At 72.6% G+C, this 52917-nt stretch carries 64 protein-coding genes, 1 other RNA gene and 1 riboswitch (2 of these 66 only partly in view); of the genes, 45 read left to right on the plus strand and 20 right to left on the minus strand.

The window, feature by feature from the left end; genetic code table 11:
• The 4 genes from ACIBH3_RS03960 to ACIBH3_RS03975 form a co-directional block, all read right to left on the minus strand.
• Positions 1-604 carry the 5' portion of a CbiQ family ECF transporter T component gene (locus ACIBH3_RS03960; protein WP_396310255.1) on the minus strand. 500 nt of this gene lie to the left of the window's left edge, so 604 of the gene's 1104 nt are visible here — the first part of the coding sequence; its start codon is at positions 602-604; its stop codon lies off the left edge, out of view.
• Between the two features lie 147 nt (positions 605-751).
• A complete protein-coding gene (locus tag ACIBH3_RS03965; RefSeq protein WP_396310256.1) occupies positions 752-1399 on the minus strand; it encodes an SCO2322 family protein in 648 nt (215 codons plus the stop codon).
• Positions 1396-2790 (minus strand): prenyltransferase/squalene oxidase repeat-containing protein, encoded by a 1395-nt coding sequence (locus tag ACIBH3_RS03970; RefSeq protein ID WP_396310257.1) that lies wholly within the window; start codon positions 2788-2790, stop codon positions 1396-1398. The genes ACIBH3_RS03965 and ACIBH3_RS03970 overlap by 4 nt, the downstream gene beginning before the upstream one ends.
• A gap of 105 nt (positions 2791-2895) precedes the next feature.
• Positions 2896-2973: riboswitch (cobalamin riboswitch) on the minus strand.
• A 166-nt stretch (positions 2974-3139) separates the two neighbouring features.
• Positions 3140-3766 carry a TetR family transcriptional regulator gene (locus ACIBH3_RS03975; RefSeq protein ID WP_396310258.1) on the minus strand — a complete coding sequence of 209 codons (627 nt, stop codon included), beginning with the start codon at positions 3764-3766 and terminating at the stop codon, positions 3140-3142.
• 232 nt (positions 3767-3998) lie between these two features.
• On the opposite strand from ACIBH3_RS03975, the gene ACIBH3_RS03980 reads away from it, so the two are divergent.
• From ACIBH3_RS03980 to ACIBH3_RS03990, 3 genes are all read left to right on the plus strand, one after another.
• Entirely contained in the window at positions 3999-5306 is a 1308-nt protein-coding gene (locus tag ACIBH3_RS03980) for a glycosyltransferase family 4 protein (protein WP_396310259.1), read from the plus strand.
• 177 nt (positions 5307-5483) lie between these two features.
• Entirely contained in the window at positions 5484-6230 is a 747-nt protein-coding gene (locus ACIBH3_RS03985) for a class I SAM-dependent methyltransferase (RefSeq protein ID WP_396310260.1), read from the plus strand.
• A complete protein-coding gene (locus tag ACIBH3_RS03990) occupies positions 6227-7303 on the plus strand; it encodes a prenyltransferase (protein ID WP_396310261.1) in 1077 nt (358 codons plus the stop codon). Before ACIBH3_RS03985 ends, ACIBH3_RS03990 begins: the two co-directional genes overlap by 4 nt.
• A gap of 92 nt (positions 7304-7395) precedes the next feature.
• Here the strand turns inward: ACIBH3_RS03990 and ACIBH3_RS03995 are convergent, their stop codons facing one another.
• The 4 genes from ACIBH3_RS03995 to ACIBH3_RS04010 form a co-directional block, all read right to left on the minus strand.
• Positions 7396-8322: a hypothetical protein gene (locus ACIBH3_RS03995; RefSeq protein ID WP_396310262.1), complete on the minus strand. Its 927-nt coding sequence runs from the start codon at positions 8320-8322 to the stop codon at positions 7396-7398.
• A gap of 182 nt (positions 8323-8504) precedes the next feature.
• Positions 8505-9551 (minus strand): N-acetylmuramoyl-L-alanine amidase, encoded by a 1047-nt coding sequence (locus ACIBH3_RS04000; RefSeq protein ID WP_396310263.1) that lies wholly within the window; start codon positions 9549-9551, stop codon positions 8505-8507.
• A gap of 7 nt (positions 9552-9558) precedes the next feature.
• Positions 9559-10905: a hypothetical protein gene (locus ACIBH3_RS04005; RefSeq protein ID WP_396310264.1), complete on the minus strand. Its 1347-nt coding sequence runs from the start codon at positions 10903-10905 to the stop codon at positions 9559-9561.
• A gap of 306 nt (positions 10906-11211) precedes the next feature.
• Positions 11212-11877, minus strand: a complete 666-nt coding sequence (locus ACIBH3_RS04010) for a class I SAM-dependent methyltransferase (protein ID WP_396310265.1) — start codon at positions 11875-11877, stop codon at positions 11212-11214.
• A 415-nt stretch (positions 11878-12292) separates the two neighbouring features.
• On the opposite strand from ACIBH3_RS04010, the gene ACIBH3_RS04015 reads away from it, so the two are divergent.
• The gene (locus ACIBH3_RS04015) at positions 12293-13378 is read left to right on the plus strand and encodes an alcohol dehydrogenase catalytic domain-containing protein (RefSeq protein WP_396310266.1); all 1086 of its coding nucleotides are present in this window, start codon (positions 12293-12295) and stop codon (positions 13376-13378) included.
• Between the two features lie 241 nt (positions 13379-13619).
• On the opposite strand, the gene ACIBH3_RS04020 is transcribed toward ACIBH3_RS04015, so the two are convergent.
• From ACIBH3_RS04020 to ACIBH3_RS04030, 3 genes are all read right to left on the minus strand, one after another.
• Positions 13620-13808: a hypothetical protein gene (locus tag ACIBH3_RS04020; protein ID WP_396310267.1), complete on the minus strand. Its 189-nt coding sequence runs from the start codon at positions 13806-13808 to the stop codon at positions 13620-13622.
• A gap of 268 nt (positions 13809-14076) precedes the next feature.
• A complete protein-coding gene (locus ACIBH3_RS04025) occupies positions 14077-16227 on the minus strand; it encodes a prolyl oligopeptidase family serine peptidase (RefSeq protein ID WP_396310268.1) in 2151 nt (716 codons plus the stop codon).
• Entirely contained in the window at positions 16224-17378 is a 1155-nt protein-coding gene (locus tag ACIBH3_RS04030; RefSeq protein ID WP_396310269.1) for a hypothetical protein, read from the minus strand. Before ACIBH3_RS04030 ends, ACIBH3_RS04025 begins: the two co-directional genes overlap by 4 nt.
• Before the next feature lie 415 nt (positions 17379-17793).
• Here ACIBH3_RS04030 and ACIBH3_RS04035 point away from each other — a divergent pair, with 415 nt between their 5' ends.
• From ACIBH3_RS04035 to ACIBH3_RS04050, 4 genes are all read left to right on the plus strand, one after another.
• Positions 17794-18069 (plus strand): hypothetical protein, encoded by a 276-nt coding sequence (locus tag ACIBH3_RS04035; RefSeq protein WP_396310270.1) that lies wholly within the window; start codon positions 17794-17796, stop codon positions 18067-18069.
• A gap of 458 nt (positions 18070-18527) precedes the next feature.
• Positions 18528-19445, plus strand: coding sequence for a Nif3-like dinuclear metal center hexameric protein (locus tag ACIBH3_RS04040; protein WP_396310271.1), 918 nt, complete (start codon positions 18528-18530; stop codon positions 19443-19445).
• Between the two features lie 50 nt (positions 19446-19495).
• The gene (locus tag ACIBH3_RS04045; RefSeq protein ID WP_396310272.1) at positions 19496-20239 is read left to right on the plus strand and encodes a zinc ribbon domain-containing protein; all 744 of its coding nucleotides are present in this window, start codon (positions 19496-19498) and stop codon (positions 20237-20239) included.
• Positions 20240-20243: 4 nt separating this feature from the next.
• Entirely contained in the window at positions 20244-21398 is a 1155-nt protein-coding gene (locus tag ACIBH3_RS04050; protein WP_396310273.1) for a bifunctional RNase H/acid phosphatase, read from the plus strand.
• Positions 21399-21487: 89 nt separating this feature from the next.
• On the opposite strand, the gene yaaA is transcribed toward ACIBH3_RS04050, so the two are convergent.
• Together yaaA and ACIBH3_RS04060 are read right to left on the minus strand one after the other, a co-directional pair.
• Entirely contained in the window at positions 21488-22285 is a 798-nt protein-coding gene (yaaA, locus tag ACIBH3_RS04055) for a peroxide stress protein YaaA (RefSeq protein ID WP_396310274.1), read from the minus strand.
• A 157-nt stretch (positions 22286-22442) separates the two neighbouring features.
• Positions 22443-22880: a DUF3995 domain-containing protein gene (locus tag ACIBH3_RS04060; RefSeq protein WP_396310275.1), complete on the minus strand. Its 438-nt coding sequence runs from the start codon at positions 22878-22880 to the stop codon at positions 22443-22445.
• A 180-nt stretch (positions 22881-23060) separates the two neighbouring features.
• On the opposite strand from ACIBH3_RS04060, the gene ACIBH3_RS04065 reads away from it, so the two are divergent.
• The 3 genes from ACIBH3_RS04065 to rnpB all read left to right on the plus strand — a co-directional run bounded on the left by ACIBH3_RS04065 (position 23061) and on the right by rnpB (position 26483).
• The gene (locus ACIBH3_RS04065; protein ID WP_396310276.1) at positions 23061-24515 is read left to right on the plus strand and encodes an RNB domain-containing ribonuclease; all 1455 of its coding nucleotides are present in this window, start codon (positions 23061-23063) and stop codon (positions 24513-24515) included.
• 110 nt (positions 24516-24625) lie between these two features.
• Entirely contained in the window at positions 24626-26068 is a 1443-nt protein-coding gene (locus tag ACIBH3_RS04070) for a DHA2 family efflux MFS transporter permease subunit (RefSeq protein WP_396310354.1), read from the plus strand.
• A gap of 13 nt (positions 26069-26081) precedes the next feature.
• An RNA gene (gene rnpB, locus ACIBH3_RS04075) (RNase P RNA component class A) lies at positions 26082-26483 on the plus strand.
• A gap of 81 nt (positions 26484-26564) precedes the next feature.
• On the opposite strand, the gene ACIBH3_RS04080 is transcribed toward rnpB, so the two are convergent.
• The 3 genes from ACIBH3_RS04080 to ACIBH3_RS04090 all read right to left on the minus strand — a co-directional run bounded on the left by ACIBH3_RS04080 (position 26565) and on the right by ACIBH3_RS04090 (position 28940).
• Positions 26565-27869, minus strand: a complete 1305-nt coding sequence (locus ACIBH3_RS04080; RefSeq protein WP_396310277.1) for a tyrosine-type recombinase/integrase — start codon at positions 27867-27869, stop codon at positions 26565-26567.
• Positions 27839-28312, minus strand: a complete 474-nt coding sequence (locus tag ACIBH3_RS04085) for an ImmA/IrrE family metallo-endopeptidase (RefSeq protein WP_396310278.1) — start codon at positions 28310-28312, stop codon at positions 27839-27841. Before ACIBH3_RS04085 ends, ACIBH3_RS04080 begins: the two co-directional genes overlap by 31 nt.
• 61 nt (positions 28313-28373) lie before the next feature.
• Complete coding sequence (locus tag ACIBH3_RS04090) at positions 28374-28940, minus strand: helix-turn-helix domain-containing protein (protein WP_396310279.1); 567 nt, start codon at positions 28938-28940, stop codon at positions 28374-28376.
• A gap of 167 nt (positions 28941-29107) precedes the next feature.
• On the opposite strand from ACIBH3_RS04090, the gene ACIBH3_RS04095 reads away from it, so the two are divergent.
• The 20 genes from ACIBH3_RS04095 to ACIBH3_RS04190 all read left to right on the plus strand — a co-directional run bounded on the left by ACIBH3_RS04095 (position 29108) and on the right by ACIBH3_RS04190 (position 39918).
• The gene (locus ACIBH3_RS04095) at positions 29108-29305 is read left to right on the plus strand and encodes a helix-turn-helix domain-containing protein (protein ID WP_396310280.1); all 198 of its coding nucleotides are present in this window, start codon (positions 29108-29110) and stop codon (positions 29303-29305) included.
• A 21-nt stretch (positions 29306-29326) separates the two neighbouring features.
• Positions 29327-29623: a helix-turn-helix domain-containing protein gene (locus ACIBH3_RS04100; protein WP_396310281.1), complete on the plus strand. Its 297-nt coding sequence runs from the start codon at positions 29327-29329 to the stop codon at positions 29621-29623.
• A gap of 99 nt (positions 29624-29722) precedes the next feature.
• Complete coding sequence (locus ACIBH3_RS04105) at positions 29723-30058, plus strand: hypothetical protein (protein ID WP_396310282.1); 336 nt, start codon at positions 29723-29725, stop codon at positions 30056-30058.
• A complete protein-coding gene (locus ACIBH3_RS04110) occupies positions 30055-30513 on the plus strand; it encodes a hypothetical protein (protein WP_396310283.1) in 459 nt (152 codons plus the stop codon). Before ACIBH3_RS04105 ends, ACIBH3_RS04110 begins: the two co-directional genes overlap by 4 nt.
• A gap of 118 nt (positions 30514-30631) precedes the next feature.
• A complete protein-coding gene (locus tag ACIBH3_RS04115; RefSeq protein ID WP_396310284.1) occupies positions 30632-31006 on the plus strand; it encodes a hypothetical protein in 375 nt (124 codons plus the stop codon).
• A complete protein-coding gene (locus ACIBH3_RS04120) occupies positions 31006-31422 on the plus strand; it encodes a hypothetical protein (RefSeq protein WP_396310285.1) in 417 nt (138 codons plus the stop codon). Before ACIBH3_RS04115 ends, ACIBH3_RS04120 begins: the two co-directional genes overlap by 1 nt.
• On the plus strand, positions 31419-31775 hold the full coding sequence (locus tag ACIBH3_RS04125) for a hypothetical protein (protein WP_396310286.1): 357 nt from the start codon (positions 31419-31421) through the stop codon (positions 31773-31775). Before ACIBH3_RS04120 ends, ACIBH3_RS04125 begins: the two co-directional genes overlap by 4 nt.
• Positions 31776-31834: 59 nt before the next feature.
• Positions 31835-32806: a hypothetical protein gene (locus ACIBH3_RS04130; RefSeq protein WP_396310287.1), complete on the plus strand. Its 972-nt coding sequence runs from the start codon at positions 31835-31837 to the stop codon at positions 32804-32806.
• Entirely contained in the window at positions 32803-33330 is a 528-nt protein-coding gene (locus ACIBH3_RS04135; RefSeq protein WP_396310288.1) for a hypothetical protein, read from the plus strand. The genes ACIBH3_RS04130 and ACIBH3_RS04135 overlap by 4 nt, the downstream gene beginning before the upstream one ends.
• Positions 33327-34403 (plus strand): hypothetical protein, encoded by a 1077-nt coding sequence (locus ACIBH3_RS04140; protein WP_396310289.1) that lies wholly within the window; start codon positions 33327-33329, stop codon positions 34401-34403. Before ACIBH3_RS04135 ends, ACIBH3_RS04140 begins: the two co-directional genes overlap by 4 nt.
• On the plus strand, positions 34400-35410 hold the full coding sequence (locus ACIBH3_RS04145) for a hypothetical protein (RefSeq protein ID WP_396310290.1): 1011 nt from the start codon (positions 34400-34402) through the stop codon (positions 35408-35410). Before ACIBH3_RS04140 ends, ACIBH3_RS04145 begins: the two co-directional genes overlap by 4 nt.
• Before the next feature lie 127 nt (positions 35411-35537).
• A complete protein-coding gene (locus ACIBH3_RS04150; protein WP_396310291.1) occupies positions 35538-36464 on the plus strand; it encodes a hypothetical protein in 927 nt (308 codons plus the stop codon).
• Positions 36461-37006, plus strand: coding sequence for a hypothetical protein (locus ACIBH3_RS04155; protein ID WP_396310292.1), 546 nt, complete (start codon positions 36461-36463; stop codon positions 37004-37006). Before ACIBH3_RS04150 ends, ACIBH3_RS04155 begins: the two co-directional genes overlap by 4 nt.
• On the plus strand, positions 37003-37197 hold the full coding sequence (locus tag ACIBH3_RS04160) for a hypothetical protein (RefSeq protein ID WP_396310293.1): 195 nt from the start codon (positions 37003-37005) through the stop codon (positions 37195-37197). The genes ACIBH3_RS04155 and ACIBH3_RS04160 overlap by 4 nt, the downstream gene beginning before the upstream one ends.
• Before the next feature lie 98 nt (positions 37198-37295).
• A complete protein-coding gene (locus ACIBH3_RS04165; protein WP_396310294.1) occupies positions 37296-37544 on the plus strand; it encodes a hypothetical protein in 249 nt (82 codons plus the stop codon).
• 113 nt (positions 37545-37657) lie between these two features.
• Positions 37658-38023: a hypothetical protein gene (locus ACIBH3_RS04170; RefSeq protein WP_396310295.1), complete on the plus strand. Its 366-nt coding sequence runs from the start codon at positions 37658-37660 to the stop codon at positions 38021-38023.
• A complete protein-coding gene (locus tag ACIBH3_RS04175; protein ID WP_396310296.1) occupies positions 38020-38232 on the plus strand; it encodes a hypothetical protein in 213 nt (70 codons plus the stop codon). Before ACIBH3_RS04170 ends, ACIBH3_RS04175 begins: the two co-directional genes overlap by 4 nt.
• A gap of 73 nt (positions 38233-38305) precedes the next feature.
• A complete protein-coding gene (locus ACIBH3_RS04180) occupies positions 38306-38722 on the plus strand; it encodes a LuxR C-terminal-related transcriptional regulator (protein ID WP_396310297.1) in 417 nt (138 codons plus the stop codon).
• Positions 38719-39078 carry a hypothetical protein gene (locus ACIBH3_RS04185; protein WP_396310298.1) on the plus strand — a complete coding sequence of 120 codons (360 nt, stop codon included), beginning with the start codon at positions 38719-38721 and terminating at the stop codon, positions 39076-39078. The genes ACIBH3_RS04180 and ACIBH3_RS04185 overlap by 4 nt, the downstream gene beginning before the upstream one ends.
• Positions 39079-39192: 114 nt before the next feature.
• Positions 39193-39918, plus strand: a complete 726-nt coding sequence (locus ACIBH3_RS04190) for a hypothetical protein (protein WP_396310299.1) — start codon at positions 39193-39195, stop codon at positions 39916-39918.
• A gap of 71 nt (positions 39919-39989) precedes the next feature.
• Here ACIBH3_RS04190 and ACIBH3_RS04195 read toward each other — a convergent pair whose 3' ends face one another.
• Positions 39990-40343: a DUF6907 domain-containing protein gene (locus ACIBH3_RS04195; protein ID WP_396310300.1), complete on the minus strand. Its 354-nt coding sequence runs from the start codon at positions 40341-40343 to the stop codon at positions 39990-39992.
• A 305-nt stretch (positions 40344-40648) separates the two neighbouring features.
• Complete coding sequence (locus ACIBH3_RS04200) at positions 40649-40840, minus strand: hypothetical protein (RefSeq protein WP_396310301.1); 192 nt, start codon at positions 40838-40840, stop codon at positions 40649-40651.
• Positions 40841-40919: 79 nt separating this feature from the next.
• On the opposite strand from ACIBH3_RS04200, the gene ACIBH3_RS04205 reads away from it, so the two are divergent.
• From ACIBH3_RS04205 to ACIBH3_RS04235, 7 genes are all read left to right on the plus strand, one after another.
• Positions 40920-41096, plus strand: a complete 177-nt coding sequence (locus ACIBH3_RS04205) for a hypothetical protein (RefSeq protein ID WP_396310302.1) — start codon at positions 40920-40922, stop codon at positions 41094-41096.
• An 88-nt stretch (positions 41097-41184) separates the two neighbouring features.
• Positions 41185-42243, plus strand: coding sequence for a hypothetical protein (locus tag ACIBH3_RS04210; RefSeq protein WP_396310303.1), 1059 nt, complete (start codon positions 41185-41187; stop codon positions 42241-42243).
• 120 nt (positions 42244-42363) lie between these two features.
• On the plus strand, positions 42364-42522 hold the full coding sequence (locus ACIBH3_RS04215) for a hypothetical protein (protein WP_396310304.1): 159 nt from the start codon (positions 42364-42366) through the stop codon (positions 42520-42522).
• Between the two features lie 115 nt (positions 42523-42637).
• On the plus strand, positions 42638-42955 hold the full coding sequence (locus tag ACIBH3_RS04220) for a hypothetical protein (protein ID WP_396310305.1): 318 nt from the start codon (positions 42638-42640) through the stop codon (positions 42953-42955).
• A complete protein-coding gene (locus ACIBH3_RS04225; protein WP_396310306.1) occupies positions 42952-43506 on the plus strand; it encodes a hypothetical protein in 555 nt (184 codons plus the stop codon). The genes ACIBH3_RS04220 and ACIBH3_RS04225 overlap by 4 nt, the downstream gene beginning before the upstream one ends.
• The gene (locus ACIBH3_RS04230; protein WP_396310307.1) at positions 43503-44237 is read left to right on the plus strand and encodes a hypothetical protein; all 735 of its coding nucleotides are present in this window, start codon (positions 43503-43505) and stop codon (positions 44235-44237) included. The genes ACIBH3_RS04225 and ACIBH3_RS04230 overlap by 4 nt, the downstream gene beginning before the upstream one ends.
• 10 nt (positions 44238-44247) lie before the next feature.
• A complete protein-coding gene (locus ACIBH3_RS04235; RefSeq protein WP_396310308.1) occupies positions 44248-44409 on the plus strand; it encodes a hypothetical protein in 162 nt (53 codons plus the stop codon).
• Between the two features lie 366 nt (positions 44410-44775).
• On the opposite strand, the gene ACIBH3_RS04240 is transcribed toward ACIBH3_RS04235, so the two are convergent.
• Entirely contained in the window at positions 44776-46095 is a 1320-nt protein-coding gene (locus ACIBH3_RS04240) for a hypothetical protein (protein ID WP_396310309.1), read from the minus strand.
• Positions 46096-47241: 1146 nt separating this feature from the next.
• On the opposite strand from ACIBH3_RS04240, the gene ACIBH3_RS04245 reads away from it, so the two are divergent.
• From ACIBH3_RS04245 to ACIBH3_RS04275, 7 genes are all read left to right on the plus strand, one after another.
• Entirely contained in the window at positions 47242-47412 is a 171-nt protein-coding gene (locus ACIBH3_RS04245; protein WP_396310310.1) for a hypothetical protein, read from the plus strand.
• Between the two features lie 39 nt (positions 47413-47451).
• On the plus strand, positions 47452-47643 hold the full coding sequence (locus ACIBH3_RS04250; RefSeq protein ID WP_396310311.1) for a hypothetical protein: 192 nt from the start codon (positions 47452-47454) through the stop codon (positions 47641-47643).
• Between the two features lie 275 nt (positions 47644-47918).
• Positions 47919-48473, plus strand: a complete 555-nt coding sequence (locus tag ACIBH3_RS04255; RefSeq protein ID WP_396310312.1) for a helix-turn-helix domain-containing protein — start codon at positions 47919-47921, stop codon at positions 48471-48473.
• Positions 48463-49716: a PBSX family phage terminase large subunit gene (locus ACIBH3_RS04260; protein WP_396310313.1), complete on the plus strand. Its 1254-nt coding sequence runs from the start codon at positions 48463-48465 to the stop codon at positions 49714-49716. The genes ACIBH3_RS04255 and ACIBH3_RS04260 overlap by 11 nt, the downstream gene beginning before the upstream one ends.
• The gene (locus ACIBH3_RS04265) at positions 49713-49982 is read left to right on the plus strand and encodes a hypothetical protein (RefSeq protein WP_396310314.1); all 270 of its coding nucleotides are present in this window, start codon (positions 49713-49715) and stop codon (positions 49980-49982) included. The genes ACIBH3_RS04260 and ACIBH3_RS04265 overlap by 4 nt, the downstream gene beginning before the upstream one ends.
• Entirely contained in the window at positions 49963-51495 is a 1533-nt protein-coding gene (locus tag ACIBH3_RS04270; RefSeq protein WP_396310315.1) for a capsid protein, read from the plus strand. The genes ACIBH3_RS04265 and ACIBH3_RS04270 overlap by 20 nt, the downstream gene beginning before the upstream one ends.
• A gap of 30 nt (positions 51496-51525) precedes the next feature.
• Positions 51526-52650: a phage minor capsid protein gene (locus tag ACIBH3_RS04275; protein ID WP_396310316.1), complete on the plus strand. Its 1125-nt coding sequence runs from the start codon at positions 51526-51528 to the stop codon at positions 52648-52650.
• A 6-nt stretch (positions 52651-52656) separates the two neighbouring features.
• Here the strand turns inward: ACIBH3_RS04275 and ACIBH3_RS04280 are convergent, their stop codons facing one another.
• Positions 52657-52917 carry the 3' portion of a hypothetical protein gene (locus ACIBH3_RS04280; protein ID WP_396310317.1) on the minus strand. Its footprint extends 72 nt past the window's final position, so 261 of the gene's 333 nt are visible here — the last part of the coding sequence; the start codon falls outside the window, past its right edge; its stop codon occupies positions 52657-52659.

Below are 52917 nucleotides of genomic sequence, written 5' to 3' on the forward strand. Positions count from 1 at the left end.
TGAGCACGGACTGCACGCCCCGGTCGGAGCGCCCGCGCAGCCGGCGGGCGGCCCGCAGCCGCTGGACGTCGGCGACCAGGTTGGGCGCGAAGGTCATCGCGACCACCACCGCCACCCCGGCCTCGTACAGCGCGCCGGGCAGCGTACGCAGCAGCCGGGCCGGGTTGGCGAGCGAGTTGGCGGCGCCGACGCAGATCAGCAGGGTGGCGAGCTTCAGGCCGTCGTAGAGCGCGAAGAGCAGCCCCTCGACGGTCACCCGGCCGCCGATCCGCACGCCCTGCGCCCAATCCGGCAGCGGCACCTGCGGCAGCGTGAACAGCACGTGCGAGCCGGGGATCGGCGAGCCCAGCAGGACGGCGAAGAGCAGCCGGATCCCGATCACCAGCAGGCCCAGCTTCAGGAACGCCCCGTACGAGCGGGACCAGGGTGCGTCGGAGCGCCGGGCGGCGACCACGTAGCCGGCCACGGCGATCACCAGGAGCAGCAGCAGCGGGTCGGTGGTGCGGGAGGCGGCGGTGGCCAGGCCGAGCGCCCACAGCCACCACGCCCCGGGGTGCAGGTGGCGCGGGCCGGCGGCCGGTCGGGTGCTGCGGGCTGAGGTCACGGGGCGGGTCCTGAGGGGTGGGGGTCGGTGCGGGCGGAGCGGGAAGTCGCACTGGCGGACTTCCCGCTCCGGGCGTACGGCGCGGTGCGGTGCGCAAGGCGGTGGGCGGCTGCCCGGGCGGTGCCGTCGGCGGTGCGCCGCACGGGGTCAGCGTCTGCGGCGCAGCTGCCAGACGGCGCCGGCGGCCAGCACGGCGACGATCGCCCCGCCCGCGATCAGGCCGAGCTCCGGGCCGCTGCCGCTGCTGCCGCCGCCGCTCGGCTGCGGGCCGGTCAGCGCCTCGCCGCAGCCGGCCCGGGGGTAGCCGGCGATGGCGCAGAGCATGCCGCCGGTGTCGTAGCGCAGCGGCGGTGCCACGGCGGCCAGCACCTCCGCGGAGGTGGCGCCGGCCGCCACGGCGGCGCAGGCCGTACGCCGCTCGGGCGGATGCTCCCCGGACGGCGCGTCCGCCGGCGTGCCGAAGTCGATCACCACGGCGACCCGCTTGCCGCCGGGCCTGGCCGGGGTCGCGGCGCAGACGGTGGCGAAGTCCCCGGGGGCGCCGGGCCGGGCGGCGTCCTGCCCGCCGTCCGGGCTGACGGCGAAGCGCCAGCCGTCCACCCCGCCGTCCTGCGGGACGTACAGGGCCGGGCCCTGCTGCTGGTACGCCCAGGTGCCGTCGGACCACTTCCAGAACGACCAGTACCGGTAGCCGGTGGCGTGCGCGGGGCCGGCACCGGAGCCGAGGACGGTGAGCAGGGCGAACAGGGTGGTGGCCAGGGCAGCCACCACCCGCCGGCGGCGAGCGCCGGTCACTTCTGCGGGCCCGGCGAGCCGGGCTTGCCACCCTCGCCGCCGGTGCCGGTGCCGGTGCCGGTGCCGGTACCGCTCTGGCCGCCCTTGCCGGACCCGGACCCGGACCCGGACCCGGACTTGGGCCCGGCGCCGAGCTGCGCGGCGCCGCGCTTGCGCTGGAGGCTCAGCAGCAGGCCGCCGCCGATGCCGATCAGCAGACCGACGCCCACCACCCAGTACACCGAGACGTTGCCGTCCGACTTCTTGCCGCTCGTGGCGGGCGCGCCGGTGGCCGCGGTCGCCTTCGGCGCCGGGCCGGCGGCGGTCAGCTGCTGGACGAGGTTGCTGCGGCCGAAGTCGGCCGGGTCGCGCTGGGCGGCCTGGGCGACCAGCAGCAGGGTGGCCGTGGCGGCGGCGTCCGCCCCGTTCCTGGTCCAGGTGCCGCCCTCCCTGGCGAGCCAGTCGACGGCGCCGGCGGCCTGCTGCGGGTGGCCGCTCTGGATCAGGCTGAGCGCGGCCCAGGAGGTCGCGTTGAAGTCGGGGCTGGGGGCGGCGCCCGCCAGGGTCAGCATCAGGTGCTGCCCGCCGGCTGCCAGCTGGGCCGTCAGGTAAGCGGCGGCCGCCTCGGCGGAGTCGGCGTGCGGGACGGGCTGCGCGGCCCCGCCGTCGGCGCAGGCGAGCGGCTTGGGGGCGGCGTCGGTGCGGTTGGTGTTGGTGACCGGCAGCCGGCCCCCGGCCGCGCCCAGCGTGGCCTGGGAGCTGGCCAGCGCGTTGGCCTTCAGCTCGCCGGTCGCGGGGTCGGGCTGGAAGACGAAGGCGCCGCGCTGGTCGGCGGGCGCGGCGCAGCCGAGCTGGAACAGGGCCAGGCCGTCGAAGGCGTTCTTGCCGGCCTTGGCGACGCCCGTCGGGTCCACCTTGGCGGCGATCAGCGCGTTGACGGCCAGGCCGGTGGAGTCGGCGTCACCGGGGCTGCCCGGGTTGTAGGCCCAGCTGCCGTCCGCGTTCTGGCTGCTCTTCAGCCACTGGACGCCCTTGTCGACCGCGTCCTGGTGGCCGCCGAGGGCCACCAGGGCCTGGATCGCGACCGAGCTGGCGTTGCTGTCCTCGGTGGCCGCGTCGCAGGCGGCGGCGGTGTCGGCGCGGAACGAGGGCCAGCCTCCGTCGGCGCACTGCTGGCCGGTCAGCCAGCCGACGGCGGAGTCGGCCGGGACGACCTTGGCGCTCGCCAGCGCCGTCAGCGCCAGCGACTGCCGCCAGACGCCGTCGTACGTCGGGTCGCCGGCACCGTACAGCCCGGCCGGGACGGCTGCGGCGGTGGGGGAGGGGGTGTCGGCGAGGGCCGGCGCGGCGGCGGCGCCGGCCAGCAGCAGCGCGGACAGCGTGGCGGCGCCCAGACGGGCGGCGGTGAGCATGGCGGGAGGGTGCCTTTCGATGAGCGGTGTGGTGGCCCGTGGGGGGCCGTCCGTAGACCTCGACGGTGCCGGGTGGGGGCCCGGCATGGCCGCTCGCCCCTCCCCGGGTGGTCCGACTCGCCCGGCGGTACGGCGCGCGGGCTCACGGTTGCGGGTCAGCGCCGGGTTCGCACCGGCTTTCCCCGAGGGAGAGGCGGATGGAGTTGTGGTTCCGTCGACTCTAACCGGCCCGCCCGGCGTCGCCGCGCCCGCCCGCTCCGGGGTGGGGCGCCGGCCGGCAGTAGCGAGAACGTGTTCCAGTTCTACGTCCGGTCGGGTGTCCGGACGGAGCCGGTCGCGCGGCCGCCCGTCAGGGCAGCGTGAGCAGCCGGGCGGCGGTGCGCAGATCGGCACGGACCTCCGCGATCGAGGCGCGCCCCGAGAGCCAGGCCACCAGCGCGGAGTGCCAGGTGTGCTCGATCACCCGCACCGCCGCCCGCTGCCCCTCGCTGGGCGGCCCGGCCTGCCCGATCGCGTCCAGGATGATCTGCGCCGTCAGACCGCCGACCTGGTCCACCTCCGCGCTCACCGAACGGTCGGCGAAGGACAGCGCCCGGACCATCGCCTCCGCCAGCAGCGGCTCCCGTTGCAGCGCGTGGAAGGCCCGGGTGAGCGTCTCGGCGACCCGCAGTGCCGGGTCCGCCTCGGTGGGCGGGTGCCGGCGGACCTGCTCCAGCAGCAGCTGGAGCTGCTCCTGCATCACCGCCACCAGCAGATGCACCTTGGACGGGAAGTACCGGTACAGCGTGCCGAGCGCGACCTGCGCGCTCTCCGCGACCTCGCGCATCTGCACCGCCTCGTACCCGCCGCGGCCCGCCAGCGCGGCGGCGGCGCGCAGGATCCGCAGCCGGCGTTCGGCCTGCCGGGGGCTGAGCGGCGGGTCGGCGGGCCGGCCGGTCGGCGCGGCGGTCGGGGTGGTGGTCGGGGTGGTCGTCAAGGAGGCCCCCAGGGCGCGAGGTCGCAGCGGGTCGCAGCAGGTCGCGGCGTGGCGCGAATCACCGACCCTGGCTCCGAGCGCGAGGCTACGGGCCGGTATCTTCGAGGTCTCTCATTGTTCACATACTCAATGACGAGCTCCACACCACCATGAAACTTGATCTACTTTAGCGCTGTGGCCCACCCGGCCAGGGCGGGTAGGCAGGACGAGCAGTAGAGATGAGGGGCCGAGGATGACCGCGCAGCCGCTGCGGATTGCCCTGTTGTCCTACCGGGGAGACCCGTTCTGCGGTGGCCAGGGCGTCTACGTCCGCCACCTCTCCCGGGAGCTGGCCCGCCTGGGTCACCACGTGGACGTGATCGGTGCGCAGCCCTTCCCGGTGCTGGACGAGGTCGAGGGTCCGGGCTCGGTGCGGCTGGTCGAGCTGCCCAGCCTGGACCTGTACCGCGCCGACGACCCGTTCCGGACGCCGAAGCTGTCCGAGTACCGCGGCCCGGTGGACGTCCTGGAGGTCGCCACCATGCGCACCGGCGGCTTCCCGGAGCCGCTGACGTTCTCGCTGCGGGCCCGTCGGTACCTCGCCCTGCACAAGGGCCGCTACGACGTGGTGCACGACAACCAGACCCTCGGCTACGGCCTGCTCGGCCTGGAACGGCACGGGTTCCCGCTGGTCACCACGATCCATCACCCGATCACGGTGGACCGGCAGCTGGAGATCGACGCCGCGCCCGGCCGGCTGCGCAGGCTCTCGCTGCGCCGGTGGTACGCCTTCACCCGGATGCAGCGCCGGGTCGCCGCCCGGCTGGATCACATCATCACCGTCTCGGGCAGCTCCAAGGCCGAGATCGCCGACCACCTGGGCGCCGCGCCAAGGGCCATCTCGGTGGTCCCGATCGGCGCCGACACCCGGCTCTGGTCGCCCTCGGCCGAGGTGCCCGTCGTGCCGGGCCGGATCGTGGCCACCTCCAGCGCGGACGTCCCGCTCAAGGGCCTGGTGTACCTGGTCGAGGCGCTCGCCAAGGTCCGCACCGAGCGGGACGCGCACCTGGTGGTGGTCTGCAAGCAGCGCGCGGACGGCCCGGTCGCCGAGGCCGTGCGGCGGTTCGGCCTGGAGCGGCACATCGAGTTCCGCAGCGGGCTGACCGACCAGCAGCTGGTGGATCTCTACCGCTCCGCCGAGGTGGCCTGCGTGCCCTCCCTGTACGAGGGCTTCTCGCTGCCCGCCGCCGAGGCGATGGCCACCGGCACCCCGCTGGTCGCCACCACCGGCGGGGCGATCCCCGAGGTGGCCGGGCCGGACGGGGAGACCTGCCTGGCGGTGCCACCGGGCGACGCCGGTGCGCTGGCGGCGGCCCTGGGCCGGCTGCTGGACGACCCGCGGCTGCGGGCGGCGCTCGGTGTCGCCGGGCGGCAGCGGGTGCTGGCCGGCTTCACCTGGGAGCGGGCCGCCGAGCTGACCGCCGAGCGCTACCGCGCGGCGATCGCGACCGGGGCCGGGCGGCGGGCCCGGTCGGGCCCGGGCTGGCGCTACGTCGCCTGACCGATCCCCACGCCGGGGCCGGCGACGGCCGCGGCGAGGCCGCACCCGGCCGACCGGCCACCCGGCCGCGCCTTCGCCTCACCGGCGGTGGCCGGCCGGCACCATCCCGGCCCGGCCGGCCGACGACGTCTGATGCAGCGTCAAGAACGTTTGGTACCAAGGAATGGGAGCCCCGCAGTGCTGACCGTCGATTTCTCGCGCTTCCCGCTCGCCCCCGGCGACCGGGTGCTCGATCTGGGCTGCGGTGGGGGCCGCCACGCGTTCGAGTGCTACCGGCGCGGTGCCAACGTGGTCGCGCTGGACCAGAACGGTGACGAGATCGCCGAGGTCCGGAAGTGGTTCGCGGCGATGGCCGAGGCGGGCGAGGCGCCCGAGGGCGCGTCGGCCGTCGCGATGGAGGGCAACGCGCTGGCCCTGCCCTTCGAGGACGAGTCCTTCGACAAGATCATCATCTCCGAGGTGATGGAGCACATCCCGGATGACAAGGGGGTGCTGAACGAGATGTTCCGCGTCCTCAAGCCCGGCGGGCTGCTCGCCGTCACCGTGCCGCGCTGGCTGCCGGAGAAGATCTGCTGGGCGCTCTCCGACGAGTACCACGAGGTCGAGGGCGGCCACATCCGCATCTACCGGGGCGACGAGCTGCTGGAGCGGCTGCGCGAGGCCGGCCTGGAGCCGTACGGCACGCACCACGCCCACGCGCTGCACTCGCCGTACTGGTGGATCAAGTGCGCGGTCGGTGTGAACAACGACAAGGCGCTGCCGGTCAAGGCCTACCACCAGCTGCTGGTCTGGGACATCGTCGGCACCCCGGTGATCAGCAGCATCACCAAGGCCGCCGAGAAGGCGCTCAACCCGGTGATCGGCAAGAGCTTCGTGGCGTACGCCAGCAAGCCCAACCGGGCCGCCGTGGAGGCCGGCGCGTGACCGCCGCCGTCCCCGAGGTGCTGCTGCTCGACGGGGTGCTCGACGCCGAGCAGGCCGCCGCGACCGTCCGCAGCATCCTCGCCGAGCAGCGGCCGGACGGTGCCATCCCCTGGTTCACCGGCCACCACCTCGACCCCTGGGACCACACCGAGGCCGCGATGGCCCTGGACACCGCCGGCGAGCACGCCGCCGCCGAGGCCGCCTACCGCTGGCTCGCCGCCCGGCAGAACGGCGACGGCTCCTGGTACGCCGCCTACGCCTACGGCCAGGGCGGCACCGACGGGGAGGTCTCCAACGCGTCGAAGGAGACCAACTTCTGCGCGTACATTGCTGTCGGTGTCTGGCACCACCACCTCAGCACCGGCGACGACGCCTTCCTGGAGTGGATCTGGCCCGTGGTCAGGCGTGCCCTGGACTTCACCGTGGGCCTGCGGCTGCCCGGCGGCCCGATCTCCTGGCGGCTCGACGAGGACGGCACCGCGCCCGACGAGGCGCTGCTGACCGGCTCGTCCAGCATCCTGCACGCGCTGCGCTGCGGCCTGGCCATCGCGGACTACCTGGAGGAGCCCCAGCCCGACTGGGAGCTCGCGGCCGGGCGGCTGCGGCACGCCGTCGCCCACCATCCCGAGCGGTTCCTGGACAAGAACCGCTTCTCGATGGACTGGTACTACCCGGTGCTCGGCACCGCGCTGCGCGGGCCGCAGGCCCTGGAGCGGATCGAGCGGGACTGGGAGCGCTTCGTCGTCCCCGGCCTCGGCGTACGCTGCGTCAGCGACCGCCCCTGGGTCACCGGCGGCGAGAGTGCCGAGCTGGCGCTCGCGCTCTGGGCCGTCGGCGAGTCCGACCGGGCGGTGGAGATCCTGCGCTGGATCCAGCGGCTGCGGCACACCGACGGCTCGTACTGGACGGGGTACGTCTTCGAGGACGACGCGATCTGGCCCGAGGAGTGCACCACCTGGACGGCCGGCGCGCTGCTGCTCGCGGTCGCGGCGCTGGGCGGCGACCCGGCGACGGTGGCGGTCTTCGGCGGCGAGCAGCTGCCGGCCGGGCTCGTGGTGCAGGACTGCTGCTGAGCCCACCGGGCGGGCGAACGCCGAAGGGGCGGGACCGGATCTCTCCGGTCCCGCCCCTTCGGCGTTCGCCCCGGGCGGGGCGGTGGCGGACGTCAGCCGCGCTGGATGCCCGAGGTGTCGCTCAGCAGACCCTCGGCGCCGTCCTGCAGTCGCGCCACCAGGGCGGTGCCGCGCTGCTCGACCGCGAGGTACCAGGTGCCGGGCACCAGGTCGCCCACCGGCGCGCCGGCCGGGTTGTCCTTCGGCGCCAGCTGACGCGGGGCCGGGACGGCGAACCAGAACGGCGCGAAGTCCGCGGCCGGCGCGGCCGGGGCGGGCGCGGCGACGGCCGGCGCCGGGGCGGGGGCGCCGAGACCGGCGTCCTGCGGCTGGCCGGTGGCCGGGTACCCGTAGCCGCCCTGCTGCGGCTGACCGCCGTAGGCCGGCGCCGGGGCGCCCTCCTGGCCGGGGACGGGGTAGCCGTACTGGCCGGGCTGGCCGACCTGCGGCTGGCCGGGGGCCGGGAAGCCGCCCTGCGCGGCCGGGTAGCCCTGCGGGGCGGCGGCGGGCTTGTCGGTGACCAGCGGGGCCTGGAGCGCCGGCACCAGCGGCCCGGCGGCGGCCGCACCGGCCAGCACCAGCAGCGAGATGACGGAGAGCCAGGCGCCGAAGCCGTGGCCGTAGCCCGGCACGTCGGGGCCGCTGCCGAGCGACCAGAGCGAGGCCCAGAGAGCGGAGACCGCGAAGGCGATGCCCCACTGGTCCAGCCGCAGGCCGAGCACCTGGCGGTTGGCGGCGGCCGCGCCCTGGAAGCGCTGCACCAGGATCAGCGCGGCGGCGGCGATGCCGAGCAGGAAGACCGATGGCAGGACCGGGAAGAGCGCGGCCTTCCACGCGTTGGTGGACGACGAGCTGCAGTACGGGCCCGCGCCGCTGGGGCAGCCGTCATAGGTGCTGTAGGGCAGGAAGGATGCGATGAACAGCAGGACGGCCGCACCTGCGACGGCGGCGTCTCCCCTGGTGAGAGCGCGCAGATTCACTAACGTTCCCCTCGTTGGTGTGTCGTGGACGGCAGTTTGCTCGGTCGGCTGACCGGATGAGAAATCTCCCGACCGGACCAAGAGCCTAGGGCCAAGGCCCGAGCGTGTGCACAGCGGGCTGCGGAATGGGGCAAAGTCGTTGCAAATCTCACGGTGGATCGGTTCCGCCCGTGCCCCGCAGGTCAGCCCGGGGTGGTCAGATACGTCGTCAGCGCGTCGGCGATCCCCTGGGCGGCCTGCTGGCGCCACTGAGGATCCGTCATCCGCTTGGCGTCGCCCGCATTGCGCATGTTGCCGCACTCGATGAACACCTTGGGCACCGTGGACAGGTTGAGCCCGCCCAGGTCGCTGCGGGTGTCCAGCCCCTGCGACGCGACGTAGTCGGCGTACGGCTCCCCGGTGGCGGCCTTGAAGCTGTCGCGCAGCAGCAGCCCGAGGCGGTGGGACGGTGCGACGATCGCCGCGGTGTCGGCCTTGCCCGAGGTCACCTTGGCGGGCATGATCACGTGGAAGCCGCTGCCGGAGGCCGGCCCGCCGTCACCGTGGATGGACACCGCGGCGTCCGCGTGCGCGGTGTTGCCGATCCGGGCGCGCTCGTCGATGCACGGGCCCCACGGCTTGTCGCCGTCCTGCGTGAACACCACCTTCGCGCCGTGCGCCTCCAGGACGGCCCGGGCCCGGCGCGCGACGTCCAGGGTGTAGTCGGCCTCGGTGTAGCCGGCGTTGGTCGAGGTGCCGGTGGCGTCGCACTCCTTGCGGGCGTTGCCGATGTCGACCAGGCGGTTGATCTCGGTGGTGTGCTTGAAGTTGCCCGAGTTGTGGCCCGGGTCGATCACCACGGTGCGGCCCGCGAGCGCGGCGTCGACGGGGGTGACGGCCGCCGGGGACGCCGAGGATGCGGGAGACGGCGAGGCCGCCGCGGGCGCCGAGCCCGTGGCCGACGCGCCGCCCGACGGCCCGGGCCCGGGAGCGTCCGGTGCGGACCCCGACCGGGAGGTCTCCCCCGCGTCGGCGGCTCCGTCCGTGGCCGCCCCCTGCTGCTGCTGCGCCCCCTGCTGTGCCGGCCCGCGGTGGGCCGCCGCGTCGGAGGACGCGCCCTGGTGGGCGGCGACGGCCTGCCAGCCGAGCCAGCCGGCCAGGCTCAGCGGCAGCAGCGTGCCGCCGACGGCCAGGGCGCGGAACCGGGCGGAGCGGCGCGGGCGGTGCTCTTCAGCGGTGGTGCCAGTCACGGGTCGTTCAGATCCTGTCCCAGGTGCGCGGTGCCAGACCGTACGCGCCCACGATCGAGTTCCACTTCGCGACGAAGTCCTTCTTCGCCTGCGTCGCCTGCGGGTTGAGTTCGTCCGCGCGCTTCTTGTCCGCGGTGTTCGGAGCGGTGCTGCCGGGGCAGCCCCCCGAACTCACGGAGCGCGCCCAGGCAGCGTACGCGCGGTCGATGTCCGCCGACTGCTGCCAGGCCGTCCGCAGCGACTGGACGGCGTCCGCGCCGCCCGGCACCTGGGCGAGGTCGAGCTTGGCGAGGTCGGCCAGCAACTGGTCACGCTGCTTGGCCCCGCTGTCGAAGACCTGCGCCGCGCTGTCGATGTCCGCCTTGGCCGGGCAGCTGGTGACCTTCGCCACCGCACTGCCTATCGGCGACTTGGCGCTCTCGCCCCGGGTGAGCAGCTCGTCCAGCGTCTTGGCCTGCGTCGCGGCCTCGGCGCCGGTGGTGCTGCTCGCGCTGGGGCCGGGGCTCGCGCTCTCGGACGGCGCGGCGGAGCCGCCGCCCGCCACGGTGCCCGAACCGCTCGGGTCCGGCGCGGGCTGGGCGGAGGTGGTCGCGGTCGCACTCGCCTGGCCGGGAGCGGCCTGCTTCGAGGAGTCGTCGCCGCTGTTCTGCACGGCCCACACCACGCCGCCACCGAGGCAGACCACCAGGAGCAGACCGGCGGCGATGAGCAGCGGCGTGCGGTTGCGCGGGCGCTGCTCCTCGTAGCCCTCCTCCTGGTAGCCGGTGAACTGGCCGGGGAACTGGCCCTGGCCCGGGTACTGGTCCTGGCCCGGGTACTGGTCCTGGCCCGGGTACTGGCCCTGGAACTGGCCGGGCCCGGCGTGCTGGTCCTCGTACTGGCCGGGGTACTGGCCCGGGTACGGGGGCTGGCCGTACGGGGCGGGAGGGGCCTGCGGGGCCTGTGCGGGCTGGGAGCCGTAGCCGGCGATGTGGCCCGGGAAGCCCCCGGCCGCGGCTGCCGGCGGCCCCGCCGGCGGGCCGGCGGGTGGCGCGGGCGGCTGCTGGGGGTAGCCGTAGCCGCCGGGGGGCGCCTGCGGGAAGGCGGCCGCCGTCGGGGCGTCGTGGGTCGGGGCGGCCGCCAGGTAGGGGCGGGCGGCCGGCGGCGGACCCTGGTCACCGCCCCGGCCGGGCGGGCCGTACGAGCCGGGCGGGCCCTGCGGCGGTCCGGGCTGCGGGGGCGGCGCCGGCTGCGCGGGCCCGGGCCGCCCGCCGTCCTGGGCGTCCGCGCCCTTCGTGCCGCGCACCCAGCCGCCCGCGCCCCCCCGGGCGGTGGGATCCCAGACCGCCGGAGCGGTGTTGTGCTGGTCCGTCATGAGTTCGCCCCCGCCGTCCTACCCTGCCGTGCGTGTCCGTTGCGCCGCTGCTTCGCCGGCCGCGCAGTCGTACCCCCGGTACCGGTCGTACCAGTCGTACGCGTCGTACCCGTTGCACGGCCGCGCAAGATGCGCGGCGCCGCCACCGTACCCGGAGAATCCGCTCCCCGGTCGGGCGGCACCCGGACATTGCCTGGATGGGGCACGACGTTAGAGCATCCGTGATCCTCCGCGCGGGCGGATGCCGATCTGCGAGATGCCCCCGGCTGCGGGGGGCCGAGGTCGGGCGGTGGCCGGCGGTGGCGGCTAGCGGTCGCTGCCGGGGCCCGTACGGCGCAGCACCCGGAGCGAGCCGGTGACCGAGATCTCCTCGAAGCCCTCCGCCAGCGCACGGAGGTAGACGCGGTACGGGGCCTGGCCGCCGTCGGCCGGGTCGGGGAAGACGTCGTGCACCACCAGCAGGCCCTCGGGCGCCAGGTGCGGCACCCAGCCCTCGTAGTCGCCGGTGGCGTGCTCGTCGGTGTGGCCGCCGTCGATGAACACCAGGCCCACCTTGCCGCCCCAGAGCGCCGCGATCTGCGGCGACCGGCCGACCAGCGCGACCACGTACTCCTCCAGCCCGGCGGCGTGCAGGGTGCGGCGGAACCGCGGCAGGGTGTCCATCAGGCCGACCTCGGGGTCCACCAGCGTCGCGTCGTGGTACTCCCAGCCGGGCTGCTGCTCCTCGGAGCCCCGGTGGTGGTCCACCGTCAGCGCGACCGTCCCGCTCTCGCGGGCGGCGGCGGCCAGCAGGATCGCGGACCGGCCGCAGTAGGTGCCGATCTCCAGCACCGGCAGACCCGTCCGCCCGGCCGCCTCCAGCGCGGCCGCGTACAGCGCGATCCCCTCGTCCACCGGCATGAACCCGGTGGCGGACTCGAACGCCGCGAGCACCTCGGGTGCGGGGCGGGTGCTCTCCCGTACGTCGGACATCGCGGTGCTCCTTGCAACAGGTGGGGGTGGGGCCGGTGCGTTCCCCGGCGATGGACCCTACTCGACGGTACGGCGCGGCCTTCGCCCGGGCGCGGGCGCGGGCGCGGCCGCGGGCGCCGGCACCGTAGGGCTACGGAGCGGGAAGTCGGCCGGTCCGACTCTCCACTCCCGGCGGCGGCGCCCACGCCTGAGCGCCGCCGGGGCCGGGCGCTCAGCGGCCGAGCAGGGCGCGCGCGATCCGCTCGCGCTGCGGGGCGAGCTCGGTGGCCGGCCGGCCGGTACCGGTGCTCGGACGCCAGTCGTCCCGGTGCCGCGCGCCCCATCTGCGGGCGAACGGGATTCCGAGGCCCGGGCCCGAGTCGGAGGCCGGTTGGGTAGGCTCGCCCCACCCCACCGACGACCCCCGGGAGCAGCCATGCGCGCGGCCATCCTGCACCAGATCGGCCAGGACAGCCTCGACGTCCGCGACGACGTGGAGGCGGTGGGCTTCGGGCCGGGCAGGGTGAGGGTCCGGCTGCGGGCGAGCAGCCTCTGCCACTCGGACCTGTCCGCGATGAGCGGCGTGCTGCCGCAGCCGGCCCCGTTCGTGCCCGGGCACGAGGGCGCCGGGGACGTACTGGAGGTGGGCGAGGGCGTCGACGGCCTCGCGGTCGGCGACCGGGTGGTGCTCTGCTGGATGGCACCCTGCGGGGACTGCCCGCACTGCCGCCGCGGCCAGGGCCACCTGTGCGTCAGCAGCCTGCGCCGGCTGGGCACGCCCGGCTTCCGGCTCGGCGAGGCCACCGACGCGTTCGGCTTCTACAACACCGGCACCTTCGCCGAGGAGGCGGTGGTCGCGGCGGACGCGGTGATCAAGGTGCCCGCCGACCTGCCGTACGAGCTCGCCGCGCTGATCGGCTGCGGGGTGACCACCGGCTTCGGCGCGGCGGCCAACACCGCGGCCGTCGAGCCCGGTTCGGCGGTCGCGGTGATCGGGGCCGGCGGCGTCGGCATCGCCGCGGTGCAGGGAGCCCGGGTCTGTGGCGCCGACCGGATCACCGTGGTCGACCCGGTCGCCTCGCGCCGCGAGCGCGCCCTCGGCTTCGGCGCGACCGACGCCGTCGCCCCCGAGGAGCTGAAGGCCGCGGCCAAGGCCCTGGAGGCGGGCGGCTACGACTACGTCTTCGAGGCGGTCGGTCGCTCGGCCACGGTGCGCGCCGCGTACGACGCCGCCCGGCGGGGCGGGGCGGTCGTGGTGATCGGGGCCGGGGCGAAGGACGATCAGGTCCACTTCAGCATGGGCGAGCTGTTCTTCAACGAGAAGCGCGTGCTGAGCTCGATGTACGGCGGCGGGGATGTCCGGCGGACGGTCGCGCGGGTGATCGAGCTGTGGCGGGACGGGCGGATCGACCTGGCCGGCATGATCACGCACCGGGTCGGGCTGGACGGCGTCAACGAGGCGATCGCCCAGATGCGCAGCGGCGAGGCGCTGCGCACGGTCGTGTCGCTGGGGCAGGACTGAGGGCGCCTCGATCGACCGCGGCCGCGGGCCGACCGCGGCTGCGCGGGGCAGGATGGCGGGTGGCCGGGCGACGGCCGGGGCCGGTGCTCGGGCCGGTCGCTTCGGCCGACCGGCGGCACTGCGGCGGTGCGGGAGCCCGCCCGGGGTGGCGGCGCGGGCCCGGCGGTCGGTGCCGGGCCCTGCGCGCCGTGCGATTGCGGTGCGGGGTGCTGTCGTGCGGTGCCGTCGCGGTGAGCGGTGGTCAGTTCCGGTGGGCCGCGTCGAGCCGGTGCCGGCCGTGCGGGTCCGCCTCGGGGCTGTCGTCGGCGGCCGTCCGGCCACGGTGCCGGCCGTGGGCGTCGGTGGCGTCCGCGGCGGTGGCGACGGCGGTGGTCTCGTCGGTGCCGGGCGCGGTGGTGTCGGTGAGGGTGTCGGACATCAGAATCGTCATTTCCGTGCGAGGTACGGGTACGTCCGGTGCCGCACGGCACCGGGGCGGGCGCGGCGCGCGGGCGCGCCGGAGCGGGAGATCACGGCCCCCGTGCCCGGGCCACCATAACGGCGGTAACGGGGCAGATCCTAGCGAGATCCGAACGCCTGGCCGGGCTCCGGCGCAGCCCCCGCCGCTCGCGGCGGGGGTCGAGGGCGCGGGTGCCGGGCCGCCGGGCGGCGGGTCAGGGGGCGGGGGCGGGGGCGAGCGGGATCGTGGGTCTGGCGGTCTAGCCCGGCCGCCCCGTGCGCAGGAACCCCGCCAGCAACTCGTGCAGCACGGCCGCGCCCTCCTCGGTCAGTAGTTCGTGGCCGGCCCCGGCGGCCTCCACGTACCGGAAGTCCGTGCCCTCCGTACGGCCGATCCGCAGCAACTCGTGGCGCAGCGAACGCGACTGGCTCACCGGTACCACCTCGTCCCGGTCCCCGTGGACGACCAGCAGCGGCGAGGTCAGCCGGTGTGCTAGCTGGAGTACGTCGCGCGGGCCGCGGGCATCGGTGATCGGATCGCTGCCGCCCAGCCGACTGGTCAACGCCCGTACCGGGCCCGACGCTTCGGCGAGCAACCGCGCCCCGGACAGGAACGGCGCCACCACCGCGCAGCGCGCGACCTGTGCCGCCGGGGCGTGCGCGGCCGCCAGCAGGGCGAGGAAGGCGCCGTAGCTGACGCCGAAGAGGGCCGGCGGCTCCAGCCCGAGCGCGGAGCGCTGGCCGGAGATCCCTTCCAGCAGGGTCAGCACGTCGTCCAGGTCCGGGCCGCCCCAGGCGCCGCGCACGGCCAGCGCGTGCTCCAGCCCGTAGCCGATACTGCCACGCTGGTTGGGCGCGACCACCGCCAGCCCCGCCGCGGCCATCCGCTGGAGGGTCGGGTCGAACTCCAGCCGCCACGCGTCCGCCGGGCCGCCGTGCAGTGCCAGCACCAGGTGCGGGCTGCTGAGCCAGGCGTCGCCGCCGTACACCACGGCCTCCAACGGCCCTGCCGCACCGGCGAGTTCGAGGCTCTGGGCGGGCAGCCAGCGGCCGCCGTCGCCGGGCGGCGTGCTGGCGTCCAGCCGCCAGCCGGGCGGGGCGCAGCGGGAGACGCGGGGCCCGCCCGGCGAGCGCCGGGGCCGGACGGCCTCCTGCCCCGGCCCGGGCAGGAGGCCCGGCAGCTCGGGCGGGCCCGCCGGCTCGCGCTGGCCCGACGGCCCGGGCGGGTGTGGCTGCCCCGGTGAGCCTGGCGGGCCGGGCAGCAGCCCGGCGCCGAGCGGCGCCAGCTGGAGCGGCAGCGGCATGGTGCTCGGCAGCCCCGCCGGGCCGACCCCGAGCAGGGCGTCCACCTCCAGTGTGGCCAGCGCGGCCGGGTGGTCGGGGGAGGAGTACGGCATCCGCAGTCCCGCCGCCGACCAGTGCCCCACCGCGCCCAGCTGCCCCGGCGGCACCGGCAGCGCGTCCAGCCGCCCGCCCGACGGCTGCCACAGCGCGAGCGACGAGGCCGCGCCACGGTCGACCTGGACGGCGACCCGGACCGCGTCCAGCGATCGCGCTCCGGGCTGGAACGCGATCGGACGCAGGAACACCCCCGGCACGTGCAGGCACTCCGGGAAGCGCAGCGGCGCGTTGCCGCCCAGCACGCCCCAGCCGAGCCGGTCCGCGCCGGGGGCGTCGCTGCGCACCATGGCGAAGTGGGTGTCCGGGTCGAACAGCACCAGCCGGTCGTTGCTGCTCTCGGAGATCTCCAGCAGCGGTGTGACCTCGCCGCGCCGCAGATCGAGTACGACGGTCTTGACGACCCCCTCCGACACCTGGTCCAGGGCGAGCAGCCCGCCGACCCGGTCCAGCCAGACGCCACCGCCGTGCAGACCGGGGATCCCCGCGACCTGCTCGGGCCGCGACCCGTCCGTGCGGATCAGCCACACGGTGGTCAGCGGTTGGGCATCGGTGCCGAGCGCGACGGCCACCGGGGCGGAGCGCGCGACCGCCGCGCGGGAGGCGCCGGCCGGCCCGGGCAGCGGCAGCAGCCGCAGCCCGGGCATCCGCAGGGTGGCGAGCCACTGTTCGGTGGCCGTACCGTCCGGCTCGGCCTCGGGAGCAGGTCGCGCGTCGGCGTCGGGCTCGCCCGAAACCAGCACCAGTTCGTGCCGCTCACCGTCGTGCCGGCAGACCAGCACCCCGCCGTCGGGCAGCGACACCAGCTGAGCGCGCGGGTCCTCGGCGCGGTCGCCGGGCAGCGCAAGCGCCGTCGGCACGGCGGCACCGCCGCCGCGCGGCAGCCGCCAGCTCTCCGCGTACCAGCCGCCGTCGGCGCCGGAGGCCAGGCACGCGGCATGCGTGCCGTCGGCCGCGAAGGAGAAGCTCGTCCGCCGCAACGCCCGCGTCACAGCGCGGGTGGCGACCTTCACGACCCCGTCACCCCCGCCCGCGCGCGGGGCGTGCCGGTCTCCGCGGTCGTCAGGGCGCTGCGGGCGCGGGTGAGGGGCCAGCGTTCTGGTGGGGGCCCGGTGCGCAGGCCGAGGACGGCCGGGGCCAGCCGGCGCGCGATGGGGCTGGTGCGGGCGGCGAGGGCGAGCCAGCGGCCGAGCCGGTCGGCGAGCGGTCCGGCGGACGGGAGGTCGGCGAGTTGCGGATCGTGGCCGGTGGCGAGCAGGAAGAGCAGGCCGCCGAGGGAGTACAGGTCGGCGCTCTGCTCCACGCGGCATCCCTCGGCGGTGAGCGCGCGCGGCGCCCCGGGCCCGTACTCGGGGGCCCGGTAGCCGGGCCGGCGCGGCGTGCGGGCGAGAGCGGGGACGGTGGAGGAAGGGCAGCCGGGGCCGGCCTCGGCTGCGAGCTCCAGGTCGACCAGCCGCAGGCTGCCGTCCGGCAGGACCAGCACACCGCCCGGCGACAGGTCGCGCAGCACCAGGCCGAACGCGTGCACCCTCTCGACGAGTCCGATCAGCGCCAGGGCCACCGCCCGTACCTCGGCCCAGTCGGCGTCCGGGCGGCCGCCTCCGGCGAGCCGGGCGCCCTCGGCCCAACTGCCGAGCGGTCGGCCGGTGAGGTGCTCCCGCACGAGGAAGACCGAGCCCCCCTGTTCGACCAGCCGGATCGGCCGGGGGACGAGCCCGTGCCCGTCGAGCCGCTCCAGCAGCGCGGCCTCGTGCCGCAGTACGGCGCCGGCTTCGCCGTCCGCGCGGGCCTGCTTGACGACCACGTCCGTGATCGCGGAGCCCTCGACGGTGTCCCGGGCGAGGAAGACGGCCTGCCCGGCGGTGCGCCGAACGGCGGCCGTCAGCGCGTACCGGCCGGCGAGCAGCGCTGTGCCGCCGCGGCGGCGGGCGATCGGTCGGGGCGCTCCGGGGCCCGTCGCCGGCCCCCTCCCCTCGACGGGGCCGGACCTCCCCGCCGCCGCCCGCCGGCCGCCGCCCTGCCACGTGTCGTCCGCGCCGGGCTCGGTGTAGCCACGGCTGCCGAGCGCGCGGAAGCGGTGCCGCCCGCCGGACACCTCCCCGCCGGCGGTCTCCCGGCTGCCACCCTGGCCACCGCGGCCGCCCCCGGCGTCCCCTCCGCCCATCGTGTACGAGTGGCCGGACAGGAGGACCTGGCCGGGCGGACCCTGCAGGTCGGACGTCGCGCGCCGCAATTCCCGGGCGAGTCGCTGGAATTGCTCCGCACTGCCCGGAAAGAGTGTGATGAATTGCCCGGCCGGGCTTCTGGCTCCGCCCGCGCCGCCGCCTCCGCCGTCACGGGAATTGCCGTTGTTCAGCAATTCCCGGTCGGTGATGAACCTGAAGGTGCAGCGATCGCGAGCGACCACCTCGGCGACCGCAGCCAGTACCGCGCCCGCGCCCGCCCGCGTCGCGCCCAGCCGGATCCGCCACCCCCGCGCGGGTGCCGCGGGCCCGGGCGGCTGCGACCCGAGCTGCCACTCAAGCTGTGACGCAAGCTGCGGCTCACGTTGCGACTCAGGCCGCGGCGCCGGCCGCAGCGTGCACCAGGGGTTCCCGGCGGCGAGCTCCCAGCCGCACCCGCCCCCGGGCGGTTCCACGGCCCCGGCCACCGCCGCCCGGGCGATCTCCAGCAGCGAGCCGCCCCCGCCCGGCGCACCGCTCACCGCATCCGCCGGGGAGGCCGGTACGGGCACCCACTCCATCTCCTCCACCATCGGCCCCACGGCCGTACTCAGCGGTGTGCCCGTCGTCATCGCTTCACACCCCTTCGTCCTGGCGCCCTCGGCGTCCGCTGCTGCGCCCACCCGGGCCTGATCGGCTTTCGGACGGGCGGGAGGCGGCGCTCGGGGCATTGCGGGCGATCGGAGTTCGAGAATTCCGGGGCCCTTGCCGAATGCCTTTCAAGGGCCCCTCGTCACCGCGCCATCCGTATCGCTCGGCTCGCGCGTTGCCCTTTTGGCCCTCGTCTCGCTCGTGGCCCGCGTAACGCTCGAAAACGCCCGTTTGCAGAAGTGAAGTTACTTTCGGGGCCGATGGGGCTCAACGGGAAGCAGGTCACTTCACTCGTAAGGGTGATCCAGTCTCGCTTTCGAATGCGCGCGGGCCCGCCGGTGTGACCAGGGGCCGGCCCGGTCGTGCGGTGGTCCCGGTGGCGTTGCCGCCGCCCTGGCGCGCGGCCGCCATGGCGTACACCGGTTGACGGGCGGGCGCGGCACCCCGGCGCCCTACGGCCGGACGCCCGGGTGGCCCCGCGCGCACGGTAGTCTCAACAGGTGCCGAAACTGTCCGACGTCATCAGTGAACTCGAAGAGCTCTACCCGCCGCAGTGGGCGGAGTCCTGGGACGCCGTCGGCCTGGTCTGCGGAGACCCGGAGGCCGAGGTCCGCCGCGTCCTGTTCGCCGTCGACCCCGTACAGGCGGTCGTCGACGAGGCCGTCGAGTGGGGGGCGGATCTGGTGGTCACCCACCATCCCCTCTATCTGCGCGGCACCACCAGCGTCGCCGCGACCTCCTTCAAGGGCCGGGTGGTGCACACCCTGATCCGCGCCGGTATCGCGCTGCACATCGCGCACACCAACGCCGACCATGCCGCCCCGGGTGTCTCCGACGCCCTGGCCGAGGCGGTCGGGTTGCGCGTCACCGGCCCGCTGATCCCGGACCCGACCGACCCGGAGGGCCGTCGGGGCAGCGGCCGGATCGGTCTGCTGGAGCCACCGCTCACGCTGTCGGCCTTCGCCGCCCAGGTCGCCGCCGGACTGCCGGCCACCGCCGCGGGCGTGCGGGTGGCGGGTGACCCGGACCGGCTGATCAGCCGGGTCGCGGTCTGCGGGGGCTCCGGTGACAGCTTCCTCGCCGAGGCACGGGCCGCGGGCGTCGACGCGTACGTGACCGCGGACCTGCGCCACCACCCGGCGTCGGAGGCCACCGAGGCGGCGCCGGTCGCGCTGGTCGACGCCGCGCACTGGGCCACCGAGTGGCCCTGGCTGAACCTGGCCGCCCGCGCCCTGGGCGCCGCGGCGGACAAGCACGGCTGGCAGCTGGAGACCAGGGTGTCCCACCGGGTCACCGACCCGTGGACCGCCCACGCCCCGATGGCCTTCACCCCGGGCCCGCAGACCACCGATCCCACCGCGACGACGTCGCCCACCTCGGCCACGTCGCCCACCGCCTCCACCCCGGCCGTCGGCTGAGGCCCCACCGTGCCGCCCTTCTCTCTGACCGATCTACAGGAGCTCTCCGCTTGAACGCCGCGCCCGCCGACCAGATCCGCCTGCTCGACCTGCAGGCCATCGACTCCCGCCTCGACCAGCTTGCCCACCGGCGTCGCAGCCTGCCCGAGCACGCCGAGATCGACCAGGCCACCGCCGACCACACCGCCCTGAAGTCCCTGGTCGTCGCCGCCCAGGCCCAGCTCGGCGACACCAACCGTGAGCTGACCAAGGCCGAGCAGGACGTCGAGCAGGTCCGCAGCCGCTCCGCCCGCAACCAGCAGCGGCTGGACTCCGGCGCGATCACCTCGCCCAAGGACCTGGAGAACCTCCAGCACGAGATCGGCTCGCTCGCCAAGCGCCAGTCCGACCTGGAGGACGTCGTCCTGGAGATCATGGAGCGGCTGGAGTCCGCCCAGACCCGGGTCACCGAGCTCGGTGCCCGCCTGGAGCACTCCACCGTCGTCCTCAATGAGGCGCAGGCCCGCCGGGACGCCGCGTTCGGCGAGATCGACACCGAGGCCGAGAAGGTCAAGCGCGACCGCGAGACCGTCGCCGCCGTCATCCCGGCCGACCTGCTGAAGCTCTACACCCGCCTGCGCGAGCAGCAGGGCGGCGTCGGCGCGGCCCGGCTCTACCAGCGCCGCTGCGAGGGCTGCCGGGTGGAGTTCGCGATCACCGACCTGAACGCGATCAAGGCCGAGCCCAAGGACGCGATCGTCCGCTGCGACAACTGCGGGCGCATCCTCGTCCGCACCGCAGAGTCGGGCGTCTGAGTCCATGGCGGGGCGCAGGCTGATCGTCGAGGCGGACGGCGGCTCCCGGGGCAACCCGGGGCCGGCCGGTTACGGCGCGGTGGTGCGCGACGGTGACACCGGGCAGATCATCGCCGAGGTGGCCGAGTTCATCGGGCACGCGACCAACAACGTGGCCGAGTACAAGGGCCTGATCGCCGGGCTGCGGGCGGCCCGCGAGATCGATCCGGACGTCTCGGTGGACGTCCGGATGGACTCCAAGCTGGTCGTGGAGCAGATGTCCGGGCGCTGGAAGATCAAGCACCCCGACATGCAGCCGCTCGCCGCCGAGGCGAGGACGATCCTCCCGCGCGGCCAGGTCAAGTACACCTGGATCCCGCGCGAGCGGAACAAGGACGCCGACCGGCTGGCCAACGAGGCGATGGACGCGGGCAAGGCCGGCCGGCAGTGGGAGGCCAGGCCGCTCAAGGCCGCGCTCCGGCCGGTGGAGCCGGCCGAGGCCGCCCCGCTGGAGACGGCCGCGCCCAAGGCCGGCTGGGCCGCCCCCGCCGACCTCGGTACGCCCACCACCTTCGTCCTGCTGCGCCACGGCGAGACCCACCTCACGCCGGAGAAGCGGTTCTCCGGCAGTGGCGGCAGCGACCCCGAGCTCTCCGAGAAGGGCCGCTGGCAGGCTGAGCGCGCTGCCGCGGCCCTCGCCGCGCGGGGCAGTGTCCAGGCCGTGGTCTGCTCGCCGATGCGGCGGGCCCGGGAGACCGCGGAGACCGTCGCCGCCCGCCTCGGCCTGGAGGTCCGGATCGAGGAGGGCCTGCGCGAGCTGGACTTCGGCGCCTGGGAGGGCCTGACCTTCGCCGAGGTGCAGGAGCGCCACCCGGTCGACCTCCAGGCCTGGCTCGCCTCCGCGAAGGCCAAGCCCACCGGCAGCAGCGAGAGCTTCGCCACGCTCACCCACCGGACGGGCGTCACCCGCGACAAGATCCTCGCCCGGTACGCCGGCAGGACCGTGCTGGTCGTCTCGCACGTCAGCCCGATCAAGACGTTGGTCCGCCTGGCGCTCGGCGCCCCGCCGGACTCCGTGTACCGGATGGAGCTGGCGGCGGCCGGGATCTGCGCCGTCCAGTACTACTCGGACGGCAACGCCTCGCTGCGGCTGCTGAACGACACCGGCCACCTGCGCTGAGGTCGACGGCCGGCTGAGCCGGGCGCGCGAGCGCACGGACGGAGACGGGGCGGGCGCGGGCTGCCGCCCCGCCCGCGCCCGCCCCGGCCTCAGTGGATCTCGGTCACCACGACATCCAGCTGCCACGGCTTGCGCGCCGTGCCCTCGGCGGCCACCTCCACCCGGTAGTCCAGCTCCAGCAGCGCGTCCACCAGCTCCCGCGGGGCCTTCGGCTCCGCGCCCGCGGTCAGCAGGTCGCGGACCAGCCGCCCCTTGGTCGCCTTGTTGAAGTGGCTCACCACGGTGCGCTTCAGCACCCCGTCCACCTCGCGCTGCTGGAGCACCCGTACGGTCGCGGTGCGGGAGGCCACCTCGCCGGCCGGCTTCCAGGCCGCCGCGTACGCGGAGCTGCGCAGGTCCAGTACCAGCCCGTCCGCCACCTCCGGCAGCACGGACGCCATCGCGCCCCGCCAGTACGCCCCGAGCGCCCCCAACGGTGGGAGTTTGACGCCCATCGAGCACCGGTACGGCGGGATCCGGTCGGTGATCCGCACGGCACCCCAGAGGCCCGAGAACACCAGCAGCGAGCGCGCCGCCCGCTCGTACGCCGCCTCGTCGAGCCGCGCCAGGCCCAGGTTGTCGAACAGCACGCCGGTGTACACCTCGCCGGCGGGCAGCGCCCCGGCCGTCGGCAGGCCGGCGTTGCGCACCAGCTCGCCGCGCAGGCCCTGGCTCAGCCCGAGCACCTCGGCGGCCCGGTCCGCGTCGCCGGAGCACAGCTCGACCAGGTTGGCGAGCACGGCCGCACGGGCCTGCGTCAGCCCCGGAAGCGAGAGCCCGCCGAGGTCCACCGGCACCCCGGCCCCGGACGCGGCCTTGCCCTCCGAGGGCGGCAACAGCACCAGCACAGCGGCACTCCTCAACACTTTGTAGCGGATGACCCCGCCACCCTACGCAACGCGGGCGGCCACCCGGGCCTCCGGTCCGGCTCGTGGGCCGACCCACCCCGCGGCTGACCCGGCGGCCCACCCCGCCGCGCCCAACGGCGCGTTCACCCCGCCGCGCTCACTCCCCGGCGGCCGTCACCAGCGCCGCACCGGCGCCCAGGGCCAGGCAGACGGGGGAGTAGTACCGCCGGTCCAGCCGGGTGAAGCGCTCCGTGCGCCGGAGCCGCCCGCTGCCGAACAGGAGCAGCCCGCCCACGCCACGGCCCAGCATCACCGCGGCCACCGTGCCCGAGCCCGAGCGGCGCAGCCACCCGGGACCGGCGGCCGGCAGCACCCCCGACCGCGCGCCCACCAGGTATGCCGCCGCACCCAGTGCGCCGGCCACCGCCAGGCACGCCGCGGGCGGCGGGACCCCCTCGCCCGTCCCGACCACCACGTCCGCGAACTCCTGCGGCGTGCTCAGCGGCCAGGGCGTCGCCGCCCACACCGCATGCAGCGCCCCGGTCGCCGCCAGCGCCGCCGACACGGCCGTACCCGTCACCTTCACCGCATCCATCACTCAACCCCCTTCGGTGCCATTCACCTTACGGCCCGTCAGCCCGCGCGCGGCGGGCGGCCCGTACTCCTCCGGGTCGGCCGCAGGCCACCGCAGGCCCGCCCCCGCCCACCTCGCCCCCACCCGGCACATGTGGCGCGGATCCGCCGGAAATCGCCTGAAACGTCCTACGCTGCCCCCATGCCACGCCGAAAGCTGAGCGTCAAGGCCGCTGACTCCGCGCGGATCAACGCGGAGTTGGCCGAGCTGCGCACCCGCCTGGAGATCCGCGTCGAGTGGCCCGCCGAGGTGCTCGCCGAGGCCGAGGCGGCGGCCGGCTCGCCGCGGATGCCCGACCACGACGGCACCGACCTGCCGCTGTTCACCGTCGACCCGCCCGGCTCCCGCGACCTCGACCAGGCCATCCACCTCGCCCATCGCCCCGGCGGCGGCTACCGCGTCCACTACGCCATCGCCGACGTGGCCGCCTTCGTCCGCCCCGGCGGGGCGATCGACGCCGAGGCCCGCCGGCGGGTCGAGACCCTCTACCTCCCCGACCGCCGTATCCCGCTGCACCCCGCCCGGATCTCCGAGGACGCCGCCAGCCTGCTGCCCGGCGAACTGCGCCCGGCCCTGCTCTGGCAGATCGACCTGGACGCGGACGGCGCCGTGCTGCTCGCGGACCTGCGCCGCGCCCGGGTCCGCTCCCGGCGGCGCCTGGACTACGCGGGCGTCCAGCGGGCCGTCGACTCCGGCGGCGCCGACGAGCAGCTCGCCCTGCTCGCCACCGTGGGCCGGCTGCGCGAGCAGCAGGAGCAGGCCCGGGGCGGGATCAGCCTGCCCGTCCCCGAGCAGGAGATCGAGGAGACCCCGCACGGCTACCGCCTCGCCTACCGCGCCCAGCTCCCGGCCGACGGCTGGAACGCCCAGATCTCCCTGCTGACCGGCATGGCCGCCGCCGAGCTGATGCTCGACGCGGGCGTCGGACTGCTGCGCACCCTCCCCGCCGCCCCCGAGTCCGCGTACGCGCGGCTGCGCAGGGTCGCCCACGCGCTCAAGGTGGACTGGCCGCCCGGCACCCCGTACCCGGACCTGATCCGCTCGCTGGATCCGCAGGTGCCCCTGAACGCGGCCTTCCTCAACGAGTGCACCGGCCTGCTGCGCGGCGCCGGCTACCACGCCTTCGACGAGACGCATGGCCTGCCCGCCCCCGCCGACCCCGGCCACGCCGCGCTCGCCACCCCGTACGCGCACTGCACCGCCCCGCTGCGCCGCCTGGGCGACCGGTTCGCGCAGGAGGTGTGCGTGGCGGTCGCCGCCGGGGAGGACGTACCGGACTGGGCGCGGGCGGCGCTGCCCGCCGTACCGGCGCTGATGGCGGGCGGTGACCGCCGGGCCGCGGAGGTCGACCGGGCCTGTATCGACCTGGTGGAGGCCGAGTTGCTGCACGGGCGCGAGGGTGAGGCCTTCGACGCGGTGGTGATCGACATCGACGACCGGAAGCCGGTCAACGGCACCGTCCAGCTGCGTGAGCCCGCCGTCCGCGCGAAGTGCGACGGGGACGGCGTGGCCCGGATGCCGCTCGGCGAGCTGATCCGGGTCCGGCTGACGGTGGCCGACCCCGCCACCCGTACGGTCCGATTCGCGCCCGTCTGACTACGCTCAGGTGCGATCATCGGAGGGTGGTCGAACATTCCGCCCCGCCGGGCCGTGAGCCCGCCCCGCCAGGCCAGGCCGCGTCCGTCGCGCCGGGCCGTCGTCGCAGACTGCTGGTCCTCGGCATCTGCTGCCTGAGCCTGTTCATCGTGGGCCTCGACAACACCGTGGTGAACATCGCGCTGCCGGCGATCCAGCAGGACCTGGACGCGCCCGCGTCCGGCCTGCAGTGGATCATCGACGCCTACACCTTGGTGCTGGCCTCCCTGCTGATGCTGTTCGGTTCCGTCGCCGACCGCTTCGGCCGCCGCCGCGTCTTCCAGGCCGGACTGCTGCTCTTCGTGCTCGGCTCCCTGTTGTGCAGCCTCGCGCCCAGCCTGGAGTGGCTGGTGCTGTTCCGCGCGCTCCAGGCGGTCGGCGGCTCGATGCTCAACCCGGTGGCGATGTCGATCATCACCAACACCTTCACCGAACCGCGCGAGCGGGCCCAGGCGATCGGCGTCTGGGGCGGGGTGGTCGGCATCAGCATGGCGCTCGGGCCGCTGCTCGGCGGCTTCCTGGTGAGCGGCGCGGGCTGGCCGGCGATCTTCCTGATCAACGTCCCGGTTGGCCTGGTCGCCTGCCTGCTGACGGCCCGCTACGTCCCCGAGTCCCGCGCGGCGCACCCGCGCCGGCTGGACCCGGTCGGGCAAGTGCTGATGATCCTGCTGCTGGGCTCGGCCACCGCGGCCATCATCGAGGGCCCCGAGCACGGCTGGACCTCGCCGCTCATCCTCACCCTCGCCGTGATCGCGCTGTCGGCCCTGATCGCCTTCCCGCTCTGGGAGCGGCGGGTGCGCGAGCCGCTGATCGACCCGCGCTTCTTCCGCAGCGTGCCGTTCTCCGGCGCCACCGTCACGGCGGTATGCGCGTTCGCCGCCCTCGGCGGCTTCCTCTTCCTCAACACCCTCTACCTACAGAACGTCCGCCACTACAGCCCCGTCGAGGCCGGCCTGTGGACCCTGCCGATGGCCGCGATGATGCTGCTCTGCGCGCCGCTGTCCGGACGTATCGTCGGCAGCCGGGGCCCGCGCGGCCCGCTGCTGGCCGCCGGCACCGGCCTCGCCTGCTGCGGCCTGCTGCTCAGCCGGCTGACCGCCGACTCGCCGGCCGTCCTGCTGCTGGTCTCCTACGCGCTGTTCGGCTTCGGCTTCGGCATGGTCAACGCGCCGATCACCAACACGGCCGTCTCCGGCATGCCGCGCGCCCAGGCCGGTGTCGCGGCGGCGGTGGCCTCCACCAGCCGGCAGGTCGGGCAGTCCCTCGGGGTCGCGGTGATCGGCACCGTCGTCACCTTGGCGGTGGCCGGGCCGTTCGCCACCGGATTCGCCCAGGCCAGCCACGCCGGGTGGTGGATCATCACGGGCCTGGGCGTCGCCGTCCTGGTGCTGGGCATCGTCACCACCACCCCCTGGGCCGCCCGGACGGCCGTCCTGGTGGCCGCCGAGTTCGGCCCCGAGCCCGTCCGGCAGCCGGCCGGGTTACGGCAGGCCCCGCCCGAGCGGCTACGATGACCACTACGGCGGACGAGCCGGCCGGGCGGTCGCGTCGGGCTCCTTCGGGGGCTCGCCGAGGAACGTCCGGGCTCCACAGAGCAGGGTGGTGGGTAACGCCCACCCGGGGTGACCCGCGGGACAGTGCCACAGAAAACAGACCGCCGGCGGCTTCGGCCGCAGGTAAGGGTGAAACGGTGGTGTAAGAGACCACCAGCGACCGAGGTGACTCGGCCGGCTCGGTAAACCCCACCCGGAGCAAGGTCAAGATCGGTGCCCTCGGGCACCGTGCGCGGATGATCGAGGGCTGCTCGCCCGAGTCCGCGGGTAGACCGCACGAGGCTGTCGGCAACGGCAGCCCTAGATGGATGACCGCCTCCCCGGGCCGCGCAAGCACCCCGGGAGACAGAACCCGGCGTACAGGCCGCCTCGTCCGCCCCTCACCCCGCTGACCTGCGGGGGAGGGGCTTTTCTCTTGATCCAGAACGCTGCTGGGGAGTCCTGGGGGAGATCCATCTCAAACCAGCTTCTCGGGGGAGTTCCTCAGCCAGGCATCCATCGCGGCAACCCCACGCGAGCCAGCCTCCGGCATGAAATGAGTGTACGTCCGCAGCGTGAATGCCGGGTCGCTATGCCCGAGCCACGCCGCCAGCGTCACGATCGATTCTCCCGCCTGCAACACGGTCGAGGCGTACGTGTGCCGCAGCACATGGAACCCATGCTCCCGCGCTTCCGGCCAGCGCGCCGCGCCGCTCTTACTGCCCGACCTTGCACGTAGCTCCTCCTCGGTCAGCAAACCATCAGGGTCGGGAAGGGGATCGATCACTCCTGTGGCACCGAGCGCTGGCTTCCACGACAGCATGTTCCAGTCCGAGCGGTTAATCGCGTTCCCCTTGATCGTCGTCACCAGCAGCCGGACCTTGACCTTCGGCCGTGACTCCCACGGCAGGTTCGGCCGGTCTGGGTCCACCCATGGAAGCTCGACCTCAACTGTAGGGAACTGGTTCGAATGCTCCTTGAGCCGTTCCTCTAGGGCCGAAGGAACCGGTACGGTCCGCTCCTTGTTGCCTTTCGGCGGCCCAAAACAGAGCCGCGACCTGATCCTCATCACCTGCCGCTGAACGAGGATTTCCCCTCCAGACAGGTCGTCAGGGCTGAAGCCAAACGCCTCGCCCTGCCGGAGGCCAGCGGCAACGCCCAGATCGGTCAACGCCCGGTATCGGCCGGACAGCTCTGCGCGTACCGCCTCGACGGCCTCGCGCTCCCACCGGCGAGCCTTCTGCTTCGGCTTCACCGGCGGTCGGGCGGTGTCCAGGCCTCGACAGGGATTCACCGCGATTCGCTTCGCGTTCTTCGCTGCCTGGAGGATCGACGACAGGTGCCTCCAGGCCGTGCGCGCGGTTCCAGCACCGAGGCCGGCGTTCTCGGCCTCCACGACCCAGCGATTGACAGCATCGCTGTCGATCCGGTTCAGCGGCTGGCTCCCGAGCAACGGCAGAATGTGTCCGAACACCCGGTACTCCATTGCCTCCTTGGTACTCGGGGGTACCCGAAGTCCTGGCCACCAGTGCTTGCGGACGTACTCGTCGAGGGTGATGTCACCGTCGCGCGGGTCAATGAATTGACCGCGGCCAGAGTCGGTGGCGGAGGTCTTCAGCCAGGCCTTTGCATCCTCCAGCTTCTCGAACGCCCGGTCGCGGACGCCGGGGATGCCAGCTACCCGGTACCGCTTCCCCTTGCCCCAGCGGTCGGTGCGCTCCTTCTTGCCCGTCTCCGGGTTCGGCCTCTTGTTCAGCCAGCGATCTTCGACATACCCGGCCATCGTGACGCCCCCTCTAGATCGTCCATTCGGGCCCGCAGCATCCAGGGAGTCACCTGAAGCTCGTCAGCCATCTGCCATTGATCGGGCGCCCACTGCCGCACGCGGCAGAAGTCGCTGACGGCTATGAGTTTGCGCGCCGCGCGCTGGTCAGCACGGTGTTCGGCGCGGAGCCCAGCCGATCCGCCACACCCGACGTCCCCGGCGAGGATGTGCTCCAGCTCGTGCGCGAGAACGCAGCGCTCTTCGACGAGGCTGAGGCCGTCGGCGATGATCACCACTTGGTGTTGCGGAGCCCAGACTCCGAGAGTGTCCCGCAGCCACTCGCGGAGCACGGGGATTCCCAGGTGCTCTAGCTCAGCGTGCGGGTCATACGACAGCCCAATGGTGGCCCGATCGGCGGCTGTGGGCATGCGTCTCCCCCTGTACGGACGTGTGGGAGGCATGCCGAGAAGAGGGAGAATACACGGGAACCATGGGTAATGGTGAGGAAATACGCACTCAGTGTTACGGCGTGTCGTTCCGCTCTCTCACATACTCGGCGAGGCGCCGCTGGATCCGCTCAGCATCGTCCTCCGGCATGCCCGGATCACCCTCTCCCCAGCCGTGAGGCCGGTAGGCGACCAGCCCGTAATCCCTCTGCCGCTCCGGTCGCTCTGCGGGAATTGACCGCAGGAGCAGCTCTGCGGCCTCCTCGAACGCGTCCCGAAGCGCAGCATCCGCGCCTTCCCGGGCGCACGCGCGAGCGAAGGCGGCCACCGCCGGGTACAGCTCGATGGCAACTGGGGCCAACTCCGCCGGTGGAGCTGAAGTCTGTGGCTTCCGGGAGACGAGGCCGAGGTGTTGCTCGACCCTTCCGTCGGGCCACCCGAACACTCTCGCAACGGCGTAGTACCCGTCAGGGATTCGGCCGGGAGCCGGCGTCCGCCCCGTCTCGTAGTTGCTGATCGTCTTTCGGTCCAGCCCAGCTGCTTCGGCGAGGCTGGCCTGGGTCTCGCCTCGCTCCCGCCGCGTTCGCCTGATCTCCTCGCCGAGCTTCGCCCAGTCGAGGTGCCGTTCCTCGGCCGTGCCCATGCCAGACCTCAGCTCCCACTAACGGACAACGTTAGGCAACAGCATCGCAGATAGCGGCCCTGGTTGGGCAGTCGGGTTCCCGCCATTTCCCCAGGTGGGACAGGTGGAGGGTAGTCATTGCCCATGGAAGCTTGCTATTGCCCTTCATTGCCCATATCGTTGGACGGGTGAGAGCGCGAGGAGAAGACATACGGCGCAAGCGCGAACAAGCAGGCTATGGCCTGAATCGGTTCGCCCATCAAGTCGGTGTCTCACCAGCGCACTTGTCCCGCATCGAGCGAGGCCACCGAGGCGCTCAGCCAGAGGTGCTCAAGCGTATTGCCAGCGGGCTAAGCGTCGAGATCGACGAGATCGCCCACCCCTGATATGGGCAATGAAGGAAAACCATGTCCAGCACCGCCACTCCGCCGATTCCTCCGGCCTCGCCGGCTCTGCTGACAGTCGGGGAAGCCGCGGACTACATCCGCAGGACACCCAAAGCGATGTACCGCCTCCGGGCCCGCCGCGTAGGGCCGCCCAGCTTCAAGACTGGCCACCGCGTCATGTACCGCCTCTCGGCGCTCGATGCGTGGCTCGCCGCGCAGGAGGCGGCCGACTCGCGCTCCAACCCCGCTTTGGACCCCACGCGCGTTGCCCCGGAACCGAGCCGCGCCAAGGGGCGCAGGCGCTCGCTCACCGCCTGAACCACCTCAGACATGGGGCGGGCCCCCACCCCGGCATCGACTCCAGGGATGGCGGCCCCGGCCCACCGATCAACCCATCACAGAAGGAGGTAGGCCTCAGTGAAGCCTACTCGAAAGACTCCCCAGCACGGTCTGACGCTGGCGCTCCTCGCCATCCAGACCGAGCACCCCGAGCTCGCCAACCTCGGCCCCGTCGAGTGGACGGTCAGCCAGCTCGGTGTTCTGTACGGCAAGGTCGACGCGGTCGATGGTGAGGCTGTGGCCGCCGCCTACCAGGCCGTCGTCGGCGGTGACATCGAACCGCCGCTCCCGTTCTCCTGGGGCCACCAGGACATGACGGTCCGGATCCTGGACGTGATGTGGCGGGACGCGCGGGTGCAGATCCGTGTGGTGTCGCCGGTGCAGGCTGCGGCCGGTTCGGCGGTGGCCGCGTGAACGACAACGGCCCCCACCTCGCCTCGTACCAGGCCGCGCACGACGCAGCTGGCCACCTGATCGCCGCGCTCAGCCCGCTGCCGCACCACATCGAGATCCGCTGCTCCGCGTCCGCCCCGGGCAAGCCGCGCGTGCGGGTGTACACCCACAAGAACGTCGATGCGCTGCACGCCTGGCAGGCCGTCATCGGAGGCGAGTTGATCTCCGAGCGGTGGGACTCGGGGCAGATGCACTGGCTCCTGGCCACCGCGGTGGATGGCATCCCGGTGGAGGCGTGGACCCTGCTGGATGCCGTGGCGGAGCCGCTGCCGGTCCGCGAGAAGTGCAGCCCGGCTGAGGTCGCGGTGTGCGCGCGGTGGATGGATGCGCACGGCGATCCGGAGGCGTGGTCGACCGAGGTCCGTCAGGCGTACGCCAACACGATCGCGAACGCCCGTGCGGGCGGTGCGCTGTGACCCCGTTCTTCACGCTCCTGCTGATCTCCCTGCCGGTGTGGCTGGCGGTGGGCCTGGCCTGTTGGCCGACGCCGGGCCGTCACGCCGCACCCCGCAACTCCTCCCGGAAGGACGCCTGATGGCTCGCGACGAGATGCTCAACGCCGATACCAGCCCCGCCGGGGCATTCCACGTCCTGCTGCGGGTGCGCGGGATCCGGTACGACACGCTCGCGGCGGTCGCCGAGATGTGGCTGACCGACCGCGACCTCGTCGAGGAGCACCTCGACCGACTGGCCGCCGTGGTTGAGCGGCGCGGCGCCCAGTGGGACGCCGAGGTCGACGACGCCGAGTGCTCCTGGCAGATGGACGAGGCGCACGTCGAGCTCGACGAGACGCAGGCGCTCCAGCTCGCGGATGAGCTGCGGGACGCGGCCGGGCGCACGTTCGGCCACGAGTCCCGGGCCGCCGCCGCTATCCCCTTCCCGCACCAGCAGAACAGGAGCGCCGCCTGATGAAGCACACCAACCGCGACAACTTCCGCGTGCAGGTCAGCGGGACCATTGACCTCCCCGCCCCAGTCGGACCCCGCCTCCGGCTGGACATGACGGGCGTCATCCACCCGCAGCGCCTCGGTGACTTCGGCTGGGTCTCGATGTCCGACAGCCTTACCGGGGACAACATCCAGGGCCGGTACGAGGAGCGCTGCCGGGAGATCGTCTCAGCGCTGGCTGGCCAGTACCCGGGGGTGAAGGCCGAGGTCGTGTGCGACAGCCGCGACGAGTGCTCGCACTGCGGCCTGGGCTGGGAGGTCTGGACAGCCGAGGACGCCGCCCGCTGGCCGGACGAGTCGTCCGTGATCGGCGAGCCGGCGTGCTGCGAGGCTGCGCAGGCCGAGTTCTACGCGGCGAAGGCGGTGCAGGAGGCATGAGACTCCAGACCCGCAGGACCTGCACCGAGCAGGCCCGCGCGATGACCATCCTCCGCGACCAGGTCGCCCGCCTGAGGGCCGAGCGCCGGGAGCTGACCGACCTCAACGTCCGGCTCGCCCGCAACCTCACCACGGCCGAGGAGGCGCTGGCCGCCTGCACGGGCAGCGTCGTCGAGGCTCACCGCGAGCTGGTCGCCGAGAACGCCCGCCTCCAGGCCGAGGTCGACGCCGTCCGCAAGGACCGCGACGGGATCCGCGCCCAGCTCGACCACGCCCTCGGCTACGGCGCCGAGGAGCTCACCGCCATCGAGGCCGGCAAGACCAAGGCCGACGCGGCCCCCGCCGCCCAGTGACCGACCGACAGCCGGCCGGGGCGCACGCCGCTCCGGCCGCCACACCGGAGAACACCACCGTGAGCACTGACATCGTGCGGGTCCAGGCCCTCACTGCCTCCCTGCCGGACCTCGTCCGGTACGCCGAGCACCTCGCCAAGGCCGACCTGCTGCCCAAGCAGTTCACCAACCGCCCCGCCAACGTCCTGTACGCCATCGAGTACGGCCGCACCCTGGGCATCACTCCGATCGCCGCCCTCACCGGCATCCACGTCATCGAAGGCAAGCCTTCCGCGAGCTCTGGTCTGATCGGCGCCCTGGTCCGGCACGCCGGCCACAAGCTGCGGGTGAAGGGTGACGACCGTCAGGCCGTCGCGCAGATCGTCCGGGCCGATGACCCCGACTGGACGTACGAGGTCACCTGGACGCTGGAGCGGGCCGCGCAGGCGGGCCTGTGCCAGATCAAGAACGGGAAGCCCCACGCCCGGGACTACAAGGACCGGCCCACCGCGTGGGAGAAGTACCCGGCCGCGATGCTCAAGGCCCGCGCGATCACCGAGGTTGCCCGGGACGCCTGCGAGGACGTGCTGTTCGGGCTGCACTACACGCCGGAGGAACTTGGCGCGTACGTCAACCAGGACGGCGAGCCGGTGGAGGCTCCGGTGCAGCCCCTGCGGGTCGTCCAGGCCGAGCCTGTCGCACAGCGGGACTTCCTGCACGAGGCGCACGAGGCGGCCACGGCTGCGGATGTGCGCCGGATCTGGCAGGAAGCCGGGGCCAGCGGTGCGGACCGCGAGTACCTGGATCGGATCGCGGAGGTCGGCCGGGAGAAGGCCGCCGAGCCGGCCGGTGATGACGCGGTCGTGGACGCCGAGGTCGTCGAGGCCGACGAGCAGGCGGTTGCGGTCGATGAGCTGCGGGCTGCCGCGCTGGTGGCGGGTGTCGCCGACACGGTGGAGGCCGACTTCGCGCAGTCGTACGGCGTGAGCATCGCCGACGCGGCCGTGGCCCAGATCCGCGAGATGGCCGGCCTGCTGCGAGGTGCGGCGTGAGCCTCAAGGATGCGGCCACCCGCGCCGCCGTACTCGCCACCCTGTACGACGAGATCGGGACCCAGCTGAAGGCCGCCAAGGCCGAGATGCAGGCCGGGCTGAAGGCCGCGAAGGCCGAGACCGGTACCCGGCAGATTGGCGCGGAGCTGCCCGACGGCACGCCCGTCGCCAAGATCACCCTGGTCACCCCCGACCCAGCCGCCGAGGTCGTCGATGACGAGGCGTTCCTCACCTGGGTCCGCCAGCACCACCCGGACAACGTCACCCGCCGCTTCGTCACCGAGGTTCGCCCGGCGTTCGTGAAGTCCCTCCTGGCCGAGATGACCGTGGCGGGTTGCCCGCAGTGGTGCGACCAGGAGACGGGCGAGGTCCACACCGTGCCCGGCGTCAAGTTGCAGCCCCGGGCCGCGTACCACCGCACGACGTTCGAGACGCACGGCAAGGCGGCCGTTGCCGCAGCGTGGCAGGCCGGCCAGCTCACAAACATCGCCCTGCCGCAGATCACCCCCGGAGGTGCCGAGTGAGCCGCCGTCACAAGATCCTGCACGCGCCGATCGCCGAAGGGCTGCGCGCCCTGCCCGGGGAGTGGGGCCTTGTCGACAACTACGTGTGGCGGTCTGCCGCACGTGGCACTGCCCACCACATCCAGACCGGCGCTCTGCGCGCCTACCAGCCCGCAGGTTCGTTCGAGGCAGAGGTCCGCCACGACGCCGACGGCGACGCCCTGGTCTACGCCCGCTACGTCGGACGGCCCCGCAGCGGGTCCGACACTGGACGCCCCGGTTGCAGCTGCGAGCAGTGCCGGGCCGCGATGCGCGCCTACAGTCGCCGCCGCAACCTCATGGCCGCGACGGGCCGCCAGCTCACCATCGACGCCGCCCCCGTCACAGCGCACCTGCGCCGGCTGTGGGCCGCTGGCGCCGGGTGGAACGAGCTCGTCGCCGTGACCAGCTGCTCCAGCTCCTCGATCAGCGCCTACCTGAACGGCACCCGCACCATCGTGCGGCGGACCACAGCCTGCCGCATCCTGAGCGTCCGCCTCGCTCAGGTCATCTGCCCCAACCGGTCCGTGTCGGCACTCGGTTCGGTCAGGCGGCTGCGGGCGCTGGTCGCCGCGGGCCACCAGATCCAGGAGATCTCCCAGGCCTGCGGCATCGACCAGACGACCGTGTCCTACCTGGTCAACCAGCACATCGAGACGGCGCGGGCGGCCACCCACCAGGCCATCGACGCAGCGTTCGAGCGTCTGTCGATGGTGCCCGGCACGGACACGAGATCCATCGCCCGCGGACGCCAGAACGGCTGGCCCGCCGCTCGCATGGGACAACCCGGACGACCCCAACGAGGAGCCGCCTCTCGACACGGCGGCGTCCCGCCCGGAGGCGATCGTCGAGGACGTTGCCGAGCTCGCCAGTCAGCGCCTCCCACGCGAGGTCATCGCCGCGCGGCTCGGCGCCAGCTGGAGCTACATCGGCAGCATCCACTCGCGGCTGGGGAAGCCGCTCCCTCAGGTCTCAGCGTGACGCCTCGCCACACCCCGGCCGCTACCGCAGGCCGCGACGAACCACCCACCACACCGATCGGAGAACCCCGATGACCGCGACGCCCACACTGCGCGTCCTGTCCCTCGGCGCCGGCGTGCAGTCCACCACCCTCGCCCTGCTCTCCGCCGAAGGCCGCCTGCCCAGACTCGACGCCGCCGTGTTCGCCGACACCGGGTGGGAACCCGCCGCCGTCTACCAGCACCTCAACCGGCTGGAGCGCGAAGTCCTGCAGCCCGCCGGCATCCCGCTCCACCGCGTCTCCGCCGGCAGCATCCAGCGCGACGTCCTCGACCCGAACAAGCAACGCTCCCTGCCCGCCCACACCCGCGACCCGCAGACCGGCGAAGACGGGATGCTGAACCGCCGCTGCACCCAGACCTACAAGCTCACCCCGATCCTCCGCCAAGTTCGGCTCCTCCTCGGCGCCACCACCCACAACCCGGCCCCGTGCCGATACTGCGACGGCGCCGGCACCCGCATCGCCCCCTGGCGGGCCAAGCTCGACGACCACACCCCCGGGCCGTGCTCCGTCTGCAATGGCACCGGCGCCATCACCCGCGCCGGCCAGCCGCAGCGCAACGCCTGGGCTGAGCAGTGGATCGGGTTCTCCACCGACGAGATCGGCCGCGTCTCCATCCGCGCCGACACCCGCTACAGCCGCTCCCGCCACCCGTTGCTGGAGCTGAACATGTCCCGCACCCAGTGCGAGGCGTACCTGAAGTCCCGCGACTGGGGCGATACGGAGAAGTCGGCCTGCATTGGCTGCCCGTTCCACGGCAACGCCCACTGGCGACAGATGCGCGACACCGACCCCGCTGCATGGGCCGAGGCCGTCCAGTTCGACCACGACTACCGAACCGGCCCCGGCCTGCGCCACGAGCGGTACCTGCACATCTCCCGTCTCCCCCTCGACCAGGCGCCCATCGACCGCGTCCAGCGGCGCGAACACCGGCAGGACGACATCTTCGACGCCCTGTTCGAGGTCGACCTGGAACGCGCCGAGCAGGGCGACCCGGACGGCTGCTCGCCCTGGGCATGCCGCTCCGGCAGCGCCGCCTGACCCCTTCCACCTCCCGGGGCGGGGCCGACGCAAGCCCCCCGCCCCGGGCGACCAACCCACCAGCACCGCCAGAGAGGCCAACCAGTTGAGCACCGAGGCAGTGACATGGGCCATGGACCAGGCGCCCATGCTCCTCACCGAGAAGGGCAAGCCGGACACCACGTCGCGGCACGTCCTCCAGGCGCTCGCTGAGCACGCCCACCGGGACGGCGGCGGCGCCCGACCGTCGGTCCTCCGACTGCAGTACCGCACCGGCTACGACCGCCGGACCGTTCAGCGGGCTCTGCGCCGACTGGAGGACGGAAAGCTCATCACCGCCGAGGGCGTCGTCCGCGGCTGCACCCAGTACCGCCTGTCGATCCAGATGGTCCGGCCGGAGTCGGACTGGACTCTGCTGGAACTGGAGGAGGAGAAGCTCCGGGAGGCTACGGCGGACCGGGTCCGCAAGCACCGCTCCAAGGCCGTAACGCACGCAGACGCCGTTACCGAGCTCGATGTAACGCACTCTCCGTCCGTACGTAACGACGTTGAAGTGCGTTACGAGGCCGATGTAACGCACTCAGACGACGTACGTAACGCACTCAACGCCGCCCGAACCATCAAGAACCACCCAACTACAGAACCGTCAGGGAACCACCACCACCCGGCGCCCGCGCAGAACCTGCCCGTGCTGTGGCAGCCCCCGGTCGTCGCGGCAGTCGCACCCGCCGAGCCCAGTTGGCTCGCCCAGCTCCAGGCCGCCATGAGCGCCAGCGGCATCAACGTGCCCTGGAAGTTCGCCGGCGGCGAGCGGCTTCTCGTCGAGAACGACTTCAAGCGCCTCGGCATCCCGCTGATGGTCCGCTACGCCATCGACGCCGCAGCCGGCGCCCAGCGCGGGCCGTTCAGCAGCCGCTTCTTCTACTCCGGATGGCGAAGCATTCCCACCCCCGTCAGCCAGAACATCGCTCCGCTGCAACCGAAGGACCGACGGCAGCAGGAAGCCGACGGCCGCCTCGACCGTTTCGCCGCCCGAGCTGCCGCACGAGCCGTCCAGCGTAAGGAGATCTCATGAACGAGGACGACGAGTGGGTTGCCGTCTACCACTACATCCAGGCGATGTTCCCGCAGCAGCGGTTCGACGAGTTCACCCCTGATGCCTGGTACGAGGTCCTCGGCGAATACGACATGTACACCGTCAAGAGTGCTGTCAATGCACACGCCGCGAAGAGGCCGTTCATCTCCCCCGCCGAGATCATCGCCGCCATCCGCGACACCTCAGCCGAACGGATGGACGAGTTCGTCTACGAGCCCAGTAGCCCGGACGAGACGCCACAGCAGTACCTCGCCAACCGCCGACGCCAGCTCGATGCCGTACGCCGCGGCCTGCGGCCCGCAGTACTCGCTCTGCCGCCCGGCAGGCCCCTCGGCGACCTCAGCTCTATCGGTCGTCAGATCCCCACCGAACACCAGCCCGTCCGCCGGCCCGGACCGCTCGGCGTCGAATGCCCCCGCTGCCACGCCGCCGCCGGCAAGAACTGCCGCACCACCTTCCGTGGCCGCCGCATGGCCGACGTTCACCCCGCCCGCCTCGAAGCCTCCAGGAGTCGCACGTGAACGCCCCGATGCCCGCAGGCCTTCGCCCCAACCAGCAGGACCGGCCGCCCGAGTGGGCTATCACCTGCCCCGTCCCCACCTGCAAGGCCCGGCCCGGCAACCGCTGCACCACACCCCGCGGCCGCCACCTCCACGCCGGCAGCCACCCCACGCGGCTCGACACCTGGCTCGTCCAGCAACACGCCGCCTGAGCCCGCGCAACCGGTCCCACGCCGCCCCGCGCACGCGCCCCGGCCCCGGACAGCCACCACCCCACCCGCACGCCGCACAACAGCCCCAGGAGACCGCTGTGACCCAGCCCGACTTAACCGCCGAGCAGTGGAACGACCGCTACCCGCCCGGCACGCCTGTGATCGCCTACCCCGGCGTCCGCCCCGAGTTCGGCCTGGCCGAGTACCCCCGCCTGGAGACCCGCACCCGCAGCCGCGCCTGGAACCTCGGCCACGGCGAACCGGTCGTCGCCGTCGACGGCCACGCGGGCGGCATCGCCCTCACCCACGTCGACGTCGTGGAGCAGGCCGAGGGGGCGGCCCGATGACCACCACACCGCCCGAGTGCTGCGAGGAGCCGCGCGTCCGCCGGGCCTGGCCTGGCCCGAAGACCCCGACGCCAACTGCCAGTGCATCTGCCACGACTACGACGAGGACTGACGTGACCACACCGCCGCTCACCGACGTCCAGCTCCGCGAGGCCTTCACCGCCGCCATCACCGCAGACGCGTGCAAGCCCAGCGCCGACCGCGTCGGCCTGGTCGACGCGATGCTCGCCGTCGTCTGGCCCGAACTGGACCGGCTCCGCGCCGAACTGGCCGGCGCACGGCAGGAGCTCGCCACCGCACAGACCTCCCTCGACGCCGTCCACGCGCTGCTGCCAGACGACCCCGACGAGGACATCGACGCGAGCTGGCTGGACCCCCGGTGGGTGCGAGACGCCCTCGCCCGTCCGTCCCTCGCCGCCATCCTCGCCAGCGCGCGCATTGGCAGCAGGGCCGACCACAACCCCGAAGACCCGCAGTGAGCACCGCCACGTCCGTCCTCGCCACCTGCGGACCCGCCGCACTCCTCATCACCGCCGTGATCGCCCACATCCACCGCGGCGCCAGGGCTGCCGGCCGGCAGGCCGAAGCCGACATCCGGGCCCGCGCCCGCACCGAACAACTCGTTGAACAAGCCGAGACCCGCTCCGCCGCCATCACCAGCGGCCTCATCCCCGGAGACGACCAATGAGCGACCGCCGGATCCACCCGAAGGACTGGCACCGCATCGCCCGGTCCGCCGCGACCCCCGAGGAGCCGACCCCGTGACTCTACGCATCCCCGGGGCGCCCCTTACTGCCCGTCAGACCGAGGTTCTCCACCTCGCCGACACCGGACACACCCCCGCCCAGATCGCCGCCATCCTCGGCCTCTCACAGGCCACCATCAGTGGCCACCTCGACCGCGCCCGCCGCAAGACCCCACCTTCGCCGACGGCACCAGCACCACCAGTACCGCCCCCGAGCCCGCTTGACACCCTCGCCGCCCTCGCCGTCGAAGCCTCCAGGCGCCAGCTCACCACCACACAAGCCCGACACCTGCTCGCCGGCATCAAGGCCCTGCGCGGCGCACACGCCGAAATCCGGCGCCTGCGCGCCCTCACCGCCGACTACGAGCAAGTCATCCGCAACCAGCGCGCAGAGATCCTCGCCACCGTCGACACCCTCAGGAGCACGCCGTGACCCAGGACGCCTACCCCGACCAGCTCCGCCACCAGCTCGCCGAGACCCGGGCCCTGCTCCGCACCGCCGAGGACGAACTCGCCGCGTGGCGGAAGGGCGCAGCGGCCGACCGACAGGAGATCTTCGACGGCGAACGCTGGCGACCCGCAGCAGACCTCGTCGCCGAGATGCAGGCCCGCGCCGAGCAGGCCGAGGCGCGCATCGCAGCCGTCCGCGAGCTCCACCGGCCGGATATGGCCGGAACCCACTGCGACGAGTGCCGCGACAGCGACAGCAACCCGGTTGTGTGGCCGCGCCCGACGCTGGCCGCCATCGACCGGTCGGCCAGCGTCCCTCTGATCTGCCAGCTGCACTGATGATCACCCTGCTGTAAACCCGTGGACACAGCAGTGAGGCGCCCCCAGCTCGCCAGCCACAGGGACGCCCCACACGGTGCCGACACCCTACGCCCCAGCACCAGGAGAAGCACCGTGACCACCACCCCCACCAGCACTGCCCACGCCGACCTCACCGCCATCGCCCGCCACTGGGACGACCTTCGCGACATGCTCACCGCCCACACAACCACCGGTTGGATCCCCCTCATGGGCATGCACCATCTCGACCGCGACGACGCCGAGCAGGCCGAGGCAGCAGCCGAGCGGGCCGAGCGCACCGCCGTCGCCCCAGGAGAGCGCCCCGTACCCCTGCGCGTCGCCATCCTCGACACCATCCAGGCCCTCGACGGCGAACTCCTCCACTGCGCCGACCAGATCGCCGCCAGCATCCAACGACCCGCCGCCACCGTCCGCCCGTCCGCCGGCCCCGGCGACGAAACCGGTCGCGCCCTGCGCCTCGCCGCCGCCACCGACGCCGCTGACGCCCGTCGCTGGCACTGGAACGGGACCCGCCGTGACGGGCTGACGGCCGCCCGCTGGCTCCTCGCCCGCATAGACGAGCGGCCCGGCCCGTTCCGTCCGCTCCTCGAAGGCGAGCGCCTGCGCATCACCGCAGTTGCGGCCGGGGCGCGGCGGCGGCTGGACACCGCACTCGGCCTCGGCCAGCGCGAGGACTCCATCCAGCGCAGGTGCCCGTGCGGCGGGCCGATGCTGCTGCGGCAGGGCGGCGTGCTGGAGCCGGAAGTGCAGTGCCAGGCCTGCGGGATCCGCTGGATCGGCGCGGCGATGGTCCAGCTGATCCACTCCGAAGCGGCGTGAGGGTCGAAGGCAGGCGGAAGCCCCCGGGGCGGTTCCGGGGGCTTCCGCGGAGGTGGGGTCAGGGCGGTAGCTTAGTCATCCCCAGGCAGAGCGGACCGCCACGTGATCAGCGCTTCGGCAACCCGCTCAAAGCCCCACACGAGCTCGTCCACAGCATCGCGGTCCCGCAGGTGAGCCAGCAGGCTTCCCGTCAGCTCAACCGCGATGAACGGGGTAGAAGGGCTGCCGTCGTCCGCAGTGGTGCTGCCCAGGTTGAAGAGGACTTCTGCACAGCCCTTGCCGTTGAAGGCCGGGAGTGAGATGCCCTCACAGGTTGAAAGGTGTACTGCGCCCTCCAATAGTTCGGCGGCACTGTGCGGCTGCTCGATGCACCAATAGGGGCAGGTATCCGTCTGGGCATCTGAGGCGGCGGCTGGCGCGGTCATGGACAGAAGTATTCGCTGTCCGGTAGCTAACTTTGGTGAGCCGCTGCTATTTGTCCGTCAGATGGCGCACACTCCGGGTCTTGGCGTCGAATGGGGGATCAGAGCCCTGGCAGCGCATCCTGCTCGACGTCGTAACGGCAGAGCAGGTCCTGGTACTGGTAGACGCCAACGCAGCTGAGCAAGCGCGGAAGGCAGTCGCTGCGGCAGCCGAGCATCATCGCCCAGCCGCAGCCTGTGTCGCCCAACTCAACCAGCTCATCGCCCAGCGGTGATATGCCAGCGATGCGCGGCTGATACGCCGCAGGTCAGGGGCCTGACGGGCCAGCGGGCCGCTCCGGCAGCTTCGCCCCCGGCCGGCGCAGATACCAGGCCACAAGCTGCCGGATCACCTGCGCGCGGTTCCGGGTGCCCGCGACAGTGCCGAGGTCATCCCAGTCGGCGTCAGCGAGCCGGATCACGCGGTTGGTGGTGTGAGTGTCCTTCGCGCGGCTGACCATGCGGCCAGGTTAAGGGCTGCATATGCATACGTCGAGGAAGATAGTTGCTGTGCATATGCACGACTGCTATGTTGTGCATATGCACACGATCCCCAAGGGGCCGGCCAAGACCGGCAACCCTGGCGACCCGCCAGCCAAGAAGGTCATCGGCGGCGTCACCCTCTACGCCGCACAGTTGGCCAAGCTCGACGCGCTCGCCGCCGCCGGCACCAGCCGCTCCGCCGCGATCCGCAAGCTCATCGACGAGCACATGTAACAACAGGCCCGGCCAGCTCCACCGCGAGTGCTCCAACACCTGCGGCATCAGCGCCAGCCGGGCCCGTCCAATCACGGGAGTACACCCCATGACCAGCCCGAACACTACCGCGCGCCCCGAACCCAGCCGCTTCACCTGGAACGTCGCCCTCGCGATCATCCGGCCCGCCGCCGCCCTCATGGCCGCCTGGTCCCTCTACGCCGTCGCCCGCCACTACGGCGTCCCCCGGGGCCTCGCCCTCCTCGCCTCCCTCGTCTACGACGGCGTCGCCATGGGCTGCCTCTACCAGGCCACCGAAGCCGTCAAAGCCGGCCGCTCCGCCGTCGCGCCGATCATCGCCACCATCGGGCAGGCCAGCGCCAGCGTCTACCTCAACATCGTGCACGCCCGGCTGACCGGCGGCGGCCGCCCCGCCGAGGTGCTGTTCGCCGCGCCGATCGTCGGGCTGCTAGTCCTCTCCAGCCTGTCGTGGACCGCCGACCGCGCTGCGGCCCGGGCCGCCCGCGGCGAGAGCGCGATGCGCCTGCCCGCGTACGGCCTCCTCGGCTGGGCACTCGCCCGCGAGCAGGCCACGGCATCCCTCAAGGCGCGCGCCGTCGAGCACGTCACCGGCGCCAGCCCGGCCCGTCCGGACACGTCCCGACAGCGTCCGCGCACCGCCCACGCCGTCCTCGCCGAGCGCTTCGCCGCCATGGACCCCGCCGACGCCATCGAGATCGCTGCGGACTCCCACCCCAACCTCGGGCCGGCCGAACTCGCAGACCTTCTCGCCGACTACGGCGTCACCGTCGACACCATGCACGTCGCCCTCGTCCTCGGCGGACCCCACGTCACGCTAGACAGGTACCCGGACAACGCCCGGACACGTCCGGACACCCTGCCCGGCGCCGGGCCGCGACCCGCGCTGACCAAGGCAGACACCGCGCGGACACGTCCGGGCAGCGCCGCCGAGGCCATCAGGCAGCTCATCGACCGCGGCATCACCGACCCCGACATCGTGCCCACCCAAACGGCCCGCCTCCTCGGCCGCCGCGTCGACCACGCCAGCGTCCGCCGCGAACTCGGCCGCCAGCTGGAGAAGCAGCAGGCCCGCCAGGCAGTGGCCGAGGCCGAGCAGGTCGGCAAAGGCGGGGGCGGATACGCGTGAACGAGCAGCAGAACGCCGCCGAACTCGACCGGCAGATCCGCGAGCACACGGCCCAACTGGAGCACCAGCGCGCCGCCGAACGCTCCACCGCCCAGCCCGGCGAACAGACCGGCTGAAGCCGTGCCCGCCCTCCTCTGGTGGGCGATCCCCGCCGCTGTCGCGCTCACCGCCCTCGCCGTCGTGCACCCGCACGGCCCCGCAGCGACCCTGCGCGCCACCGCCGCCATCTGGATCGCCCTCACCATCGTCGCCCTGCCCCTCCTCCTCTCCCGGAGTTGAGACCCATGCCTGAGAACCACAGGAACCACCCCGCCCCCGCCCCCGCACCCGCCGCCCACGACCAGTACGGGCAGCGGCAGTACAGCCCGGCCCCCGCGCCGCAGGAGAGCTGACCATGGCGCTCGACCTGTCCGTCCTCCGCCCCGCCTACAACGGCAGCGCCATCACCGCATCCGCCCTCGTCGCCCCCTGGTGGGCCAACCTCCTCGACCAGTGCGCAACCGTCGGCGACGGCTTCGGCCCCGCCGGCCTCACCCTCGCCGCCGTCCTGGTCGGCTGGCGCCTCGACCGCACCCGGCACACCGACGGCGACGGTACCCGCCACTCCTGGTGGCTCCCCCGCGTCGCCCTGTTCACCCCGCTCACCGCCCTGCCCATGTCCCCGGCCGCCGCCCACGCCGTCCTCACCATCACTGTCGGAGCCACCTCGTGAACGCCACCGTCACCCTCGGCGGACTCGCCGTCGGCATCGTCCTCCACATCCGCGAGTTCGGCCCCGGCCTCTGGGCCACCCTCATGAAGAAGGCTGGCAAGAGCGGCCCGCCCAGGGGCGACGCCGAAGGCGAGGCCAAGGGCAAGTTCGACATCAAGGCCCACGTGCCCTACCTCGTCGGCGACGCCATCGGCATGCTCGCCATCGCCACCCCCGGCGGATTCATCGGCGTCGCCGCCGCGAAGATCTCCGGCATTAGTAACACCATCGGCGACATGGTCCTCAGCAGCGGCACCGGAAGCCCCACGACCGCCGCCACCCGGGCAGCAGCCCACACCATGGACAGCTACGGCAGCCTCGTCGTTCTCCTCCTGATCGCCACCGTCTTCGTCCTGCGCAAGTCCATGCCGAAGCCGCAGCGCAAGCAATTGATCACCGGGCTTTGGTCCGGCTCCACCATCGGCCTCTCCGCTGGCGCCGCCGGCATCACCGCTGCCGTTCTCATCCCCGTCGCCGAGCAGCTCGGCCACGCCATCGGTGGCCAGCTGTGAGCACCATCCAAGGTCGCGCCGCCGCCCGCCTCTACAGCGGATCGGCCCTCGTGGCCCGACGCATCGGCGTCTGGCTCATCCCTGAGCAGCGGCCCATCGTGGCCACGATCCGCACCGTCGGCAGCGGCTGGGTCGGCCTGCACCTCCTCGACCTCGCCCACCAATCCCCGGTCTGGGTCGTTGGCAGCGCCAGCGCGTGGTGCGTCGCCGCTTGGCGTGCCGGCGACCCTGCCCGACCCGCCACGACGGCGGCTCAGGCGCCCGCCGAGGAACTGGCGGCACCCCCGGTGGCCGAGCCGGAGGAACCCCTGGAGGGACTCGCCCAGACGCCCGACGTCGGCGAGTTCCTGCACCTCCTGCACCGCCTCCTCCCCACCCCCGGCAGTCGCATTCACCTCACCCAGATCGCAGCCGAGCTGACCGGTGACGAGAAACAAACCGCGACTGTCCGTGAGCTGGCTGCTGCCGCAGGCGTCCCCATCACAGCCGTCCGGGTGCCCGGGCGAGGCTCCTCCACCGGCCTCAAAGCTGAGGAGCTCCCCCCGTTCCCACCCTCTTCTGGGGGTGCCCCTGTGGGTGTTGTTGTCGCAGGTCAGGCCGGACAACAACACCACCAACAACACCACGAAGAGGAGTCCCGAGAGGGGTTCACGATCATGCCCGACCCGGACGGCGACCTCCACCGGTGGACCGTCCAGCACCACGACCGGCCCGCTCAACGAGCCTCCTGAGGAGACCACCGTGACCCCCATTGTCGACCCCGACAGCACCCCCACCACTCGCCAGGGATGGCTCGACCGGGCCGACCAGCACTACATCGCCACCCTCGACCCGGCCACCTCCATCGACCAGATCCGCCTCGCTGAGTACTGCCTCGCCCGCACCAGCCACGCCCCAGCCTGACCAACCCGCCGCCCTGGACACTCCCGGGGCGACGCCCTGAAACCAGCGTGCCCCCGCCCAGTAGGACGGGAGTACAGCCGTGATCTGGGGATCCATCCCTGGGCCGGTTGCCGCACGATGAGGCGTGGGCTCCGTCGTGTCGGCCCTCACGCTTCGCCACCGCGCTCAGAGCTCCGCAGCCGCACCGGCTGCGGAGCTCTCGCATGCAAGGCGACAATGAAGATCCAGCACCGAGCTCACCTGATCGACGCCGGCCTTACGGAAATCGGACTGATCCTGGACGGCTGAACTTGGCGGCAGCAAACATCACCCAATCAATCAGCAGCAGTCGCCTGGCTGATGCGCAGCAAGGAGGGGGCGACCGCCTCACATGTTCGGCTCTTCGGGAAGGACTTCCATTACGTCATATTCCAGCTTTCTGCGAAGATTCCATTTACGCAGTAGATATAGGGCTGGATCCGTTACTATGTAGGTAATTGCACCCACTGCAAATGCGGCAAGTGGATTTGTCGCCGACAGTGCTGCGGCCCCGCCCCCGCCGGATGCTATGACGCTGAACACGGTGGCTTTCCCGGAGTCGGGAAGAGTTGAATTATCCGCAATATCGCGCCGGAGCCTATCTCCGACCTCCTGGAAGCTATCTAGATTACCCCAAGGGTCTTCCCACCACTGGTGAAGTGGAATCTGTACGCGTTCGGTAAAGTCTGCCCACTGCGTTTGCGTCATGTGCCCCAGGTGGGCCTTGAAGTCGTGGGGAAAGATCACCATGCGATGCGGATCTATATTGTCCAACGCATCTTTGAGGCGCCCCGTGTACAGGCGATCGCCGGTGTAGGAGAACGAACTTTCCTCGGCACTCGCAATTGTTCTATAGTAGCAACGGTCGAATTGTGCCCGCAAAATGTCGGCATCCTCGCGCTCATCTGCATCGGCGCTGCGATAGAGGGGGTCGAGCAGCTGCCAAACTAGGCTTCGCCTGCGCGTACCATTCTCGTCCCGAGTGAGATCTCCGGGGATCATGCCGTGGACATACCGCCCGGCATGGGTTTTCAGCTCGATCCCATCCCAGCCCTCAAGCTGGAATGAGAGTGCGTCGTCCCCATATGGCCTAGCTCGTCCTGTAGTTAAGATCCCATCATCCTCGGCCTTGCTCCAGAACTTCCACGATCGCCCGAGGCGGTTGCATTCCTCGGCCGACAGGACGTTCATGTCACGGATGAGCCCGACTATCCCGTCGATCGGACCGTCTTGGGCGCAGTAGGCTTCCACGAGCTCGGGCGTGGCGCGTCCTTTAAGTCTGGCCTGCAATTCCGAGCGCTCCCAATAGTTGGCGGCGACTGACGAAAAGAGGAACGGTCGCGACACCATGTCTCGAAGAGATGACTCTAGATTGTCTCCTATTGTGGCAATGTGAAACGGATATCGAGACCCGCTGGAATATGGGAGAAAAACTCCTAGCTTCTCGATCGCTCGCCCTTGAGACAGCGAATGAAACACGGAGCCGTCAAGAAGCTGGGCGGCCATCTGCTTGCGATCTGGGCTTCGCAAAGCATCCCATCTCAGTTGGCCAATGACTAGAGGATCCAGATCTCTGGCTGTAGCCAGAATGGCTGGATGGCCGCCCTGTAAGAGCAGATCCCGCTGCTGTGTCGAGTCATACCAGGGAGTCAACATCTGTTGAATCATGAATCTCACCCCCGGGCGCGCGAAGGCTTACCTTCTTTCACGGTAATCCCTAATGCACCCAGCGCACAATACCCCCGGGGCGGGGCACCAACTAGGAGGCTTCGCGTTGGCAGCGCGGACGTCGCCGAGGCCGTCCGCTGGGTGCATGCCGCGCCGACCGACCTTGACATCCCGGAGGAACCTGGCCCGCGGACGCCTTTCGGCCTCGACACGGACGCGATGCAGCACGAGCCGTACCGGCTGACCGGCCCCGGTCAGCCGTGGTGCCCGCTGATGCTCCATGACTCTGCCGGGAGTGTGACGCCATCCTCCGCGGCCTGTGTACTGTGACGCGCCAAACCGGGCGACCGGAAGCCCGTTGGTCGCGGCTGCGTGTGCTCGATGGCCAGCCGATCGTGGCCATGCTTGGCGTCTACCACGAGCGGCCACACAGGTAGCTCACAACACCAGACCCTGACCAGCGATGCCGCTTGCACATGATTGGCCGCACGCGCATTAGCAAGTACCCCCTGCCCGAAACAATCAGACATCCGGCCACGCTGGGGGCCTTTGCGTTGCCCGGTCGAGCCCTGTCCCAGTCAGCTGAGCGATGCGGCGAACTTAACGCCGGCCCCACCGGCATCCCCTCAGCGAACGCCATGAAACGGCACACCGTGTCCACTAGTGCGCCGTTGGCGAGCTTGCCGTTCCCTAGAACCTGGCCACTCGCGTCGTACACCGTAACGACCGCACCCTCCTCGATGTCGTCGTACCCGCCGTGTCCCGCGCACCCGCTGCCAGCTGCTCGGACGTTGCTGAGTCCGACCAGCGTCATCGTCCCCGATAGCGTGAACGTGGCCGGAGCGGACGCCGATGCTGACGGCGCTAGCTTCGGGTCGGCCGAAGACGACAGGCCCCACGCCAGCCCTACGGCACCAGCGCCAAGCAGCAGGCCAGCCAGTCCGGCGGCCGCAGGCACCGCCCAGCGTCGCGAGGCTGGGCGGCTGCGGCGTCACGGCAAGCGGGCAGGGGCAGCGGTCACCCTCTCGTCGGACATGCCCGAGAGCATCCCAGCGCCCACGGCGGCACCGGGAGCGGATACCCAAATCGTGACCGGGCCGTCGCGCCTTTCCCGCCCGCGCCAGTTGGTCACGCCAGGATGATGACATGAGCGACTGCCACGCCACCGCGACGATCCTGCTCGGCGGCCGGCCGACCGTGGTCATCTGCAACCTGCCCGCCGGACACGCCAGCGAGGAGCACGAAGACGTCGTGCTCGGCAACTGGCACGGGTCGGACCTGCCACCGAATGCTCGCCAGTGGCCGGGTGGGGATTAAGAATTGCGCGGTGCCTGCGTCCTGAGGATCGTGGAGAGCATGACGAATGATGAGCAGGACCACCTGCACGAACTCACGAATGCCCACGACGCCCGTGCCCAGCAGTGGCGGGAGGTTAAGGCCGATCCGAACTGCGGCCTTGACGGTCTCACTGCTGCCGCTGACCGGGTCAAGCAAGCCGAGCAGGTCCACCAGGAGGACCTCGATGAATGGCGTCGGCAGGCCGGGTAGCGCCGGGCCGTGACCTGAGCCACCTGCCGCCCGGCCGAGCAACTGCTACGGCCGGGCGGCGCCATGTGTAGCCACAGCAGTCGCACCGCTTGACGGGCCGCCACCACCTGATCCACACTGGCCCCAAGTTCGGCGTGCCCGGACACTGAGACCACACCGAGAGCCCCGCAGCCAGCACCACGGCGCGGGGCTCTCGGCATTCCCCGGCAGCCTCCGCGCTGCCCCACACAGGTCCCGACTACGTCGTCGATGCACGTCAGCCGAACGGAGCCGCCGTGTCAGTCACATCTCGCGCGCCCCGCCCGGTCACCCAGGACGACTACGACCAGGTCCGCGCACTTCACGCCCAGGGCCTCGGCCGCAACGACATCGCCCGGGCCCTTGACCGGTCCGGGCAGGTCATCAGCCGCCTCGCCCGCGAGCAAGGCCTCAGCTTCGCCCGGGCCGCCGAGGTCGCCACCGCAACCGAGACCCGCCGTGCCGACCTCGCCGCCCGCCGCATCCTCCTCGCCGAACAGCTCCAGAGCGACGCGGAGAACCTGCGCGCCCAGATGTGGCAACCCACCCTGGTCTACAGCTTCGGCGGCAAGGACAACACCTACGAGCAGCACCTCCTCGACGAGGCGCCAGCCGCCGACAAGAGGGCCCTCATGGCCACCGCCGGCATGGCCCTCGACCGCTCCCTGAAGCTCGAACCGATCCGCGACGACTCCGGCGCCGACGCTGCCCGCTCGATGCTCGGCCAGCTGATGACCGGCCTCGCCGAGGTGTACCGCGAGCAGCATCAGGAGGCGAGCGTCGGAGACGAGGGGGCGGGTGATGCTCCTTGACCAGCTGCCGCTGTCCCGCAGGCAGATCGCTTCGGTCGTCGAGTCCCAGTACCGGATCAACGCCTGGGAGGGCAGCGTCCGGTCGGGGAAGACCGTCGCCAGCCTGCTCCGCTGGCTCGCCTACGTAGCGAACGCCCCGCGCGGCGGCGAGCTGGTCATGGTCGGCCGGACCAGGGACAGCATCTTCCGCAACGTCTTCGCCGTCCTCACCAACCCCGACCTGTTCGGCCTGCTGGCCCGGCAGGTCCACTACACCAACGGCGCCGCCACCGCCGTCATCATGGGCCGGCTGATCCACGTCATCGGCGCCAACGATGCCCAGGCCGAACCCAAGGTTCGCGGCATGACCTGCGCCGGCGCCTACGTCGACGAGGCCACGACCCTGCCGCAGGCGTTCTTCGACCAGCTCGTCGCCCGCTGCTCGGTCAAGGGCGCGCAGATCTTCGCGACCACGAACCCGGACAACCCCAACCACTGGTTCCGCAAGCAGTACCTGCTGCGGCCCGCCGAGACCCGGCTGAAGTCCTGGCACTTCACCCTCGACGACAACCCCTTCCTCGACGCCGACTACGTCGAAGCCACCAAGGCCACCTACCAGGGCCTGTTCTACAAGCGGAACATCCTCGGCGAGTGGGTGCAGGCCGAGGGCGCCGTCTACGACATGTGGCAACCCGACACCATGGTCGTCGACCTGCTCCCGCAGATGACCCGCTGGCTCGCCGTCGGCATCGACTACGGCACCGCGAACCCCTTCGCCGGCGTGCTCCTCGGCCTCGGCACCGACCAACGGCTGTACGTCACCTCCGAGTACCGGCACGACTCCCGCGTCGCGCACCGGCAGCTGACCGACACCCAGTACAGCCGGGCCGTGCAGGAGTGGCTACGGGGCCGGGAGGCCCACCCGGAGTGGCTGTTCGTCGACCCCTCGGCGGCCAGCTTCCTCACCCAGCTCTGGGCCGACGGCGTGCCGGGCGTGGCCAAGGCGGACAACGACGTCCTAGACGGGATCCGCAGTACGGGCGTGGCGATCGGCTCCGGCCGGTTCCGCGTGCACCGCTCCTGCGAGGCCCTCCTCGAAGAGCTGCCGGCCTACGCCTGGGACGACAAGGCGGCCCGCAACGAGGGCAAGGACAAGCCGATCAAGGCCAACGACCACTCCGTCGACGCCCTCCGGTACGCGCTGCACTCCACCGCGCACACTTGGCGCGGCCTGATCCTTCCAGACTTGGAGGCAGCAGCATGACGAGGCCGACCGTCCGGGCCCGCCTGGAGCCGCTGACAAGCGTCGTCACCGTCGATGGGCGGTCGCTGACGGGCGTCAGGCGGGCGACGTTCGTCGCCGAGGTCGGGTGCGTGCCGACGCTGACCGTCGACCTGGTGCTCCGCGAGGCCGAGGTCGACGGCGAGGTGCTCCTCACCGTTCCGCAGGCCACTGCGGCCGCCCTGGTCGCTCTCGGCTGGACCCCGCCGCCCGGACAGGAGGTGCCCGATGCCGCTGCCCACGACTGACCAGGACTGGCCGCCGACGGACCCGGCGGTGCAGGAGGCTATGGCGGACTGGGACGCTTGGTACTCCTCCGACCCGGACCAGCTCGTCGAGCGGTACCGGCTGCGCGGTGAGCGGGGCTACCAGAACCGGCCGGCGCAGCTGCGCGGTGGTGTGGTCGGCAGGTTCGCGCGCTGGTGGTGGGGGCAGCCGACGGCGATCGGCGAGAAGCGGAGCAAGATTCACATCCCGCTGGCCGCCGACATCGCCCGCACCAGCTCAGACCTGCTGTTCTCCGAGCCGCCGCGGGTCACCGCCGAGGCCGGGGGTGAGACCCAGGACCGCCTTGACCAGCTCATGGAGACCACGCTCTACCCGACGCTCCTCGAAGGTGGGGAGGTCGGTGCGGCGCTCGGCGGCACGTACTACCGGGTGTCGTGGGACACCGCGATCACTGACCGGCCGTGGATCACCACCGTCGCCGCCGACGGCGCCGACCCCACGTTCTCCTACGGCCGGCTCACCGCGGTGACGTTCTGGCGGGTCGTCACCCGCGAGGACCAGACCCTGTGGCGGCACCTGGAGCGGCACGAGAAGGGCGTCATCCTCCACGGCCTGTACAAGGGCACCCAGTACCGGCTCGGCAAGGCCATGCCCCTCACGGCGGACCCCGCCACACGGGACCTCCAGCCGGTCGTGAACACCGGTGCCCCGAACCACCTGACCGCCTCGTACGCCCCCAACATGCGGCCCGCCCGCGGCTGGCGCAACACCCCCGCGGCGGCCTACCTCGGGCAGTCCGACTACCAGGGCATCGAGGGCCTGTTCGATGCCCTGGACGAGACGTGGGCGTCATGGATGCGGGACCTGCGCCTCGGCAAGGGCCGCATCACCCTGCCGGGCCAGTACCTCACCAGCAACGGCGCAGGCCTGGGCGTCACCACAGACCTTGACCGCGAGGTCTACGCGGGCCTGAACATCCCGCCGACTGGCGACGGCGGCATTACCGTCTCGCAGTTCCAGATTCGGGTGGCCGAGCATCGCGAGACCGCACAGTCCCTGCTGGAGCAGGCTGTTCGCCAGGCCGGCTACAGCGCGGCGTCGTTCGGCGTGGTCGGGGACGGCACTGCCGTGACCGCCACGGAGATTCGCGCGCGGCAGGGCAGGTCGATGACGACCCGCGCCCGCAAGACCCTGTACCAGGCAATGCCGCTAGCCGACATCCTCGCCGCGCTGCTCGCCGTTGAGGCCGGCCCGCTGTTCAACGTGCGAGGCCTGGACCTCGACCCGCCTCGCGTGGAGTTCCAGGACTCCATTCAGGAGGACCCCAAGACGGCGGCGGAGACCGTCAGCCTGCTCAGGCAGGCCGAGGCCGCGTCGACGGACACTCTGATCCGGATGCTCCACCCGGACTGGGACGACGACCGCGTCACCGCAGAGACCAACCGCATTGCGGCCGAGACCGGCCGGGCGGTATCAGACCCCACCCTGGTGGGTGCGGAGAGACCTGCGCTGCCTGTCGAGCAGGCAGCGTAGGCCCGCCCGTCGGCCGGGGAGGAGGCTGCAGTGCCTGTCTCCCCGGCCGACGGTGAGGCGTTCGCCCGCGCGATCGGCGTCCTGTACGAGGAGGCCGAGCAGGTCCTCCTGGGCACGCTGCGAGACGCCCTCGCGCAGGGCATCGAGTTGCCGAGGTGGGCCGAACTCAAACTTGCCGCGGTCGGCAACCTGCGGTCCGCCGTCGAGGAGGTCACCGCCGCGCTCCAGCAGGACGCCACCGGCGCGATAGGTCAGGCAGTCGCCGCAGCCTACGAACGCGGCGGACAAGCAGCGGTTGCGGAACTCGGCATGCTTCCCGAGGGCCTGCGCGCGGCAGCCGAGCGGGAGCTTCCCAACGCCCGCTCGGTGGACCGGCTCGCGGCCGCCGCGGTGGCTGAGCAGCAGCCCGTGTACCGGCGGATTCTGCGCGTCGTCCAGGACACGTACCGGGGCATCATCGGCCGCGTGTCGGCCGGGCCGTTGACGGGCGTCAACACCCGTCGCCAGGCCACCCAGAGGGCGCTCGACCAGTTCGCCCAGCGCGGGATCACCGGGTTCACCGACCGCGCCGGCCGGAACTGGGACATGGCCAGCTACGCGGAGATGGCCGCCCGCTCGGTCACCGGCCGCGCCGCGATCCAGGGACACACGGACCGGCTCCAGGCCATCGGCCAGCGCCTCGTCATCGTCTCGGATGCGCCGCTGGAGTGCCCGCTGTGCCGGCCGTGGGAAGGCGAGATCCTCACTCTCGACGAGCACCGCGCGGGCCCGCAGGTCCTGACGCTCGCTGACGCCCGTCACGACGGGGTGACGCACACGGTCCACGTCGCCGGGTCCCTCACGGAGGCCCGCGCCGCCGGCCTCATGCACCCGAACTGCCGCCACTCCCTGAGCCTCTACCTGCCCGGGGTGACGTCCCGCCCGAGCTCGCCGCCCCACCCGGGCGGCGCCACCTACAAGGACACCCAGCAGCAGCGCTACTACGAACGCCAGGTGCGATTGTGGAAGCGCCGCGCTGCGGTGGCCATCGATGACCAGGCGACGCGCCTGGCCGGCCAGAAGGTCCGTGTCTACCAGTCGCGGATCCGCGAGCTCACAAGCGAGAAGCAGCTACCGCGCAAGCGCACGCGGGAGCAGATTGGTGCAGCGCGCTGACCCAGGTCAGCACACCACGCGTCCCCTGGCGTCCGTGGCCTCAGAGCGCTTCAGCTCAGACAGCGGCGGCGCGGCAGTGCATGTGATGACCACCCCGGCCGAATCCTGCCACTTGGTCAGCGCACCACCGTGGCCAACGCAGTTGCCCTGCGCATGCACCGAGTCGCCGCCCCACCCATCCGCGCAGAACCGGCCCTGGAACTGCCAGTGCACCAATCGGAGAGGGGCCTCCGACGGAGCTGTCTCCGGCTCGGGCGCTGGCTGGTT

This window comes from Kitasatospora sp. NPDC050543 (genome assembly GCF_044457565.1).
Classification (GTDB): domain Bacteria; phylum Actinomycetota; class Actinomycetes; order Streptomycetales; family Streptomycetaceae; genus Kitasatospora.

Coding starts and splice junctions, on each gene's coding strand:
- ACIBH3_RS04240 (WP_396310309.1), bottom strand. CDS start 46,095: ATGATTCAACAGATGTTGACTCCCTGGTATGACTCGACACAGCAGCGG.
- ACIBH3_RS04080 (WP_396310277.1), bottom strand. CDS start 27,869: ATGGCCGGGTATGTCGAAGATCGCTGGCTGAACAAGAGGCCGAACCCG.
- ACIBH3_RS04015 (WP_396310266.1), top strand. CDS start 12,293: ATGCGCGCGGCCATCCTGCACCAGATCGGCCAGGACAGCCTCGACGTC.
- ACIBH3_RS04005 (WP_396310264.1), bottom strand. CDS start 10,905: ATGACGGACCAGCACAACACCGCTCCGGCGGTCTGGGATCCCACCGCC.
- ACIBH3_RS04065 (WP_396310276.1), top strand. CDS start 23,061: ATGCCACGCCGAAAGCTGAGCGTCAAGGCCGCTGACTCCGCGCGGATC.
- ACIBH3_RS04155 (WP_396310292.1), top strand. CDS start 36,461: ATGAACGAGGACGACGAGTGGGTTGCCGTCTACCACTACATCCAGGCG.
- ACIBH3_RS04200 (WP_396310301.1), bottom strand. CDS start 40,840: ATGGTCAGCCGCGCGAAGGACACTCACACCACCAACCGCGTGATCCGG.
- ACIBH3_RS04050 (WP_396310273.1), top strand. CDS start 20,244: ATGGCGGGGCGCAGGCTGATCGTCGAGGCGGACGGCGGCTCCCGGGGC.
- ACIBH3_RS04265 (WP_396310314.1), top strand. CDS start 49,713: ATGACGAGGCCGACCGTCCGGGCCCGCCTGGAGCCGCTGACAAGCGTC.
- ACIBH3_RS03970 (WP_396310257.1), bottom strand. CDS start 2,790: ATGCTCACCGCCGCCCGTCTGGGCGCCGCCACGCTGTCCGCGCTGCTG.
- ACIBH3_RS04125 (WP_396310286.1), top strand. CDS start 31,419: ATGAGACTCCAGACCCGCAGGACCTGCACCGAGCAGGCCCGCGCGATG.
- ACIBH3_RS04270 (WP_396310315.1), top strand. CDS start 49,963: ATGCCGCTGCCCACGACTGACCAGGACTGGCCGCCGACGGACCCGGCG.
- ACIBH3_RS04020 (WP_396310267.1), bottom strand. CDS start 13,808: ATGACGATTCTGATGTCCGACACCCTCACCGACACCACCGCGCCCGGC.
- ACIBH3_RS04210 (WP_396310303.1), top strand. CDS start 41,185: ATGACCAGCCCGAACACTACCGCGCGCCCCGAACCCAGCCGCTTCACC.
- ACIBH3_RS04120 (WP_396310285.1), top strand. CDS start 31,006: ATGAAGCACACCAACCGCGACAACTTCCGCGTGCAGGTCAGCGGGACC.
- ACIBH3_RS04100 (WP_396310281.1), top strand. CDS start 29,327: ATGTCCAGCACCGCCACTCCGCCGATTCCTCCGGCCTCGCCGGCTCTG.
- ACIBH3_RS04260 (WP_396310313.1), top strand. CDS start 48,463: ATGCTCCTTGACCAGCTGCCGCTGTCCCGCAGGCAGATCGCTTCGGTC.
- ACIBH3_RS04150 (WP_396310291.1), top strand. CDS start 35,538: ATGCTCCTCACCGAGAAGGGCAAGCCGGACACCACGTCGCGGCACGTC.
- ACIBH3_RS04145 (WP_396310290.1), top strand. CDS start 34,400: ATGACCGCGACGCCCACACTGCGCGTCCTGTCCCTCGGCGCCGGCGTG.
- ACIBH3_RS04220 (WP_396310305.1), top strand. CDS start 42,638: ATGGCGCTCGACCTGTCCGTCCTCCGCCCCGCCTACAACGGCAGCGCC.
- ACIBH3_RS04245 (WP_396310310.1), top strand. CDS start 47,242: ATGAGCGACTGCCACGCCACCGCGACGATCCTGCTCGGCGGCCGGCCG.
- ACIBH3_RS04010 (WP_396310265.1), bottom strand. CDS start 11,877: ATGTCCGACGTACGGGAGAGCACCCGCCCCGCACCCGAGGTGCTCGCG.
- ACIBH3_RS04115 (WP_396310284.1), top strand. CDS start 30,632: ATGGCTCGCGACGAGATGCTCAACGCCGATACCAGCCCCGCCGGGGCA.
- ACIBH3_RS04090 (WP_396310279.1), bottom strand. CDS start 28,940: ATGGGCACGGCCGAGGAACGGCACCTCGACTGGGCGAAGCTCGGCGAG.
- ACIBH3_RS04060 (WP_396310275.1), bottom strand. CDS start 22,880: ATGGATGCGGTGAAGGTGACGGGTACGGCCGTGTCGGCGGCGCTGGCG.
- ACIBH3_RS04085 (WP_396310278.1), bottom strand. CDS start 28,312: ATGCCTCCCACACGTCCGTACAGGGGGAGACGCATGCCCACAGCCGCC.
- ACIBH3_RS03980 (WP_396310259.1), top strand. CDS start 3,999: ATGACCGCGCAGCCGCTGCGGATTGCCCTGTTGTCCTACCGGGGAGAC.
- ACIBH3_RS04250 (WP_396310311.1), top strand. CDS start 47,452: ATGACGAATGATGAGCAGGACCACCTGCACGAACTCACGAATGCCCAC.
- ACIBH3_RS04205 (WP_396310302.1), top strand. CDS start 40,920: ATGCACACGATCCCCAAGGGGCCGGCCAAGACCGGCAACCCTGGCGAC.
- ACIBH3_RS04195 (WP_396310300.1), bottom strand. CDS start 40,343: ATGACCGCGCCAGCCGCCGCCTCAGATGCCCAGACGGATACCTGCCCC.
- ACIBH3_RS04030 (WP_396310269.1), bottom strand. CDS start 17,378: ATGGGCGGAGGGGACGCCGGGGGCGGCCGCGGTGGCCAGGGTGGCAGC.